Source organism: Corynebacterium sp. 1103A, from assembly GCF_055700955.1.
In genome coordinates this window covers 1-55,087 of record NZ_JASTTF010000013.1, presented here as the reverse complement: position 1 = coordinate 55,087, position 55,087 = coordinate 1, and the positions used below count along the sequence as shown (strand labels likewise).

The window sequence follows — 55,087 nt, the reverse complement described above, 5'->3', positions numbered from 1 at the left end:
GCTGCTGCCCCGGCAGCGCAGGCCAACGAGCTGGATTCCAACATCCAGGGCCCGTTGGTGCTGGCCGAAGCGATGTACTACGACGCCGGGGAGGACGAGATCCGGCTCGATGAAGGCAAGATCGATCACGACCGCGTCACCGCCGAAGAGGTTGATCAGGTAGAGGCTGGCCTGGCGGATCTGACCGACGAGCAGATCGACCAGGTGCTGATCGACAACGGCTACGAGCCGGACGAGATGCGTGACTCGGATAGCGATAACTCCGGGGTCTCCTTCCGGATCGCGCCCGCCATCATCTGGGGAGGCGTGGCCATCTTGGGTATTCTCACCGGTGGCGGATTGATCTTCTACTCGATGTACACTACCCATGCAGAAAAGCAGAACCTGATTAACCAGTGCTACCAGAACGGTGGCAACCCGGTGGTTGACAGCCGCGATTCCGCCGGCGTGGAGGGTACCACCGATTCCGGAGCAGCTAAGAATGAAGGAGGCTACCGCTTCGAATGTCAGAAGTAGAAACAACTCGAAACGCCCCCATGGTGGTTGCCGCGATCGTCGTGGTGGGACTGTTTCTGCTGCTGCTGCTGTACCTGGGCCTAAGCCGCTACTACAACGCGCAGGAGCTGGACTCCCTCGTGGAGGGCGCCGAGGCTAACGGGCAGAGCTATTCCGTGGAGATCCACAACGGGCTGACGGGTAGCTATTCTTTCCGCGCCCACTAGCCGGCGATGTCTCTGAGTGCCGCCAGGTGCTCGTGAAAGGCAGCGCGACCACGCGCGGTGAGGCTTACCCACACCGTGTCTTTGCCGCGCGTGGAGCCGTATTCGCGGAAGCGGCTGATGTATTCTGCCTCCTGTAGGGCGCTGAGCTGCTTGGAGAGCGTGGACGGGCTTAAGCCCACCTCCCGGGCAAGCGAGGAAAACTCCATCTCTTGCTTGACTTCTCCCTCGGTCGCGCCGTAGGCGTTGAGTACGGCGCAGATTTTAAACCGGTTGAGCGGGTGGATGACCGGATCGAGCTGGCCGTTCATGAATGATTCCGCTCCCGGGAGCTGAGATCTAAAGCACCACTACCTAGGGCCCACCACACGCTGGCAAAGGCTAGGAAGCCAAGGGGAAGCATTGCCCAGGCCGGCAGGTCATGGGCGAAGATGAAAGCGGACATCGGCCAGTAGAGGCAGAAAAATCCCAGCCAGTAGCGCTTATCCGCGGAGGGCGCGGCGAAGGGATCCTGGCGGTAAGACTGACGCACCCGCGGGTAGCGCCGGGGCATGAGGAAGGCGGCGACGAGGATAACGGCAGCGACGATGAGGAGCGCCCACCAAGGGCGGGACTTAAACGCCATGAGTAAGAAGGCTGCCAGGTAGGTCAACGCCAGGCAAAAAGCGACCAAGGGCGGGACCAGGGAGGTATGTTTCTTGGCGAGGGTCTCGTTAAAGGATAGAGCCTCGGTGGCCTGCTTCTTCTCATTATTTTCCACAGTGGAAAGTATGACACTTTCCGTACCGGAAAGCAAGGGCTTTGTTACACTGCGGGGCATGGCTAAACATGACGTAGGTAACAAGAAAGTAGCAATCGTGACGGGTGCCTCCTCCGGGATTGGCGCCGCGAGCGCGCGGGCGCTGGCCGCCGACGGCTGGCACGTGATCGTGGCGGCGCGGCGCAAGGACAGGCTGGACGCCCTTGCGGAAGAGATCGGCGGCACCGCCGTTGAGCTGGATGTTGCCAGCCAGGAATCCGTGGACGCGCTTGCCGCGCAGGTGGACCGGGTGGACCTGCTGGTCAACAACGCTGGCGGCGCCAAGGGCCTGGAGCCACTAGTCGACACCAAAATCGAGGACTGGCAGTGGATGTATGACGTGAACGTGCTGGGCACGGTACGCATGCTGCAGGCGCTGGTGCCGAAACTAGAACAAGCCCCGGATAACTCGGGGCTAGTCATCAACATGGGTTCGGTGGCTGGCTGGGGCGTCTACGAAGGCGGCTCCGGCTACAACAGCGCCAAGCACGGCGTGCGGGTGATCTCCCGGGCGCTGCGACTGGAAAACCACAACATTCGCACCACAGAGATCGACCCGGGCCGCGTGGCCACTGATTTCTCGCTCGTCCGCTTCAGTGGCGACGAGGAGCGCGCCGCTAAGGTCTACGACGGCCAGCTCAACCTCGCCGCCGAGGACATCGCGGAGGCGGTGCGCTGGGTGGCGTCCCTGCCCGCCCACGTCAACATCGACGTGATGACGGTCAAGCCGCGCACCCAGAGCTAGGAACTTACAGCCTACTTCTGCAGACCGAACTGGCCGGAAGCGGCCGGGGTCAGGTTCTGGTAGACGTGCTTGTGCTCTTGGTATTCTTCCAGACCCGTCGGGCCCAGCTCGCGGCCGTTGCCGGACTGCTTGTAGCCGCCCCACTCGGCCTGCGGCAGGTACGGGTGGAAGTCGTTGATCCAGATGGTGCCGTGGCGCAGGCCGCGGGCGACCTGCTCGGCCTTGCCCGCATCCGTGGTCCACACCGCGCCGGCCAGGCCGTACTCGGTGTCGTTGGCGATCTCGATGGCCTCTTCCTGCGTGGTGAAGGTCTCCACCGTTACGGTCGGGCCGAAGGCCTCGTCGTGGACGCAGTCCATCTCCCGGGTGGTGTCATCGATGATGGTCGGCAGGTAGTAGATGCCGGCGCCCAGGTCCGTGTTGCCGGTGCCGTGCTGGCCGTTGGTGTCCTCGCTGGTGGCCGCGCGGCCGCCGGTGAGGATGGAGGCGCCCTGTTCGCGGGCGTGGTCCACGTACTTGGCAATCTTGTCGCGGTGCTCGGCGGAGATCAGCGGGCCGGTCTCGGCCTTGTCGTCCGTCGGGCCGCCGATCTTGATGTTGTTGGTGCGCTCGACCAGGGCCTCGATGAACTTGTCGTGGATGGATTCTTCCACGATCAGGCGGGAGCCCGCGGAGCAGACCTGGCCGGAGTGGAAGAACGCGGCGTTGAGGGCGTTGTCCACGGCGGCGTCGAAGTCCGCGTCGGCGAAGACGACGTTCGGGTTCTTGCCGCCCAGCTCCAGCGCGGTGCGCTTGACGGTCTCCGCGGCGTTCTTGGCGATCAACTTGCCGGTGACCAGGCCGCCGGTGAAGGAGACCATGTCCACGTCCGGGTGCTGGGACAGCGGGTTACCGCAGTTGGCGCCGGCGCCGGTGATCAGGTTGGCCACGCCGTCCGGCAGGCCGGCATCGTGCAGCACGGCCATGAGCAGCATGGCGGTGTGCGGGGTCAGCTCCGCCTGCTTGAGGACGAAGGTGTTACCAGCGGCGATGGCTGGGGCGACCTTCCAGGACACCTGCAGAAGTGGGTAGTTCCACGGGGTGATCAGGCCGCAGACGCCGACCGGCTCGGCGTCGATGCGGGAGCGCACGTTCGGGTCCGCCGGGTCGACCACGCGGCCGGCCTGGTGGGAAGCTAGGGTGCCGAAGTAATCGAAGGCGCCGGCGATGTCTTCCATGTCGCCCATGGACTCTTCCAGGCGCTTGCCGGTGTCGGCGGATTCTGCCTTGGCGAAAAGCTCCTGGTTGTCGCGGATGGCCTGGGCCACGCGCAGCAGCAGCTTGCCGCGCTCGATGGCCGGGACGGAGGACCACGTGCCGGCATCGAAGGTGCGGCGGGCGGCCTTGATAGCGCGGATCGTGTCCTCGTCGGTGGCTTCGGAGACCTCGGCGACCACAGTGCCGTCGGCCGGGCAGGTGATGGTGCGGGTACCGCCCTCAGCGGCGGCCTCCCACTGGCCATCGATGAATAGGGACTTCGGGCCGTCGCCCGTGTGGACGCCGGAGAGGAGCTCCGTCGTAGAAGGATCAAACAGTGCGTTCTGGGTGCTCAACAAAGCATCCTTTCTTGTCGGCGCTTTAATAGGCGTCGGCATTCGTATTCAAACAGGGAATTTGTTCGGTTCCGCTTTCCGGTCTACCAGAACTAATTATCCTCGCGCCAGATCCGCTCGGGCTCTGCTCCGTCGGAAACATCGGAGTCACCTGGGCGTTCAGACTGCATGTGCAGGAAGGCCAGGTGGCGTTCGTAGAGATCTAACACGTTGTTGATGAGCTGGTTCTCGCTGTAGCCGTAGACGTCGTAGCCCAACGAGCCAGTGAGATCGTAGACCTCCAGGCGGAAGTATTCCTTCTGATCGCCGGCCAAGAACTCCGGGCACTCGGCGGTCACGGGGAAGAGCTGGTAGCGGAACTTGCGCTCGTTGTGCAGCGTGACCTGCAGGTCTAGCTGGGGCAGTTCCAGATCGGGCAGCTCACTGGTGAGCAGGATGGCGTCGTAGCCGCGCTGGCGCATCTGGACCGCGACCTTTTCCAGAGCGAACTCGGCGGTGTCCCGCATATAGGTGTCCATGTCCTGCTTGGTTGGGTAGGTATTAGCGCGATCCAGGCGCTGCTTCCAGCTGTTGTCGTCGGCAGCGATCCGGTCGGTGCGGCCGGAGATGACGCCGTGGAGCGCGGTGGTGCGTGCCTCCTTCTGCACGTTTTCCAGGCGCAGCGACTTCCACAGCGAGAACATCACCAGGTAGATGACCACGGCAAAGGGCAGGCCCATGACCACGGTCGCGGACTGGACCGTGGCGATGCCGTCGATCTGCAACAGAGCCAGGGTGAGCAGCCCCACGGCTACGGACCAGAAGATGCGCAGCCAGCGGGTGCCGTCCTGGCGGCTGTCGGTGATCTTCGAGGTGAAGTTCGACATCACCAGCGCGCCGGAGTCGGCTGAGGTGATATAGAGCAGCAGGCCGATGCCCGTGGTCAGCAGGATGATGAAGCCCGAGGCCGGGAACTCCTGCAGCATGTCGTAGAAGCCCTGTTCCGGGATGTTGACCGCGTTCTCGGCGAATTCGGGGTAATCACCTGAGCGCACCATGTCCAGGGCGGTGTTGCCGAAGAAGGACATCCACATCAGGATGAACAGGAACGGGAAGGTCAGGGTGCCGAAGATGAACTGTCGCAGGGTGCGCCCGCGGGAGATACGTGCCAGGAACAGGCCCACGAAGGTGGCCCAGGCGATCCACCAGGCCCAGAAGAACAGGGTCCAGGACTGCATCCACTCGGAGGTGGCGGCCGGATCATCCGTAAACGCCATGGTGTCCATGGTCCAGGACGGGAACTTGGAGACGTAGTCGCCCACGTTCATCACGATGGCGTCGAAAAGGTAGGCCGTCTTGCCGAAGACCACGATGTAGATCATCAGTGCGATGGCCAGGAAGACGTTGAGCTCCGATAGGAACCGGATGCCCTTGTCCACGCCGGAGACGGCGGACAGGGTAGCGATGGCAATCGCGATGACGATGAGGGCGGACTGCAGTCCCAGGCCCTGATCGATATCGAAGATGAGGTGGATGCCGTAGGACAGCTGCACCACGCCGATGCCCAGGGAGGCGGTCACGCCGAAGACGGTGCCCAGCATGGCGGCGACATCGACGGCGTCGCCGACCGGGCCGTGGACGCGCTTGCCAATGAGCGGGTACAGCGCCGAGCGGATGGCCAGAGGCATGTTCAGGCGGTAGGCGAAGTAGCCGAAGGCCATGCCCATTAGGGCGTAGAGTGCCCAGCCGGTCAGGCCGTAGTGGAACATGGCGTAGACGACGGCCTCCTTGGCCGCCTCCATGGTCTCCGGCTCGCCGGTGGGCGGGGCCAGGTACATGGTCACCGGCTCGGCCACGGCGAAGAACATCAGGTCGACGCCGATGCCGGCTGCAAAGAGCATGGAGGCCCACGCGAAGGTGTTGAACTTCGGGCGCGAGTGATCCGGCCCCATGCGGATATTGCCGGAACTGGACATCGCGATGTAGAGGACGAAAACGACCGCGATGGTCGCGGTCAGGATGTAGAACCAGCCGAGGTTGGTGCTGATCCAGCCGGTGACGTTGGCCAGGGTGTTGGCGGCGTGTTCGCGGCCCAGGCCGGCGTAGAGCGCCATCGCAATGATCAGCACACTGGAGACGGTGAAGACGGGCCAGTTCGTCTTGGGCGGATCGACCTCGTCGGCGCCGACATCGGAGCCGGTCTCCGCCTTGTAGCTGCCGACCAGGGCGCGGACTTGGTAGCGCGATCGACGTTTGGTGCGCGCCTTACCCTCTGAGGAAGGCTCGGCGTTAGCAGGTTGGGGCGATTCAGGATCGTGTGGATCGAAATTCGCCATGGATCACTCCTCTGAAGTTGTTAACACCCCTGCCCACACGGACTCCAAACGGACGTAGACGGGCTTAAGGCTAAACGCTCAAACATATTTGACTCATATATTCGAAACGGCGCAAAAAACCCGAGTGCATCTAGGGTGAGCAGGGGTAGGGCCACTATCGGAAAAACCGTTACGGAACATGTCAAACTTATCCTATTCTGGGCAAATTGCAAGCTTCTCAGGTAGGCTCGTTATGCAAGTAGGAGCGGAATGGTGCATATTTGTCCATGCATTGATTGCATAATATGCATTTCTGAACACCGCGAAGAAAGGAAGTGCTTTCCGTATGGGTCTATTAGACAAGGTGACTAAGAATAACTCGAAGAAGGTAACTGACGAAGTAAGCGACGTGGTTGTTGTCGGCGGCGGCTCCGCCGGCTCCGTGGTCGCTGCTCGACTGACTGAAGATCCCGAAACCCGCGTGCTGGTCCTGGAAGCCGGCCGCAACGACTCCCTGTGGGACCTGTTCGTCCACATGCCGTCGGCGTTCTCTTTCCCGATCGGCGCCAAGCACTACGACTGGATGTACGAGTCCGAGCCGGAGCCGGAGATGAACGGCCGCCGCGTCTACCACGCCCGCGGCAAGCTGCTGGGCGGTTCCTCGTCCATCAACGGCATGATTTTCCAGCGCGGTAACCCCATGGACTACGAGAAGTGGGCCGACAACCCGGGCATGGAGCACTGGGACTTCGCCCACTGCCTGCCGTACTTCAAGAAGATGGAGACCGCCACCGGCGCCGACCCGGACGATCCGCGCCGCGGCCACAACGGCTCGCTCTACCTGTCCCGCGGTCCGGCCACCAACCCGCTGTTCCAGGCCCTGTTCAAGTCCGTCCAGGAGGCGGGCTACAACCTGACCAACGACGTCAACGGCTATCGCCAGGAGGGCTTCGCGCCGTTCGATCGCAACATCCGCCACGGCAAGCGCTGGTCTGCGGCCCGGGCTTACCTGCACCCGAACAAGCAGCGCAAGAACCTGGAGATCCGCACCCACGCCTTCACCACCAAGGTCCTCTTCGACGGCCAGAAGGCCATCGGCGTGGAATATGAGTGGGAAGGCGGCGTCCACCGCGTCTACGCCAAGAAGATCGTGCTGTCCGCCGGCGCCATCAACACCCCGCAGCTGCTGCAGGTCTCCGGCATCGGCGACCGTGAGCTGCTGGAGTCCCACGGCATCGAGGTCGTCAAGCACCTGCCGGGCGTGGGCGAGAACCTGCAGGACCACCTCGAGGTCTACATCCAGTACGAGTTGACCAACAACACGGATTCCTCCCAGCCGTACCTGGACAAGTGGCGCTGGCCGTTCATGGGACTGGAGTGGCTGCTGACCAAGAAGGGCCCGGTCGGCACTTCCCACTTCGAGGCAGGCGGCTTCGTGCGCTCCAACGACAAGGAAGCGTACCCGAACCTGATGTTCCACTTCCTGCCGATGGCAGTGCGCTACGACGGCCAGAAGGCCGACGTCAAGCACGGCTTCCAGTGGCACGTGGGCCCGATGTTCTCCGACACCAAGGGCTATGTGCGCATTAAGAGCGCCGACATCCACGACAAGCCGGAGATCCTGTTCAACTACCTACGTACCGACCAGGACCGCCGCGAATGGGTTGAGGCCGTGCGTGTGGCCCGCTCCCTGCTGGACACCAAGGCCATGGAGGAAGTCGGTGCTCGTGAGTTCAGCCCGGGCCCCGAGGTTCAATCCGACGAGGATATCCTGGAGTGGGTTCGCAACGACGGCGAGACCGCGCTGCACCCGTCCTGCACCACCAAGATGGGCTCCAAGGACGACGAGATGGCTGTCGTCGACCCGGAGACCATGCAGGTCTGGGGCATCGAGGGCCTCTACATCGCCGACTCCGGTGTCTTCCCGAATGTCACCAACGGCAACATCTACGCCCCGACGATGATGGTGGGAGAGAAGGCCGCCGACCTGATTGCCGGACGCACCCCGCTGGAGCCGGAGTACACCTCCTGGTACAAGGCCGGCGAGGACATGCCGCTCTACGCCGAGGGCGAGAAGGTCCGTGACCACAAGGATGCCATCGAGGGCGCCTGGTAAACCCACAGAAACGCTCCGTATACACTTAAAATCGTCACCTGCCACCCCGGCAGTGTGGCGGTTTTTTAAATGACTGCCTCTTGAATACTTTGGAAGGTAGAAACCTCCATGAGCATGGCCTCCCTGTTGACGCTCATCGGCGTGTGGATAGTCCTGCTGGTAACCCCGGGCCCCGACGTGGTGCAGGTGGTCCGCACTGCGCCGCGCTCGCGCCGGGCGGGCCTTTTGTGCGCGGCCGGGATCGCTACCGGCACGGGCGTGTGGCTGGCGGCCTCCCTGGCGGGCCTGTCCGCGCTGATTGCTGCCCGGCCGGAGCTGCTCAGCGGCTTGCAGGTTATCGGCGGCGGGGTGCTTATCTACATGGGGCTTAGCTCTCTGCGCGGCGGGCTGCGCACGAGCCAGCCGGAGGCCTTGCAGCCCGAGCGCGTCCAGGGGGTGCTCACCGCGGGCAAGGCCTACCGCCTGGGGCTGATGACCAACCTGTCCAACCCGAAGGCCCTGGTGTTTTTCGGCGCCGTCTTCGCCCAGTTCCTTTCCCCGGGCATGTCCGCGCTGTGGACCGTGGCGGTGGGGCTCATCCTGCTGACCATTTCTTTTGTCTGGTTCGGCGGCTTTTCCCTCGTCGTTCGCACGGCCGCGCGCTGGTTGGTCCGGCACGGCAACTGGCTGGACATCGTCGCCGGCATCATCTTCACTATCTTCGGGCTTGTCATGCTGGTGGAAGGGGTCATGGGCCTGGTTAATTAGCCCAGTAAACAAACCTGTTTCCCACTAGGTGGGATGACGTGTACCTTCGGTTGCGGTATCAACTCCGCCCTTTGCGGAGCCAAAGAGAGCTCAACCAAGGTCCCGGTTTGCGGTCGGGGCCTTGCAGTCGTTTCTACAGGAGGTGCGCGTGTCTTTAGTCTCTTTGCTCACGCTGATGGGGGTGTGGCTGGTGGCCATGGCCTCGCCCGGGCCCGACGTCATCCAGATCATCCGGCTGGGGTCCCGCTCCACCCGGGCCGGGCTGTGGGCGGCCCTGGGCAGCTCTACCGGTCTTTTGCTCTGGGTGGTGGCCTCGCTGGCGGGCCTGTCCGCCCTGATTGATTCGCACCCGGGGATTCTCATCACGCTCCAGCTGCTGGGAGGTACCTATCTGCTGTGGATGGCCTACAGCGCCATCAAATCCGGGCTGGCGCAGCGCCGTGTGCCCGCCCGCGTGGTGCAGACCGAGACCTTCCAAGAGCCAAACCCGGACTCGGCCCCGCGGGTGTGGATCACCGCCGGCAAGGCCTATCGCATGGGCTTTATCTGCGATCTGTCGAACCCTAAGGTCGTCATCTTCTTCGGCGCGGTTTTCTCGAATTTTCTAGAGCCGGGCATGAGCCTGGGCTGGTCGGCGCTGCTGGTGGTGTTGCTGGTGGGCGAGTCCCTGGTGCTTTTCGGAGCCGTCGCGCTGACCGTGCGGGCGTTTTCGCGCTGGATGTCGCGCCACTCCTCGTGGGTGGATCTCTTCTCCGGGGTGGTCTTCCTGCTGCTGGCCGGGTTCATCCTCTACGAAGGTGTGCGCGGGGCAATCGGGGTAGCCTAAAGGCATGATTTTCACGACGACGAACACAGTAGAAGGCCGCGAGATCGACACGTACCTGCGCGTCATCGCCGGCGAGACGGTTTCCGGCATCAATTTCTTGAAGGACTTCGGCGCGGGCATCCGCAACATCACCGGCGGGCGCTCCGCTGGCTATGAGGAAGAGGCCGTGCGCGCCCGCGAGTCCGCCCTGAATGAGCTGTGGAACCGCGGCCAGGAGCTGGGCGCGGACGCGGTGATCGGCATCGCCTTCGACTACACGGTGCTGGGCACGTCCAACAACATGCTGATGGTCACGGCCTCGGGCACCGCGGTGACGCTGAAACCCCAGCGGTAGACTGGTCCGCATGGCGGAAATTCTAGTGCCCATTGCGGGCGAGTCCATCAAGATTGGCCAGTTTCTTAAGCTCGCCAGCGCGGTGGCCACCGGCGGCGAGGCCAAGGAGCTCATCGCGGCCGGCGAGGTCACCGTTAATGAGTCGGTGTGCCAGACGCGCGGCGAGAAGATCGTGCCCGGCGACCGGGTGCAGGTAGCCGATGCCATCTTCGTGGTGGGGGAGGCCGGCGACGAGGACGACGACTTCTTCGACGAGGCCACGGCCGATGATGATTTTGACCCCGAGAAGTGGAGGAACCTGTAGATGCCAGCATTCGAGGCCGAGGTAGGCCTGCCCTTCTGGATCGACTTGACCACCGCAGACCAGCCGGCCTCGGCGGAGTTTTACCGCGCCGTGCTGGGCTGGGACATCGAGGGCGCGCCGGGCGGCTACCAGACCGTGACCGTCAAGGGGCTGCCCATTGGCGGGTTGATCCCGCAGCCAGAAGGCGCCCAGAACCCCGATACCTGGGTCACGCATTTCCTGTCCGCGGATATCGCGGCCGACTGCGAGCGCGCGGAGCGCCTCGGCGGCAAGGTGATGGCGGATCCGCGCCCCATCGAACGCGGCCAGATGGCGCTACTAGTGGATCCGGCCGGCGGCCTCTTTGGGCTTATCCAGCCGGCGTCCCCCACCAGCTTTACCGCCGGCGGCGAGCCCGGCTGCGCGGTCTGGCACGAGCTGAGCGTCACCCGGGATTTCCCCCAGGCGCTCGACTTCTACGGCGAGCTCTTCGACTGGGAGCTGCGCACCAGCCCGGGCCGCGCAGGGGAGATCGAATACGCCACCGCGGAGGCCGAGGGCGCGGCCTTCGCCGGCTTCTGGAACGCCCAAGGCCAGTTCCCCGACCAGGTCAATAGCTTCTGGCAGACCTTCCTGGGAGTCGCGGACCTCAACGCCGCGATAGAGCAGGCGCAGGCCCACGGCGGCGAGGTCATCCGGCCGGCCGAAGAGTCCCCGTTCGGTCGCATGTGCCTGCTGGCCGATGCCACCGGCGCGACGGTCACCCTGGTTCAGACCCCGCCGGCGCCGGAGGAGGAGCCCCGCGAGTCCGACGACGTGCTCAACCTCGGCGGCTAAGTGAAAGAGACGGTCCGCAGCGTCTGCGCGGCCATCCCGGCCGGCAACGTCACCTCCTACGGCGAGGTGGGCAAGGTTGCCGGCGTCGGCGCCCGGTATGTCGGTTGGTTTATGAGCCGGTATGGCGCGGATCTACCGTGGTGGCGGGTTGTGCGAGCCGACGGTACCTGCCACGATCCGGAACGCGCGCGGGGCCATTGGCGGGCGGAAGGAATTGCTTTTTCCGCAGGTAGAGTGGATATGCGGCAGTGCGGTATTGCCGCCGAAGAGATAAAGCACATCTGGCAAAGGAGTTGAGTGTTTGCGCGCTGGGTTTTTCCTCCTGCTGGCCATCGCCAGCGAAGTGGTCGCCACCTTAGGGCTGAAGATCGCCCTGGATCATCCGTGGGTCTACGCGGTGGTGGTGGCCGGTTATGTCGCGGCCTTCGCACTGCTGCATAGGGTCCTCAAGCTGGGCATGGCCATCGGGGTGGCCTACGGCATGTGGGCCGCCGGCGGGGTAGTGGCCACCGCCGCGTTGTCGGCGGTGTTGTTCGGGGAGACGTTGACCTGGTTGAAGATGATTGGCATGGCGCTCATCGTGACCGGTGTCGCCTGCGTGGAGATGGGCGTTAGGCCGCGGCCGAAGGCGTCCCCCGTGGAGGTGGATCCGGCATGACCTGGACGTATATCATTCTCGCGGTCCTCTGCGAGGTCGCCGGCACGATGAGCCTGCGGATGTCCGCGGTGCGCGGCGGGCGCTGGTGGCTGATGGCCGTTTTGGCCGGCTATGTCGCGGCCTACGTCTTTTTGTCCCTGGCCCTGCTGGAAGGAATGGCCTTAGGCGTGGCCTACGGGATCTGGTCCGCAGTGGGCGTAGCGCTGACGGCGGTGCTGTCTTTCCTCTTTTTCAAAGAGCCCTTCACTTGGCTGAAATCCCTGGGCGTGGCGCTGATTATCGGCGGGGTGCTGCTGGTGGAGATAGGGGCTTAATTAGACGGTGGCACCGGTGGGGTCGTCGCTAGTCTGTTAACTCGCTTAAGCTGGGTAGGTATGAAAGACCTTTACCAGTTTGTCAATGGACCTTGGCTCGGCGCACACGTCATCCCGGACGATCGCGGCGTGGACGGTACGTTCCACGGCCTGCGCGATGAGGCCGAGGAGATGGTGCACCAGATCGTGCAAAGCGACGACTCCCGCCCGGGCGCGCTTTACACCTCCTTCATGGACGTCGACGGCGTCAACGGCGCCGGCCTCGCCCCGTTGGATAAGGACCTAGACCGCCTGGCCGTCGAGGACATGGACGCCCTGGCGGAAGTCCTGGGCCAGCTCGAGCGCGAGGGCGTGGGCGCCCCGGTGACCTTCTGGGTGGAAAAGGATTCCGGCTCCGAGGACGCCGTCCCTTACCTCATCCAGTCGGGCCTGGGCCTGCCGGACGAGGCCTACTACCGCGAGGAGGCGCATGCGGACACCCTGCGCGCCTATACCGAGCACGTGGCCCAGATGCTGGGCTTTTTGGATCCGGTCCGCCTCTTCGGCCTCGGCGCGGAGGTCGCCGCGCAGCGCGTGGTGCAGCTGGAGACCGACATTGCCGCCGGCCACTGGGACGTGGTCGCCACTCGCAACGCGGTGGAGACCTACAACCCGGTCGAGCTGAAGGACGTGCCCCGGGTGGCGCAGACCATCGTGCGCGCCGGGGGAATCAAGGACGGCCGCGTGGTCTCCATGATGCCGTCCTACTTCGACCACCTGGCCGGACTGTTTACCGAGGACCGGATCGCCGACTGGCAGCTGTGGGCCACCTGGCACATCCTGCTCTCCCGCGCCGCCCTGCTGCCGGAGAAGGTGGGGGCGAAGAACTTCGAGTTCTACGGTACCCGCCTGTCCGGCGCCACCCAGCAGCGCGACCGCTGGAAGCGCGCGGTCGGCCTGGCGGAGAGCTTCGTGGGCCAGGAGATCGGCCGTGCCTTCGTGGACAAGCACTTCCCGGCGTCGTCCAAGCGGGAGATGGACGAGCTGGTGGACTACCTCATCGCCGCCTACCGCGAGCGGATTAGCACCCTGGAGTGGATGACCCCGGCCACCCGCGAGCGGGCGCTGGAGAAGCTGGGCCAGTTCAAGGCGAAGATCGGCTACCCGGATACCTGGCGCGACTACGGGGACTTAAGCTTTAGCCCTGCGGGCGCCGACCTGGTGGACAACGCGCGGCGCGGCGCGGCCTTCTCCCACGACTACGAGCTGTCCAAGGTGGGCAAGCCGGCCGACCGCGACGAGTGGGTCACTACCCCGCAGACCGTTAACGCTTTCTACAACCCGGTGGTCAACGACATCACCTTCCCGGCGGCCATCCTGCGCCCACCGTTCTACAACCCGGAGGCGGACGCCGCGGAGAACTTCGGTGCTATCGGCGCGGTCATCGGCCACGAGATCGGCCACGGCTTCGACGACCAGGGCTCGCAGTACGACGGGCTGGGTAACCTGAACTCCTGGTGGACGGATGAGGACCGCGCCGCGTTTGAGAAGCTCACCGCCAAGCTGGTGGAGCAGTTCGACGGCCAGGTGCCCACGGTGCTGAAGGACAACGCGATCGAGTCCTTAGGCGTCAACGGCAAGTTCACCCTGGGTGAGAACATCGGCGACCTGGGCGGCCTGGGCATCGCCGTGGTGGCGTACCAAAACTACTGCCGCGACAAGGGCATCGATCCGCATCAGAACCTCGCCCCCTTTGAGGTCGAAGGCGCCGAGCCGGAGCTCTACGAGCAGAACTACTCCGGCTTGCAGCGCCTGTTCCTGGCCTGGGCCCGCGTCTGGCGCACCGCCATCCGCCCGGAGATGGCCACCCAGTACCTGGCCATCGACCCGCACTCCCCGGCGGAGTTCCGCTGTAACCTGATCGCCGCCAACGTCGCGGAGCTCTACGAAGCTTTCGACGTCCCGGTCGATTCCCCGATGTACGTCGCCCCCGAGCAGCGCGTGACCATCTGGTAGTTATGAGCACTCCGGATAACGCGCGCCCCCTGGAGGAGGGCCAAGAATGGTTCATCGGCGGTCAGAACCGGCAGCTGGATGACGACGCGCAGCTCGAGCAGCTGGCCTCCTATATCGACGCCCACTACGAGCTGCCGGACTTCACCCCGCCGTGGAAGGGCGGGGCGGGGGATCCGGCCCCGGCGGACAACTATTGTGCCCAGCTGCCCGACCGTGTCACTCACGCGGCCATGATGGTCCTGGGCACCGGGGTGGATCACAGCCTGCCGGGCGTAGCTTTTACCCGCGACGTGGAGCAGACCGACCCGCCCAAGCTCCCAGCCTGCCAGTTCTCCTCCACGCAGGAGACCGAGCATTCGGGCACCTGGGTGGTCAGCCTGCACTCGGGCGGCTGGTGGCGCGGTTCCGGTAGCGCCCTGGAAATGCAGTGGCGCCCAGAGGTCGCCGCCGCGGTCGGGCTGAGCGGGGCTCGCGCCGTGGACCTGGACTACCCGCTGGCTCCGCAACACACGGTCGGGCAGATGCTCGAGGCGGTAGCCAAGGCCATCGAGTACTGCCGCGCCCAGGGCGCGAACAAGGTCGTGGTCTGGGGCTATTCCTCCGGCGCCGCACTGGCCGCACTCGCCGCCCCGCTTGCCGATGCCCTCGTGCTCACCTTCCCGGACTTCGGCGCCCTGGCGGCCCTGCCGGACGAGCTCCGCGCAGGACACGAGCTCCCCGAGCAGGAGAGCTGGCCGTCAACCTTCCTCCAGCTCGCCCGGCAGGACGAGGTCGCCGCCCACCCGGACGTTAAGGCCAGCCACATCACCACCCGAGACTACGCCGGCCGGCACCGCTTCCAGACCCCGACCGTTATGCGCCAGCGCATCCGTGACGTGGCGGAGTTTTTCCGCGGGGTGAGCTAACGGAATTAGCTTTCCTGGGTAGCAGGTGCGACATCCATGGTCCGGCCATAGAGTTTCACCTGCTTCGCGTTGTCCGGGATGACGAACGCCCGGTAGATGCGGGACTTCTCGCCCACGGTGACCCTTCTGCTGCGCTGGTGCTTGTTCGTTAACCAAGCGTCTAAAGAAATAACCCGCCTCAGCCGGGGATTTAGCTGAGGCGGGTGCGGAGGGTTATTCTTCGCCCTCGGGGCGGACATTCATCTCGGAGTTCTTCCACCAGCCGGAACGGGTGATGTCTTCCAGATTGATGTTGGCCTTATCCGGGGCGATGCCCGCGGAGTTGGTGCGTAACTCGTACTTGTAGATGGAGCCCCAGTCGCGGTCCCAATCATCGTTGAGGTAGCTGGGGATTTCGTAGGAGTAGTTCACGGCCTCCGAGGTGGACATGGCGCCGCCACCGCTGAAGGACTGGAAGTCGGTCAGGGAGGTCTGCGCCGGAGCGTCCGGCAGGATCCGGAATTCCGGAATCTCGGTCACGCCGGCGTAGTGATCGAAGGTGCGCTGGCAGGGGAACTGCAAAGCGGTGGACCAGTCCAGCAGGGCTGGGCGGGAGTTGTCGAAGCGCGAGGTCATGCTGGTCAGCTCCGGCACGCGGGGTGGGGTCACGGCGACCCAGTCGTCCTCGTTGGTGGAGTCGTCCACGGCGACGATGCGCACGACGTTGGCCTCGTCCGGGATGTCAGCCAGCGGGTAACGCAGGTTGCGCCACTTCGGGGTGGCGCCGACGTCCATCATCTCAATCTCACCGGTGTTGGAGACACGACCGGTCTCGTCCGCGGTGCCGTATTCGAGGGTGACGTCCATGCCCTCCTGCTCCACGCCGTTGACGTCGTGGTGGTGGATCTTGCCGGCCACGCCGACGGTGATCAGCGGGGAGTTTTCCTTCTCCTCCGGCAGGTTAAACCACTTGGTGGTTAGCTTCGCGGTCGAGTTCTGGCCCTCGTTGTAGGAGCCTAAGACCGGCACCTGGTTGTAGTCGAAGTTGAACGGCAGGTGCTTGACCGAGCCGTTGACGCCCGTGGTGTCGCGGGAGCCGCCCTCGGAGGCGCCGGATTCCTCGGCTGCCTTGCTGGCGGAGTCCTTGTGGCTGGAGTCCTCGGAGTCGTCTGAACCGGTAGCGTCCGAGTCGGAGACGTCCCCGCCGTCGGAACGGTTGCCGCCGGAGGTGGCGGAACCGGCCGAGCCGGAGTCACCGATAGCGCCGACCGAGGCGGAGTTCTGCGCCTCCGGCTCGATATCTTCCGGGATGCCGTTGGGGTCGAAGCCGTAGTTGTCCTTATCCGGATCGGTCAAGGAGTCACCCAAGTCGCCGTCCATCGGGGTGAGGAAGGCGTCGTTGGTATTGGTCTCGATCATCGCTTCATCCGACAGCGAGCAGGTCTTGCCCGCCAGGGCCTGGGTGTTGCCCTTGCCCACGCTGTAGGCCGGGTACTGGTCGACATAGGCCTTGGCGAAGGAGGTCACGGAGATGCCCACCATGAACGCGCAGGCCAGCGCGATAGGCGCCGACATGACGCCGGCCCAACGGGACACCCGGGCGGCCTCTTGGTGCTCGAATTCGTCGGTGGCGCCGGCGGCCTCGGCTTTCGCTTTGCGCGAGTTGTGGCGGAAGGACTGCCAGATGCCGATCCCTAAGAGGATCAGCCCGATGGCCAGCAACACGGTGTTGGCCTCGATGGCCCGGAACTGGATGGTGCGGTCCCACCACGGCACGCCGAAGGAGGAGACATACCACCAGGCGTTCCAGCCGGCGGTGGAGAAGGCCAGCAGGATGACCACAGCGGCCAGGGAGAAGGTCCTCGCCCGCGGCGACTTCAGCGCGATCTGGGACAAGACCACCGCGCCGAGCGCGGCGATTACGCCGGCCACCCCAGCGTAGATGCCGAAGTGGTGGGTCCACTTTGTCGGGGTGAACAGCAGGAAGAACATGGACATGGCCACGATGAGCAACAGGCGCCGGGTGATGTCCTGCGGCGCGCCTGCCACGCGGTGGTCCTTGATGTAGGCGTAGATGATGAGCACCAAACAGAACAGCATGGTGAACATGGCGAAGCGGCGGGTCATGGAGCCGTCTACGGACTGCTGGAACAGCGTGGAGTAGCGCACGTACTCGGAGTACCACGGCAGCGCCGGGCCGACCTCGGAGCGCACACGAATGGATTCCATCACCGCGGCCAGGGTTTGGTCGCCAAAGACGGCCACGAAGATCGCCGTACCGGAGGCTAGGAAGGGAGCGATCATGCTCAGCCAGCCGGTGGCTCCACCGCCCAGCAGCGGCAGGCGCTCGCGCATGATCTTGAACAGCTGCGGCAGGCAAACCAGGAACACGCCGACGGCGAACAGGCCGGTCGGGCCCGCGCCCAGGGTCAGTGGGGCGGCGATGGTGCCCACGGCCGCGGGCAGCAGGCGGCGCGTGGCGATGGCGCGCTCGAAGGAAGCCCAGGTGAAAATTACGCCGAGCGCGATGACCGGTTCCGGGCGGACACCGTTGTTGTACGGCAGCCAGAAGGCCAGGAACATCAATGCCGCAGTCCAGTGGGCCACGCGGCGCGAGTCAATCAGCTCGCCGAAGCGGGGGAGTAGCTCGCGCGAGAGGATGAACCAGATGAGAAACGCGGAGACCAGCGCGGGCAGGCGCATGAAGACGGAGGTCGCGGAAATCTGGGACAGGAAGGCCACCAGGTCGTAGTACGGGGAACCGAACGGTGATTCCGGCACGCCGTACCAGCGGTAGTAGTTGGCCATGTAGTCCGCGTTCTCCGAGACCCGCCCCATGGTCAGGATGAAGCCGTCGTCGGAGGTGTTGGCGCCGAAGATATGCCAGAAGATCAGCACCGCGGCGACCACGCCGTCCAGCGGGCGGATCTTCTTCCAGGACTCCGGCATGAAGCCCGGGCGCTTGCCATCCAAGCGGTCGATGCGCCACAGCGTGAACAGGCTGACCAGCACCATCGCTAGGCCGCCCCACATTGCCAGCGACTTTAACAGGGTGGGCGAAGAGGTAAACCGCGAGTTGATCTCGACCTGGACGTCAAGCCCGTCCGCGCGCAGCTGGGCGAGGTTTTCCGGGGTGTCTTCGATCTCGGAGTAGGCGCCGGTGACCTGCGGGCGCAGGTCGTCGTCATCGATCGACTGGGAGAACGGGCCCACCTCAACGGTGGTCTCGTCCTCGGTCGAGGAGATATGGATGACGTCCTTGTCGTCCAGGCGCTCCATCTGATCCGGGGTCAGGGAGAGCACGACCTCGTTCAGGGAGCTGACCGACAGGCCGAAGTCGCCCGCGTTGACGAAGAGACCGCGGTCGGTGGCCTCCTTGGAGGAGGCCGGCAGCGTGCCGAAGAGCTGGGTCTGTCCCTCGCGCAGTTGGTCGATAGCGGAGACCGGGATGTCGGCCTCCAGCTGTTCCGGCGCCAGGGAAATGAGCGGCGCGTTGACCGAGTTCAGCGAGTCGTCGCTGGGCCAACTGAACGAGGACTGGACCTGGTTGACCGGCAGCAGCGGCGTGGCGATAAACAGCACGAAGCCTACCAGGCCCGCCACGATGGCGCTAAGACGGAGCCACCCGGGGGCGGGGGAGCCGTGGCTGGTGGGTTCGGCTGGCGTATACGGAGTTGCGAGGCTATCTGACACGGCGAATAGTTTACGGCACTGCGGCTAAAACTCCATGTCGCGGCATACCTTCCGCCGGCTAATCCGTGCGGACGGCGACCACGAAGGGGCCGATCTGTTCCATCGCCCAGTGCGCCGCGTCGAAGACCGCGGAGTCGAAGAAGACGGCCCGGTAGCGCACGTTCGGCTGGTTCGGGTAGATATCTTCGGCCAGGTGGGTCTTGAAGCCGTCGGCGGAGTCTTCCAGGCTGCCGCGGAAGAGCATGGCGTCCGGCCCGCGCCAGGGGGCCGAGTCTAGGGCGTCGAGGAACTCCTCCGGGGTCTGGTCCCAGGAGTCGTTGGCCCAGGTCTCGATCTGCTTGTTGCGGGCGTCGAACTGGCCCAGCGGGTTGGCGTAGTGCGAGGTGAAGGCGTTAAAGCCCCAGTAGGGGTGGTAGGCCATGAACAGCTTTTCGTCGGTGAGCATCACGGATTCATTGGGTACTACTCCGTGCTCCTCCAGGAAACGCTGGATCTCCTGGTAGTGGCCGGAGGAGTCGCTGGTGTAGCGGTCGGCGCGCTCGCCGTAGCCGTCGGTGTCCGTGAAGGCGTGATCAATGGCGGACTCGTTTTCCTCGGGAATGCGCTGGGCGTAAAAGACCCCGCCCAGCACTAACACGGCCATGAACGCGGCGGTGATGCGGCGGTTGGTGACGGGGCTAAAGCCTTGCGGCCAGAGTTTGTCGATGCCGTGCATGCGCAGCTCGGCCAGCGCCAGGATGCCGGCGGTGGCCATGATGAGGACCACGAGGATTTCCAGGCGGAAGCCGAGCAGGGTGCTGCCCAGCAGGGTCAGCACCATCGATGCTGCGATCCACAGGTAGGCGCCGCCGAGCGCCCAGCCCAGGGTCCGGATGTCGCGGTTGTGCTGGCGCAGGAACAGGTACACCAGGCCGATGAGGCAGAGCAGCCCGATGATGGTCGGGGCCAGGAAGGGCACCGGGATCTGCGTGCCCTCTTCCGGCAGGTAGTGCTGCGCGGTGGAGTTGATGGGGACATCGGAGCGCAGCGCACCGAGGACGTACGGGCCCCAGCAGATGGCGGCCAGGGCTAGCGAGCCGACGCCGATGCAGACCAGGCGCACGATGGGCTCCCAGCGACGCTCCAGCACCGCGGTAATGATGGCCACGAAGCTCACGACGGTCAGAGAGATCGCGCCGGTGAATAGGGTGTAGAAGGAGGCCGAAGCGCTGAGGAAGAGCGCCAGGCCCAGCGTGGACAGCCAGGAACCGTCGAAGGCCCGGGAGCACAGGAGGGCCGCCGCCGGAACGCCCATCGCGATGACTGCGGAGTAGGGCTCCTCGGCACCGATGGTGAGCGTCACCGCCGTGGTGGTCAGCGCGATAGCGGTGGCTACGGGCAGGGAGCCGACCAGGCGCTGCCACAGCGGAACCAGGAGGCACCCGCACATGGCCAGGGAGATTAGCGCCCAGGGCTGGAAGACCTCCCAGCCGGGAATGCCCAGCACGTTGGCCAGGCGTCCGCCCAGCCAGAACCAGCCCATCGGGTAGAAGGTGGGCAGATCCAGGTAATTCATGTCCGCGTGCGTGGCGGTATCCGCCATCCGCGTCAGGAACTGCGTGCGGAAGACCTGGTCGACCTGGATGCCGTCCAGCCACAGGCGGCTGGCCGACAGCGGCAAGCCGATGGAGGACAGCACCAGCAGCGCCGGGGAAAGGTAGGACACGACGGTGGTCAGCCAGGCGCGCCAGCGCGGGCGCGGGCCGGCCGAGTGCTCGTCCCGGATCCAGAAAAACAGCAGGACGCCTACCACCACCAGCGTGGCGACAATACCTACCGTAGCCAGCGCGCGGGTGACCATCGAGGTCGAAAACGCCGGCAGGGACACCGAGCGGAAGACTACCCAGCCTGCCAGGGTGACCAGCCCGCCGCCCAGCGCGGCGAGCAGGATGGCCAGCAGCGCCGGCCCACGGCCGAGCTCATCGCGGTGATCGCCGAACTGGGACAGCGGACGGGCTAAGGCAGGTGTGGAAGGAGTTGTCACGGTGGACTCAGTGGACATGCTCTCTAGTTTCTCATATGGCGCGGCTCGTTCCTCATAGCGCACGCTGCGAACGGGGATACTGGCCGAGGCTGCGGATGTCGCTATACAGCGCCAGGGATCTTAGGTACGGTGATTCGCGGATACCGTGATTAGAACTAGGGAAGGACTATGAAGCGAGGATACGCAGTCGCAGCGGCGGGCGCGGTCGCGGCGGTGGCTATCGCCGTCCCCGTGGTCGGCCAGTCCTTTGGCGAAGATGAGTCGGAGTCGGTGCCCGCCCAGAAGGTGGGAGTGACCGTCGGATGTGCGGTGGAAGGCCCGGGAGCGGCCGGGGACACGCTCGTTGTGGGCTCGGTGATTGGCAACGGGCAGACAGAAAAAGAGGCCCAGCGTGACGCGGGCCTCTACGTCAGTCGTTTCGGCGATGCCGAGCAGCAGGAGTGCCGCCAGCTGCCCCGGAACGAAAGCTCCGGGGCCTACGACTCAACCGGCGAGCCGATTTAGAACGGCAGCTTCCGGAAAACCGTCTGCGGGATGAGCTTGAAGGCCAAGCTCACGTACTTGAACAGCGGGTGGACGAAGATGGCCTGCTTGCCGTCGAGGACCGCCTGCACGGTGTCCTTCGCGACGTCGGAGACGTTGACGGTCAGCGGGGCATCGCCAGCTTCGGCGGACATGCGGGTGCGGACCTGGCCGGGGCGGACCACCAGCACGTTGACGCCGTCGCCGCGCAGGGCCTCGCCCAGGTTGACGTAGAAGCCGTCCAGGCCGGCCTTGGAGGCGCCGTAGACGAAGTTGGAGCGGCGCACGCGCATGCCGGCCACCGAGGACAGCGCCACGATGGTGCCGTGGCCCTGCGCCTTAAACCGCTGGCCCAGCAGCACGCCGACGGAGACCGGCGCGGTGTAGTTGACCTGGGCAGAAGCCACGGCCTTGGCCTGGTCCTGCCACAGCTGTTCCTGATCGCCCAGGGTGCCGAAGGAAACGATGGCGACGTCGACGTCGCCGCGGGCGAAGGCGGCATCGATAACCGCCGGGTGGGAGTCGAAATCGGTGGCGTCGAATTCGATGACTTCCACGTCCGCGCCCTTGTGGGCCAGCTGAGCGCGGGCGGTCTCTAGGTGCTGGGAGCCCGGACGGGCCGCCAGGGTGACCTTGGCCGGGCCGCGGTCCAGGAATTCTTCGACGATGCCCAGGCCGATTTCGCTGGTGCCGCCGAGAAGGAGAATGTGTTGTGCTTGGCCTACTGCGTTAAGCATGAGTGTCCTTTCTTAGTGCAGCTCGAGGCGCCGCGACATATCGGAGGCGAAGACGCCGGTCGGGTCGATTTCGTTGCGGGTTTTCAGCCAGCCCTCCAGGCCGGGGTACATGCGGTGGAAGTTCTCCGCCGAGGTACGCGACTCCTTGGCCAGGTAGAGGCGGCCGCCGAATTCCATGACGCGGCGGTCCAGGTCGTCCAGGAAGGAGCCCAGGCCCTCGCGGATGGGGAAGTCCACGCAGACGTTCCAGCCCGGCATCGGGTAGGACAGTGGCGCGCGGTTGCCTTCGCCGAAGAGCTTGAAGACGTTCAGCGCGGAGTAGTGGCCGGAACGCTGCATGTCCCGGATGATCTCCTTGAACGGCTCGACCGCGTCCATGGGGACCACGAACTGGTACTGCAAAAAGCCCTTGGAGCCGTAGCCGCGGTTCCATTCGCCGATGAGATCCAGTGGCTGGTAGAACTGCGTGAGGTTCTTGACTTGGTTCCGGGCGGGAGCGCCCATCAGGTAATAGGCCTCACCGATGGCGGACAGCGTCAGCTTGTTCATGGTCCAGGACGGGAAGATGTCCGGCACGGTCATCAGCTGCGGCGCGTTGAACTTCAGCGGATCCTGCGCCAGCTTCGGCGCGAATTCCTTGAGCTGGTCCAGTGTGGCCAGGCTGCCGCGGGAGATGGTGGAGCGGCCCAGTTTCGGCTCCGGGGAGATGACGTCGAACCAGGCGGAGGAGTAGGTGTAGTTCTTCTCCGAGCCGTCCGAGTGGAAGGCGATGGTCTCTTCCAGGTTCTCGGTGCGGTCCGTGTCCGCGATGAAGTAGGCGGTCTCCGTCTTGGTCATGCGGATCTGCGCGCGCAGGATGATGCCGGTCAGGCCCATGCCGCCCACGGTGGCCCAGAACAGGGTGCCGTCCGGGTCATCGGAGCTGCCCTCCGGCTCCAGGTGGAGCACGCGGCCGTCGGCCACCAGCAGCTCCATGGAGACCACGTGGTCACCGAAGGAGCCAGCGGAGTGGTGGTTCTTGCCGTGGATGTCCGGGCCGATGGCGCCGCCGATGGTCACCTGGCGGGTGCCCGGCAGGACCGGGACCCACAGGCCGAACGGCAGGGCGGCCTTCATCAGCTGGTCCAGGGTGACGCCGCCGTCGACGTCTACGATGGCGCTGTCAGGATCGATGGAATGGATCTGGTTCAGTGCCTGCATGTCGATGACGAGGCCGCCACCGTTTTGGGCCGGGTCGCCGTAGGAACGGCCCATGCCGCGGGCGATGACGCCGCGGCGCAGATGCTGCGGGGCGTCGGCGTTGGCGTCCGCAACCTGTGCGATCGCGTTCTTGATGACATCTACATCCGGGGTGGACAGCACGTGCGCGGTGGTCGGCGCGGTGCGGCCCCAGCCGTGGAGAGACTTCTCAGTGGTGTGTAATTCCATCTTTCAACTCTTTGCTTGACGGATAGTTCAAAGTCCTAGCCTACCTAGTGCCGATCGGTATAGGTGTGAAAGCCAGCGCGGCGAGTTCGTGATATTCGGAACAAAACGGGCAGTACAACCGTATTATTTGTGCCCGGTTTCTAACTTTTCGGGAAGGAAGCCTAGAGATCCATGAGCTCGCGGATCTCGGCGGGAAGCTCCTCCTGGGAGCAGATCACCGGGCCGTCGTAGGCCTTGATGATCTCTATGACTCGGGCGCGGGAGGCCGAGTCCAACATCGGCAGCTCCTCGGCCATCAGCCGCGTTATGAACCCGTCGAAGGGAAGGTTGGTGTGCTCGGTGGCCAGAAAGTGGCCGTGGCGGTGGTCGTCCTCGTTGGTCTGGTCTTTCGCCGCCTGCTGCGCCGGGGTGAGGTGTTGCGGATCCGAAGAATACATGCGCCCAATTCTAGCCCTGCCTACAGTGGTGTCATGACTTCTACCGACCGCGAACGGACCTCCACCACGGTGAGCGCCGACAAGCAAGCAGACAATACTGACAACACTGACAACTACGCCCTGGATGACACGCTCGCCGGAAGGATTGCCCAATCGGCGTTCATCGGCGCGGTGACTGCCTACCCTGACTGGATCAAAAACCGCACCGTGCTCATCGGCGCCTACGCCCTGTCCGCCGCCGGCTTTTTGGGCCTGGTGGGCTACCTGAACGCCCAGGACGAAGACGACGAGGAATTCGGCCAGGTCCCGGACGACGCCCCGACCCTGCCCGCGTGGTCCATCGTGGCCGGCGTGGCGGTCTTCGCCCTCGGCGCGGCGCTGGACATCGCGGTCACCCGCCGGGTGGCCGACTGGCTGCGCACCCGCGGGGTCACCAAGCCGTGGACGCTGCTGGGGGCCATCGGGGCGGGGTTGACCTTCGTGGTCAGCGAGGCGGAGGCCCGGGAGATCGCCCGCCGTGCGGATTAAGGTCGGTCTCAACTGGGGCAACGGTTAGCTAGCGGCGAAAGCGCTACGCTGGGGCCTATGTCAGAGATGGCCAGCGTCACCGATATCCGCGCCGCCCGCGGCCGCGGGGATCCGCTGGTGCGCCTTGCGCGCGAGCCGCTGACGGTCATCTGCCAGGTCTCCAACGTGCGCGCCGACGCGGAGGTCCACCGCCAGATCGGCCTGAACGACGCCCTGTCCTTCCACGACCTCCACGACGTCCTCACCGTCTGCTTCGACCTGCCGGACGAGGACTCGCCCTGGCACTTTTTCGAGCACCACGACGCCCGCGGCAAGCGCATAGATCCCACCCACCAGGTTTCGGAGTTCCTGTGGCGCGTGGGCTCGCAGGTGGACTACACCTGGGGGTTGTGGGACTTTTCCCTGGTTGTCGCTGATATCTACCCGCGCGACGCGGGCTCGCCCCGGGCGTTGTGCGTGGGCGGTTCGGGTTCCTTCCCGGGCTCGAGCTTCAACCTGACTGCGGTCAATGCGTCGCTGACCGGGCAGGATACCATCGACGAGGTCCTGGAGCTGGTCACCGAAGAGGTGCGCCAGATAGTCGAGCGCACCCGGCTTTATGATTTCGTGCCGCTGCTGCAGGCGCTCGACTTGGAGCGCGAGGGGGACATCAGCCCCCAGACGCAGCGGGTGCTGGCGAGCCTGCCGCGGGAGGTGACCTCCCAGGGCAAGGACGCTTTCTGGTCCACGGTGCTGGGGCTGGCCTGCCTGTCAGGGCCCGAGGTCACCGACAGCGTCATCGAGACCACCATGAATGCCCTGGGCTGGGTAGATGACGACGGCTCTGAGCTCGCCGCCGACCAAGCCCGCCAGGTCTGCGAGGCCTCGCTGAGGGCCCTGGCGGAGATTGGCGGGCTGGGTGAGAAGAAGGCCTCCCCGGTCGAGCGCCTGGATATTTACCGCGCCCTGCTACGGCGCTGATCGTCAAGGCCGCGGGGCGCAGGCGGTAGGCTAGTGACCCGTGAATGACATGCCGGAGAACACCGAAGTCCAACGCGGATCCCTGAAACAGCAGCTGGGGCGCTTCATCGCGGTGGGCGTTTTCACCGCTGTTTTGGACTACGGGCTGACCATGGTGCTGATCGCGCTCGGCCTGCACCGCTCCGCGGCCAAGGCCTTTGGCTGGGTCTTCGGCACCATCGCCGCTTACCTGGCGAACGCGCGCTGGACCTTTGGCGCGCAGGTGACCGGCCGTACCGCCGCGACGGTGGCAGCGCTCTACGGCTGCACCTTCGCGGTGCAAAACTTGTTGTTCTGGCTGCTCAACTCGCCGCTGATGGCGCTGGGGCTGGACGGCGCGGTCAAAAATACCGTGGCATTCGTCATCGCCCAGGGCGTGGCGACGGTGACCAACTTCGTTGTCCAGCGAGTATTCGTCTTTAAATAGGAAAGCGGCGGAGAACACAGTGGCTGAGCAGGCAGACTTATCGACGATGGCGGGGCGGCTGTCCCAGTCGAACTCGCTGCGCGCTCAGTCCGCCAAGTTTATTATCACCGGCGGCATCTCTGCGGTCGTGGACCTGGGGATTACCTGGCTGCTGCAGATCGTCCTCGGCGTGCTGGGGGAGACCGGGGCGCGCTCCGTCGGCTTCGTTGCGGGCACGCTCACGGCCTACCTGCTCAACCGCAAGTGGACGTTCAACGCGCGGCCCAGCCTGCGGCGTCTGCTGGCGGTGGCAGCCACCTACGCGCTGACCTTCCTGGTCAACATCACGCTCTACCGCTGGGGATTCGGCTTCCTGGATCACAGACTGGAGTGGCCATCAACCCCGGCGCTGGTGGTGGCCTACGCCGTCTCCCAGGGCCTAGCCACCTTCGTAAACTTCTGGGTCCAACGCTGGATCATCTTCCGCTCCACGCGCAAGAGCTTCGAGGTGAACTAGGCGCTAGCTATTAGGAGCATAAGGGCTAATTCTTGGGCCGGCGGAAGTCCTCGATGCGGCCACGGTTGTGCAGCTTGAACCACTCGATAAAGCCGGCCGGGTCGCGGCGCTGGATGAGGAAGAACCATCCGAAGCGGGCGAATTCCTGCGGCAGCAGCTTGCGCATGCCGCGCTGCCACAGCAGGTAGCCGCGGTTGCGGTAGGTGAAAAAGCGCTTGAACTCGCCTTCCGGGTACTGGGTGTGCATCCGCCCGCCCAAAATCGGCTTGAACTCGTCCGAGCCGTCCGGGTGCAGGTAGGCGCAGGTCAGGGCGGTGCCGAAGGGCAGGCCCGAACCGACCAGCCGGCGGTGGTACTCGACCTCATCGCCGCGGATGAACAGGCGGTAGTCCGGCACGCCGATGACCTCCATCGCCTTGGCGGAGATCAGCGCGCCGTTGAACAGGCTGGCGATGCCGGGCAGGAAGTCGCCCTCCAGCTCGTCCAGGCGGCGGCGCCAGACCAGCCCCTGGCGCAGTGGGAATGCCAGGCGCTGCGGGTCGTCGATATTGCAGACCGCCGGGGAGACCTCCGCCAGGTGGTGGTCTTCTGCCACGCGGTAGAGAGTTTCCAGCACGGAGTGGGCGGCTGGCCGGCCGTCGTCGTCGGCGCACCAGATGGCGTCCGCGCCCAGGGACAGCGCGGTCAAAAAGCCCAGAGCGAAGCCGCCGGCCCCGCCCAGGTTGGTTTCCGAGGGCACGTAGACCGCGCGCTCGCCCGCGAGCTCGTCGAGGGAGTCGCGCACGGCGTCTTCTGCCCCGTTGTCCACCACGATCACCCAGTCGACCGGGTGGGTCTGGTTGACCACCTGATCCAGCGATAGGCGCAGCAGCTCGGCGCGCTGGTGGGTGACGATGACGGCGGCGGTGGTGCCGGAGGAATGCAAGGTGGCAGTCATGTGCTCTATTGTGCCACCGGCGGGGTGCCGGCCCGGCTACTGACACCCAGCGGAACTAGGATTGCCCGTCCTCGCTTTCGAAGCGCTTGCGCAGGTCGCGGACGTATTCGCCCACCTCGGGACCCTCGTAGTCGGCCACCACGTCGGCGACCTCGCCGGCCGAGCGGATTTCGCCGTGGTCGATCCACAGGGCGGTGTTGCACAGCTGCGCCAAGAAGTCGTTGGAGTGGGACGCGAAGACCAGGATGCCGGAGCGCTTGACCAGCTCCTCCAAGCGGACACGCGCCTTGGCCATGAAGGCGGCATCGACGGCGCCGATGCCCTCGTCCAGCAGGAGGATCTCCGGCTCGATGGAGGTGACCACGCCCAAGGCCAGGCGCACGCGCATGCCGGTGGAATAGGTGCGCAGCGGCATGGACAGGTAGTCGCCCAGCTCGGAGAACTCCGCGATCTCATCCATCTTCTTTTTCATCTGCTTGATGGTCTGGCCCAGGAACAGGCCGCGGATGATGATGTTGTCGTAGCCGGAGACCTCCGGGTCCATGCCCACGCCTAGGTCGAAGACGGGCGCGACGAGGCCGCGCACGTCGGAAGAGCCCCGGGTGGGCTCGTAGATGTCGGACAGGAGGCGTAGCAGCGTGGATTTGCCGGCGCCGTTGTGGCCGACCAGGCCGACGCGGTCGCCCTCCCGCAGGTGCAGGTTGATGTCCTTTAGGGCCTCGACCACCACGGTGTTGTCCGAGTTCTTGCCGATGGCGCCGCCGGCGGAGGAGAGCACTGCCTTCTTTAAGGAGCGGGACTTCGCGTCGAAGATGGGGAAGTCCACGCAGGCGTTGTAAGTATCGATAGAAACCATAGTTGGTGCTCCTTCTAGACCCAGTAGCTCACGCGGAAGCGCCACTTGCGCATGGCCAGACCGGCGATGAACAGGCCGGCGATAGTGCAGCCGATGACGATCCACCAGTGGTAGGCGGCCACCGGCTCACCGATCATCGGGGCGCGCACGACCTCCAGGTAGTGGTACAGCGGGTTGATCTCCGCGATGCGGGCGCGGTCCGCCACAGCGCCGCCCTGGTCCTTCAGGGTGTTGGTCATCCAGACGATCGGCGTGACGTAGAACAGCAGCTGGGTCAGCGCCTCCAGCAGCGGAGCCACGTCGCGGAAGCGGGTGGCGATAATACCGAAGAACATCGCTACCCACACGCCGTTGACCAGCAGCAAGAACAGGCCCGGGATGAACAGGAAGAACTCCCAGCCCAGGTGGCGGGGGAAGATGAGGATGAGCAGTAGCCAGATAATCATGTTGTGGCCCAAAAACAGCGTCTGCCGCCAGACCAGGCGGTAGACGTGCACCGACAGCGGGGCGGGCAGCTGCTTGATGAGCCCCTCGTTGTCGATGAAGATGGTGGAGCCTTCCTTGATGGCCCCGGAGATGAAGTTCCACATAATGAGGCCCACCGTGACGTGGGGGAGGAACTCCGCGACCGGGATCTGGAACAGCATGGAGTACAAAAGGCCGAGCGCCGCGGCCATCACGCCCGTGGCGATGGTGATCCACAGCGGGCCCAGCACCGAGCGGCGGTAGCGCTGCTTGATGTCCTGCAGGCCCAACATGAACCACAGTTCGCGCTGCTTGGCGCCTTGGATGAGGTCTCCGAAAGCGGCGCTGAACGTCATGGACTTCGACTCCGGGGCGGCGCCGCCGTCCGGAGTAGCCGTCATGCGCGCTACGTCTTCCTGCAGTTTATTTTTGTCTTGCACGTGAAATACCCTATCGCGCTGAAGGACAAAAGTGGGTCTTGCCGCCCGAGAGTTAACGCACAGCCGGCCAAATGCGGGACGGCTCCTCACGCCTTGGGCGTCTTTAACAGTGCCATTAGTGGCGGTATAAAGATGGTAATATATACCTATTGACAGAGCAAATTAGCCATTCCTGGGCATTTCAGTATTGTGGTGAGGTGGCGTATAAAGTGGGGTGGCATAAGGCGCGCAGCTGCGCCTGCAACAACCACCCAAGGAGGGTTCGAACCGCATGGTCACACGGTACGATGTCGCCAGTGTGCGCGGCCTATATACCGGCTTGTCGGGCGGTTGGACGTATCTCAATGCACACGACGTACCGCAAATCTCGGAAAAGGTGATCGCGGGCGTATCCCGCGCTTTCCGCACCTCCGCCTTGGTGGCGGATCAGGACACCCCCTCGGGCACGCACTCGGCGGCGCCGCAGCCCGGCTGCCTGGAGGGGCAGTACTATATCGACTCTGCGCGCACCGCCGTGGCGGACCTGGTGGGCGCTACCGCCGACCGCGTGGTGCTGGGCGCCAACCTGCCGGTGCTCTACCAGGCGCTGGCGCGGGCGATCGCGCCGTTGCTGCGCGCTAATTCCTCCGTCGTGCTGTCCAAGCTGGACCCGCCGGAGCTCTACTCCGCCTTCACGGAGGTCGACGCGCAGGTGCGCTGGGCGCAGCCGGACCTGGGGACCGGGGAGATGCCGGCCTTCCAGTTTGCCGATCTCGTCGACGGCTCGACCCGCCTGGTCTCCCTGGCCGCCGGTCACGAGCTGCTGGGCACGGTGGCGCCGGTGGAAGAAATCATCGACACGGTCAACACCCGCTCGCGGGCCTGGACCCTGGTGGATATCTCCGCCACGGCGGGCTACCGGCCAGTGGACATTGACGCGCTCGGCGCCGACATCCTGGGCGTGGACCTGGGCAAGCTCGGAGGGCCGCAGGTCGCCGCCCTGGTCTTCCGGGATACCCGCATGTTCAAGCGGATCGATGCACTCAGCCCCGGCCGCCACGGCGCGGCCAAGCTGGAAACCCCCGTGTCCACGGGCTTGGCCGGCGGCGTCAGCCCGCTCATTGATCACTTTGCCGCCTTGGGTGGGGAGGCGGCTGGCCGCGGATCGCGCCGGCGCCGCCTGATTGCCTCGATGCAGCTGCTCGAGCCCTACCTGAACGGGCTGCGCGACGATCTCTACCAATTCCTCGGAACCCTGCCCGCCGTCCACATCCTGGGCGTGACTGGGGAAGCAGCCGCGGGCGCGAAGGAGGATCGCCTCCCGCGCCTGAGCTTTGCGGTCAACGGCGTGCCTGCGGAGACCGTGCACCAGCGGCTCTTTGATAACCGCCTGGTGACCACGCGGGCCCCGTCCACCCCGCTGCTGAGCGAGATGGGCGCCGACGAAATCGGCGGCGCGGTAACCGTCGCACTCGCGCCGTTCAACACGGCCTGCGACGTGGAGCACCTCACGCGCGTGGTGGCCTCGCTAGCCTAATTAGTCCGCGACTTCCAGCACCAGCGTGCCGGTGACCTCGCCGGAATCTAGGGCCGCGTGGGCCTCGGCGGCCTCGGCCAACGGGTAGGTGGCGTGCCAGTGGTGGCGTACCGTGCCGTCCGCCAGCCACGGCCAGACGTTGTCCACGGTATCCCGCACAATGGCCGCCTTGTCCTCAAGGGAACGCGCGCGCAGCGTCGTGCCCTGCAGGGTCAGGCGCTTGGCCACGAGGATGCCCATGTTCAGCTCTTCCTTGGTCCCGCCCTGCAGGCCGATGGTGACCATGTGGCCGTCCTTGGCCAGGGCCTTCATGTTTTGCTTCAGGTACTTCGCGCCGATGATGTCCAGGATGACGTCACAGGAGTTCTTGAGCTCCTCGGCAAAGTCCTGCTCGTGGTAGTTGATGAGGATGTCCGCGCCGAGCTTCCGGCAGGCCTCTAGCTTCTCCGCCGAACCGGCGGTGACCGCCACCTTGGCGCCGAGCGCCTTGGCGACCTGGATGGCGAAGGTGCCGATTCCGCCCCCGCCGCCGTGGATCAGGATGGTCTGGCCTTCATGCAGGCCGGCCTCCATGGCGATATTCGACCACACCGTGCAGGCGACCTCGACGACCGAGGCCGCGTGCTCCAGGCTGTAGCCTTCCGGGATGGGCAGCAACTGACCGGCCGGCACCGCGACGTATTCCGCGTAGGCGCCGCCGGCGAGCAGCGCGGCGAATTCCTGGCCGACCTCAAAATCGGTGTCGCCCGCGTCCGCGATGGTGCCGGCGCACTCCAAGCCGAGCAGCTCCGACGCCCCCGGCGGGGGCGGGTAGTTGCCCTGCGTCTGTAGGATATCGGCGCGGTTCACGCCGGCGTAGTGGACTTTGAGCAGCACCTCGCCGGGCTGCAGCTCGGGCTGGTCCACCTCGGCGAGCTCGAGCGAGCGTGGGGTATCCGGATCTTTTTGAATGATTGCCTTCATGCCCTTCCACGGTACCGAAACTTCCCCCGCTTCCGCAGGTAGAGAATCCGCAGGAAAGACCCCGCTTTACCGGAGCGAAGACCCGCTCGGGTAAGGTGAGCATGTCGCCTGCGGGCGGCAGATGGAGACGTGGCAGAGCGGCCGAATGCACTGGTCTTGAAAACCAGCGTGGGGAAACTCACCGCGGGTTCAAATCCCGCCGTCTCCGCCAGCGGGGGTTCGGGGAAATATCGACTCTGTCCTTTTTGCCGACACCCCACCTGGGGAAACGTGCGCCCGGGGCGGCAAAGGTCGATAGTTTCCCTAGCCCTTCGAATCCAACCAGGCATCAACCCCGCCGCGCAGCGAGTAGAGCGGGCCGGTCAGCCCGCGCTCGTGGAAAAGGTGGACGGCCTCGGCTGAGCGGACGCCGCCGGCGCAGTGGACCACCACGGTCTGATCATGGTCCAGGGCGGCGGTCACCTCGGGCGGGGTGTAGCCCTCGCGCAAGCGGGGCAGGGGGCATTTCACCGAACCGTCGAGGGCGAAGGTGGCGACCTCGTCCGGGTTGCGCACATCGAGCACGAGGGCGCCGGCGGGGATGGTCTCGGTTTCGTGCACGTCCGGATAGACCGCGGGCGAGGAGGCGGTGGGCTCCTCCGTGGCCGTGGCGTCGGTGACCGGCCCGTGCGCGCGGATCCGCTCGGCGACGGAAGGATCGCCGTTCACCGGGATGTATTCCCAGGTCCCGTCGAGGGCGGAGAAGTACCCGAGCTGGCCGATGAGCGGGTCCCCGACGCCGGTCAGCAGCTTGAGGGCCTCGAGCGCCATGGCCGATCCGACGGTGCCGACCACCGGGCCCAGCACGCCGGCCTGCGAACAGCTGGGCACCGAACCGGCCGGCGGAGGGGTGGGGAAAAGGTCCTCGTAGATGGGCCCGCGGCCGGCCCAGAAGACGGTCATCTGTGCGTCGAAGCCGAGGATGGAGGCCCACACGTGCGGGATGCCGCGCCGGGCGCAGGCGTAGGAGGCCAGGTAGCGGGTGGCGAAGTTGTCGGATCCGTCCAGGACCACGTCGGCATCCGCCAGCAGCTCTTCGGCGTTGTCCGCGTTCAGGCGCGTGGAGACGGCGTTGACCTCAACAGTCGGGTTGAGGGCGAGCATGGCCCGCCGGGCCGACTCCGCCTTGGGCTCGTTCGCGCGGGCCGCGGCGTCGGTGTGGATGACCTGGCGGTGCAGGTTGGATACCCCGACGGTGTCGTCGTCGAAGACGGTAATGCGGCCGATACCGGCCCCGGCCAGGTACAACAAGGCGGGTGAGCCGAGCCCGCCGGCGCCGATGACAGCCACGTGCCCCGCGCGCAGCCGTGCCTGCGCCGCGCGGCCGAAGCCTGCCAGGCTGAGCTGGCGGCGGTAGCGCGAGACCTCTGCCGGGCTGAACTGTGGATCGGTGCCGGGCGGCTCAGTGCTCATTCGATCCCCACCCACTGCACCGAGTCGTCGTCCAGCAGTTGTTCCTTCCAGATTGGCACCCCGGCCTTAACGCGGTCGGCGAGCTCCGCGGCCGCGACGAAGGAGTCTCTGCGGTGGGCCGAGGCCGCGATGACCACGAAGGCCAGCTCGCCGATCGTGAGAGGCCCGGTGCGGTGGGCGGTCCACAGGCGCACCGCCGGGTGCGCGGCGGCGACCTCGCCAGCGATGCGGGCGATCTCCGCATCAGCGCTGGGGTGGGAGGAATAGGTCAGCAGCTTTACCCGCTGGCCGCCGTCGTGATCGCGGACGATGCCATCGAAGGCCACCGCCGCGCCCATCGCCTGGGTCAGGACTTGCTCACGGGCGGGGCCAACCAGGTCTTCCAGGGGCTGTTGCGTCAGGAAAGCGCCCAGGACCTTGCCGGTCTGGGCGTGGACGTAATCCGGATCCCCGTTAGTGCTCATGTGTCCCTTCTAGCATGTCAACCAGGGGAACCACTAATTCTTCCAGGACTGAACAACCGTCCCTCACCCCTCCCGTAGAACCGGGCAGGGTCATGGCGAAGGTCGTGGCGGTCACCCCGGCCACCGCGCGGGAGGCCAGGGCCGTGGGCACGGATTCCAAGCCCTTCTGCCAGAAGGCCATGGGGATGCCGGGCAGCTCACGCTCCAGGTGCTTGGCGACGGCCTCGACGGTGCGGTCGTCCGCGGTCAGGCCGGTGCCGCCGGAGGTCAGGATGACGGAGTGCCCGGCGGCGAAGGCGGTGTCGACGGCCTGCTCGATATCGGCGTCGGGGACGACCACCGGGTCAGGAGTATCAAAGCCCTTCCGGCGCAGGAATTCCACGGCGATGGGGCCGGAGCTGTCCTCGTAAATCCCGGCGGCCGCGCGGGTCGAGGCGACGATGACTAGTCCGGTGCGGGTCATGGCTGCTCCTTCAATTCCTTCAAACTGGGCGAAAATTACAAAGAATTACAGCGGGTAGATGATCACTTGGGCGCCAGCGTCCAGCTCCGCGGCGATGGGGATGCGGATGAGGCAGTCGGCGCCGATAGCCTGAGCGACCAGGTGGGAACCCGGCCCGCCGACCTGGCTGGCGGTGATGGCGTCGGCCCCGATTGTCATGCGGCCGCGCAGGAAGCGCTCGCGGTCGTCCAGCCCGGTCACCGGGTCCGCGAGCTGGGCGGGCAGGGCCGGCAGGGTGGTCCCCAGCAGGTCGGCGACGTAGAGGTGGAAGCTGACCAGTGAGGAGATCGGGTTGCCCGGCAGGCAGATGACCGGCGTCCCGGAAAGCTTGGCCAGACCCTGCGGCCCGCCCGGCTGCTGGTCGACGTGGCCAAACCAGCCGTGCGGTTCCAGCACCTGGCGCACGACCTCGAACTTGCCGGCGCTGATGCCGCCGGAGGTCACGATGGCGTCCGGTTGCAGCTCCGCGATGGCGGTGTCCAGGTCGCGGCGCAGCTTCACCGGATCGTCGTCGGTGCGCACGTGGCCGGCCACGACGATGCCGGCTTCCGCGGCCAGGGCCGTGAGCATGGGCCCGTTCGAGTCCGGGATGGCGGCCGAACGATCCGCCAGGTCCGCGCTGCTGCTACCGATCTCCGCGCCGCCGGTACAGATCACGATCCGCGCCGGGGCTACCACGTTGACGGTTGGGATGTCCTGGCCCGCCAGGGTGGCGATGACCGCCGCGTTGATGCGGGTGCCGCCGGTGACCAGCGTGGAGCCGCGGGAAATATCGCTGCCGGCGGCTCGCACGAACTGGCCCTCCGGCACGGCCGGCGCTTTAACGGTGGCTCCCTGCGGCAGGAAGTCCGCCGGCTCGGTGCGCTCGACCGGCACGATGGCGGCGGTGCCGCGCGGGACTTTTGCGCCGGTCATGATGGGCGCGGCTTGGCCGCCTAAGCCGTCCGCGTAGAAGCGATCCGGATCCGTGCCGGCCGGGATGGTCTCACCGACCGTGAAGGTCCCGCCAGCCGCGGTGGGCAGGGCATAGCCATCCATCTGCGAATTATCGAAGCGGGGCGAGTCATAGGCGGCGACCACGTCCGCCGCCAGTGTGGCGCCCAAGGATTCGCTCAGGGCCACCTCGTGGTGTCGGCTGCGGTGGAGCGCGCCGCAGTCATCCAGCAGTTGCTTGACTTCCGCATGGTGCTGTTCCGGAGTACGCATGGGCCCTATCTTAGTCGCCCCGGCGCGGCAGCCGCGGAAAAGAATTGGCCGCGGACTGAACGGGCGTTCTAGGCGCGCTGGGGTGGCGGGTTCGACAAGGAACGGCCTAGCCCGGCATAGTAGAGGCCATGTTGGAGGTGCACTATTTCGCGGCCGCCCGCGCCGCCGCCGGGACGGCCCAGGAGCAGATCCCGGACGCGCAGGTGCCCGCCCGCCTAGGCGAGCTGCTCGATCAGCTGGCCGCCGCTCACCCAGGGACCACGGAAGCGGGTATGGGCCTGGAAGAAATCCTTCCGCGCTGCACCTTCCTCGTCGACGGTTCGGCCGCCGGCGACAGCTACCGCGGGGTGGCGCTGGAAGGGGTTACCCGCGTGGACGTCCTGCCGCCTTTCGCGGGCGGCTAGGAGCGGCCGCCGTTGGCAAGGCGCCGGACTGGGCTGGTGAAGAAGTTGACCACGCCGGAGACCAGCGAGAGCACCACCGCGCCCAAGATGGCCGGCCACCAGCCGTCGATGGCCAGGTTGCCCACGCCTAGATCCAGCTGATTGAGCAGCCACTCGACCAGCAGCAGGACGGCGCCGTTGATGACCAGGATGAATAGCCCCAGCGTCAGGCAGGTAATCGGCGCGCCGAGGATTCGCAGCACCGGGGTAACCACTGCGTTGACCACGATGAAGGCAATGGCCACGGCGATGAAGGTGCCGGAGGAGCCGGGCTCGTTGGTCGAGCCAATTTCGTTGAAGCCGTTGGCCGCCGGCGGGACGATGTCCACGCCCGGCACGAAGGTGACCACGACCCACAGGGCGATCGCGATGGCCACCACGTTCAGGGCCAGGTTGACGAGGGTACGCATGGCGGGGCACTCCTTGCGGTTGACGTTTCGCCCCATTCTAGCGGTCCCGCCGCGCCCGCCTAGTCTGCCTGTGCCGTGGCGGCGCGGAAGGCGGCTACCAGCGCGTCGGTTTCCTCCGTGGTGGTGACGGTGATGCGGATGCCCTCGTCGAAAGCGCGCACCAGCACGCCCTCGGCCGCGATCCTTTCGGCCAGCTCCTGCGGCGTGCCGAAGGCAGCGATGGCCGGCGCCGGCAGCCACACGAAGTTGGCCTCCGAGTGCGGGCTGCCGAAATCGGCCAGCTCGGCGGCGACGCGTTCGCGCTGCTCGACCGCCTCGTCGGTGCGGGACTGGAGCGCGGCAGCATCCGCCAGCGATGCCAGAGCTCCGGCCTGGCCCACGGCGTTGACGGAAAACGGCACGGCCACCTGGTTGAGCGCGGCGATGATATTCGCAGCGCCGAAGGCGTAGCCCACGCGCACCCCGGCCAGGCCGTAGGCCTTGGAAAAGGTCCGCATGCCCACCAGGTTCGGGTACCGGCGCAGGTACTGGCTGGCGTCCGGGGTATCCGCGGCGCGGTTGTACTCGAAGTAGGCCTCGTCGAGCGCGACGATGACGTCGCCGGGCACCTTGTCCATGAAGTCGGTGAACTCCTGGTTGGTGATGGTGGTGCCCGTCGGATTATTCGGGTTGCACAGGAAGATCAGGCTGGTGCGCTCCGTGATGGCGGCTGCCATGGCGGCCAGATCCATGCCATGGTCCGCTCCCAGCGGGACAGCCACCGGCTGCGCGCCGACCACCTGGACGAAGATCGGGTAGGCCTCGAAGGAGCGCCACGGGAAGATGACCTCGCTCTCGGCGGTGGAGGTGATCTGCACCAGCTGCTGGCAGATGGCCGAAGAGCCGGTACCTACCGCCACCTCGTCGAAGTCCACGCCCAAGTGCTGGGCCAGCGCCTCGCGCAGGGCCACGGCGCCCATGTCCGGGTAGCGATTGGCCCCGGCGGCGGCCCGGTTCATCGCCTCCTGCGCGGCCGGCAACGGCGGGTGGCTGGCCTCGTTGGAGGACAGCTTCACGGCGTCGTCGTTGCGCGCGCCGGGCCGGTAGACGGGTAGGGAGGAAAGGTCAGGACGAATCATGGAATTAACCTTAGGGGCTGCGGGGCCCGCGGGGGCCGAAATCGAAATTTGCGGTGGTCGGGCCGAAGGCCTTGAGCCCCTGCGGCGCGTCGAATTCCTCCACGACGTTCATCGGGGAAACCCGGGTGGAGATCTCCGTGATGCCGATGGCCTTGAGTCGGTCCAGCAGGAACTCGCCGATGGTGGTGCGCATAAAGAAGTCTTTTCCGGTTAAGGTACGCCAGCACGGCGCGGGGTGGTGGCTCGTGCTGTGAACGTCCTGCCTTCCGAGTATGCCGCGAAAAGTGTGCTGGGTCACTATATCGTGCGGATTTCTCCTAGTTTACGGCGCCGCCGGGATAGTAGGCGGGATAGTAGGGAGGGGTGAGTTTGTTTCTGTTTTGGTTAACAGGTACCCTAAATCTTCGTAACTCATGGTGCGACGGCTGGTTCGCGCTAGCTAGAAGCACCGCGTTTTACGCTGGAGACGTGCCAGAGCGGCCGAATGGGGCTCACTGCTAATGAGTTGCCCTCTTAACGGAGGGCCGGAGGTTCAAATCCTCTCGTCTCCGCCGCATTTTCCGCCCGCGCTCCGAGGTAGCTTATTCCTCGGAACGCGGGCGTTTTTTGGCTTTGTGCAGGCCTTGTCACGGCGGATTGCGAATCTGCGCGAGCAGAGTATAAGTAGTGTAATGACAAAATCCGGGCGGCCAGACAAAAACGCATCCACAGTATCGGAGGCGAACGCCTCGGAGTACCCGACCGGGCAGGATCCCGCCCGGTGGCGCGTACTCATCGTCCTGCTCGTCGCGATCTTCATGTCGCTGATTAGCGTGTCCATCGTCAACGTAGCCCTGCCGTCCATCCAGGTCGGCCTGGACGCCAGCGACTCCGACGTGCAGTGGGTGCTGTCCGGTTACGCGCTCACCTTCGGCGTGGTGCTGGTGGCCGCCGGGCGCGCCGGGGACTTGGTGGGCCGCGGCGGCATCTTCCTCGTCGGTATCGCTATCTACACCCTGGCTAGTGCCTCCGCGGGTTTCGCGCCGAACGCCGAGTCGCTGAACCTGTCCCGCTTCATCCAGGGCATTGGCGCGGGCCTGCTCAACCCGCAGGGCGTGGGCATGATCCAGCAGTACTTCCGCGGCGCGGAACGCGGCCGGGCCTTCGGTTACTTCGGCTCCACCGTGGGCGTGGCGGTGGCCATCGGGCCGGTGCTGGGCGGCTTCCTCATCCGCATCGGCGGCGCGGACCTGGGTTGGCGCCTAACCATGCTGGTCAATTTCCCCATCGGGCTTTTGGCCATCGTCTTAGGGCTCATGTGGTTTCCGCGGCCGCTGTTTTCCAGGGTGCGCGACAGCGCCGGGGAGAAGGTCGGCGCCTGGCGGGCGTTTAAGTCCCTGGACCCGGTCGGCGCACTGTTGCTGGGGCTGGCGGTGCTGTGCGTGCTCTTCCCGTTCGTGGAATCCTCCGGCTCGCGGTGGGTCTGGGCCCTCCTGCCGGCCGGGGCGGTCTGCGTGGCCATCTGGGTGGCCTGGGAGCGCCACCACAAGTCCACCGGCCACGAGTCGATGGTCGACCTGGGCATCTTCCAGACTTTTACCTTCCGCAATGGCACCATCATCGCCACGCTGTGGTTCATGGGCATTACCAGCATCTGGGTGCTGGTTGCGCTGTATTTCCAGAACGGGCTGGGCTATTCCGCGCTGGTGGCCGGCTGTGTGGGCCTGCCCTCGGCGCTGCTGAACTCCGTGACTGCCACCCTCGCCGGCAAGAGCGTCTCGGTCCACGGGCGCCGCGTGGTGATTATCGGCATGCTGACCACGCTCTACGGACTGGTGGCGACCATCGCGGTGATTTGGGGGACCACGCACTGGTCCGTCAGCGAGTGGTGGCTGGTGCTCACCCTGTGCTTCGTCGGCGCCGGCCAGGGCGCGGTGGTCTCCCCGAACCAGACGCTGACGCTGGCCGAGGTGCCCGCCAACTACGCCGGCTCCTCCGGCGCGGTCATGCAGACCGGGCAGCGGATCGGCACCGCGGTCGGGCTGGCGGTGACCACCGCCATCGTCTTTGCCACCCTGGGTAACACCGACGCCGATTGGCCCTGGGCCATCATCATGGGCTTCGCCATGATTACCGCGGTCTGCCTGGCGGCCCTGGGCTTCGGCGTGGCCGACTGGGTGGGGCGCCGGCGCTAGGACCACTTGGGCCGGGGCGCGACCCAGCGGTCCAGCTTTACGAAGAGCTCCTCGGCGGTGTCCGCCAAGATGAGGCTGTCCCGGTCGGTGGCGCGCACCAGGCCTTGCTCCACCAGGTGGTCCAGCAGGTCCACCAGTGGGGCCCAGAAGGCCACGCCGAACAGAGCCAGGGGCGTGGCGTGCAGGCCCAGCTGCTGGCGGGTCCAGACGTCGAAGAACTCGTCTAAGGTCCCGGCGCCGCCCGGCAGTGCCACGCAAGCCTCGGCTAGCTCGCTCATGCGCTGCTTGCGCTCGTGCATGGTCTCTACCACCTCCAGCCGGTCAAGCCCCGGGTGGGCGATCTCGCCGTCCACTAGGTGCTGAGGGATGACCCCGGTGATGGGCGCGCCGGCGGCGTGGGCGGCGTCCGCCACCGCGCCCATCAGCCCGACCTTGCCGCCGCCGTAGATAAGGCGCACCCCGTGCGCGCCCAGCGCGGTGCCCAGCTCCCGCGCCAGCTCCAGGTTGTGCGGGTCCGTGCCGGTGCTCGCCCCCGTGTAAACCGCCAGTGCGCGCGGGGCGGTTCTCGCCGCCAGTGCCGGGAAGACCTCCTCGGCCAGCAGCGGGGCGAGCGGCTTTTCCGGCGCGTGCGGGTTGAGCCAGGCCAGCTCAGCGATCTCGTGGCTGGCCCGGGCGGAGACCTCGTAGGGGTAGCTAAAGACCGTGGCGGACACGGCGTGCCCGGCCTCGTTGGCCGCCGGGGCGTCAAACGTGCCGAGCTCCTTCAACGCCGCGCCGGCAAGTTCCACACCCAGCTCCTCGGTCACCTCGCGCACCGCGGCCTTAAGGGCGTTTTCGCCCGGCTCCGGCTTCCCTCCGGGGAACTGGAAGAGCTCGGTGCCAGCCTTGCGGACGGTGAGCACTTGCCCGGTGCGGTTGCGGAAAATGACGGCGCTGACGTTAATGGTCGGAGTGGGCATGGGCTACAGACTACACCGCGCCCGCCGGCCATTAGGCCGGTTGACGCGGTGGACAGTCGGGAAAGTAGAAGGTACTTACTCGGCGGAGATCATCACCTTCATTGCCTGGGTCTCATCCGCGTGGGAGAAGGTCTCCCAGGCCTTTTCCAGCTCGGCGAAGGTGAAGTGGTGGGTGGCCAGTTCCTTCATCGGGATCTGGGTGCTGGTAACCGCCTTGAGCAGCATCTCCGTGGAATCCGCCTTCACCAGTCCGGTGGTGATGGTCAGGTTCTTGATCCACAGGTCGTTCAGGCGGAAGTCGACCGGCTGGCCGTGCACGCCTACCACGGCGATGTGCCCGCCGGGCTTGACGATTTCCTGGCAGGTATCCCAGGTAGCGGGCAGGCCAACGGCCTCGATGGCGGCATCCGCCAGGCGGCCTTCCGTGATGCGGGCGATGGCCTCCTTGGCGTCTTCCTCTGCCGGGTTGACCACGTGGGTGGCGCCGACTTTCTGGGCCAGCTCCAGGCGGGTGGTGTTCATATCCACCACGGTGATGGTGGCCGGGGAATAGAGCTGCGCGGTAATCAGCGCGCCCATCCCGACCGGGCCGGCGCCCACGATGACGACGTCGTCGCCGGGCTTGACGTCGCTGGACTGCACGCCGATCTCGTGGCCGGTGGGCAGCGCGTCGGAGAGGAAGACGGCGATGTCGGTGTCCAGTTCCGGGGGCAGCTTGTACAGCGAGTTATCCGCAAACGGGGTGCGCACGTACTCGGCCAGCGTGCCGTCTACCATGTAGCCCATGATCCAGGAGCCGCCGCCGGTGCAGTGGGCGTAGAGCTGCTTCTGGCAGTTCGGGCAGGAGCCGCAGCGGGATACACACGAGATGATGACGCGGTCGCCCGGTTGGAAGTTGGTGACGTTGTCGCCGACCTCCTCAACGACGCCGATGCCCTCGTGGCCCAGGATGCGGCCATTCCACTCGCCGGTCTTTTCCCGGGCGGTGGCCTCGATCTCCGGGTTCTTGCCGTGGGAGATACCCAGGTCGGTGCCGCAGATGGTGGTCTTTTCAATGCGGATGATGGCATCCGTCGGGTCAATGATCTGTGGCTTCGGGCGCTGTTCGAAGCGGACGTCGTTCGGGCCGTAATAGGTGGCGGTAAGCATGGTGGACATAAGCGGGTTCTCCTCGGTGCGTGTCGGTTGGGATGCCCCACAATTCTACCGCGTTACCGACTGCTTTTCTCCTGCGCACGGCATGAAAATGAGCTTCAATAAACCGGCTGTGGGCAAGGCTGGTGGGCCGCCGGAAGTGTTCGTTGCCCAAATTCCGCACTTTGGGTTTATTCTTAGCAAGGCACGCCGGGAACCCCGGCACCGAACCAACGTCAATCAGTGTGGATATCAAGGGAGGTGGCGGGCATGAGCAACTCGGTAGAAGAGGCCATCGATCGGCTAGAGGATTTGCTGCGGACCGAAGGGGAAATCGATCCGAAAGTGGCGCCGGACATGCAAAGGCTCCTGGACACGCCTCCCATCCAGGACATCGTGGCGCTGGTCGAGCGCCAGAACAACGTCCGCGCGGCCGTGGTGCTGCGCCTGTTGCCGCGGGACAAGTCCATCGAGGTCTTCGACGCGCTGGACTCCGCGCACCAGGCCGATATTATCGACGAGCTGGGCAACGCCGACGTCTACGCCTTCTTCGACGAGCTCGACCCGGACGACCGAGTCTCCCTGCTGGACGAGCTGCCCGCCGAGATCGCCGATCGCCTGTTGCGCTCGCTGGACAAGACCGAGCGGGATGTCACCGGTGTCGTGCTGGGCTACCCGAAGGGTTCGGTCGGTCGCCGCATGTCCCCGGAGGTTCCGGAGATCTACCGGGAGATGACCGTGGATGAGGCGTTGGCCAAGCTGCGCGCTACTGCCGATGGCGTCGAGACTATCTACACCCTGCCGGTCACCCGCAAGGACCGCCGACTGGTGGGCGTGGTCAGCTTCCGCGAGCTCTTCATGGCCCGCGGCAACCGCATGGTCGAGGACCTGATGCGCGATCCGGTCTTCGCCTACGCCTACGACGACGCGGAGGAAACCGCCCGTTGGTTTTTGCCCCTGGACTTGCTGGCGATGCCGATCGTCGACGAATCAAAGCGCCTGGTCGGCCTGCTGACATGGGATGATGCCACGGACATCGTGGAAGAAGAGGACTCCGAGGATTCCGCCCGCGCCGGTGGTACTGAGGCCCTGCAGCAGCCGTATATGTCCACCCCGCTGCTGAAGCTGGTGCGCTCGCGCATTGTCTGGCTGTTGGTGCTAGCGGTCTCCGCTCTGCTGACCGTCCAGGTGCTCGACGCCTTCGAGGAGACCCTGGCGGCGGCCGTGGTGCTCAGTCTGTTTATCCCGCTGCTGACCGGTACCGGCGGCAATACCGGAAACCAGGCCGCCACCACCGTCACCCGCGCGCTGGCGCTGGGAGACGTGCGAAAAAAGGACATCCTAGCGGTGATGTGGCGGGAGCTGCGCGTGGGGATGCTGCTCGGCGCGGTGCTCGGCCTGCTCGGCGTCGGCCTGGCTACGCTGGCCTACGGCTTCGACATCGGCCTGGTCATCGGGATCACGCTGTTCTTGGTCTGTTCCATGTCCGCCACGGTGGGTGGGATGATGCCGATCCTGGCCAAGGCCGTGGGTGCGGACCCGGCGGTCTTTTCTAACCCGTTCATTTCCACCTTCTGCGACGCCACCGGCCTCATCATCTACTTCTTCATCGCCAAGGCTGTCCTGGGTATTTAGGGGCCGGGGGAGTCCCCCGGGCGTGAGCGGTTGACTAGTCGGCCCCGCGCGGGCCGTTTTCGGGGGTGGCCAAGCGGCCGGGTTGTGGCATATGTGACACAAGTTTTGTAAAGTTCCCCACATTAGGCAACAAAGTGTTGTTTGTTTCCTTACCCCATATGCGCACACCTAGGCGCTAAATCGCAGAGGCGCTACATCACCTAGGCGCTATCTCTCAGTCTCACAGATTGGTGTTTCCCCATGACAACTCCACAGACTCACGAGTCCACCGCCCACCCAGAAGGCGAAGAGGACAAAGGCGTCAAGAAGGGTGAACTGCGCCGCCAGCTCATCGGGATCGTCGGCGGCCTCGCGCTCGCCATTATTGTCTTCTTCATCTTCCCGGCCAGCTCGGTGGAGACCGTGATGAACTCCAGCGGCGCGGATCCGGACGCGGAGTACAGCCACCTGGCCCTGCGCACCGTCGCGGCAGTGACCATCCTGATGGGTGCCTGGTGGATGACCGAGGCCCTGCCGCTGGCCGCGACCGCACTCATCCCGCTGGCCGTCTTCCCGCTGGCTGGGGTCGGTGAGATTTCCGACGTGTCCTCGCCGTACGCCTCGTCCACCATCTTCCTGTTCTTGGGCGGCTTCCTCGTCGCGCTGTCGCTGCAGCGCTGGAACGTCCACCGGCGCATGGCGCTGATGGTGGTCAAACTGGTGGGCACCTCGCCCAAGCGCCTCATCCTGGGCTTCATGATCTCCACCGGCTTTTTGTCCATGTGGGTCTCCAACACCGCGACCGCGGTGGTCATGCTGCCCATCGGCATGTCTGTGCTGCAGCTGACCGCCGACACGGTGGGCGGCATGAAGAACCAGAAGCGGTTCGCCACCGCCCTGATGCTGGCGATTGCCTACTCGGCCTCCATCGGCTCCCTGGGTACCCTCATCGGTACCCCGCCGAACCTGTTGCTGGCCGGCTACATGAAGGAAACCCACGGCATTGAGATCGGCTTCGCCCAGTGGATGCTGGTCGGCATGCCGGTGGCCATCATCTTCACCTTCCTGGCCTGGGTCGTGCTGATTACCGTCTTCCCGCCGGAGATGAAACAGATCCCGGGCGGTAAGGAGCTCATCGACCAGGAGATCAAGGACATGGGCCCGTGGACCGCCCCGCAGATCCGCGTCGCCATCATCTTCACGCTGGCCGCCATCTCGTGGGTCTTCGTCCCGCTGCTCATCGACTGGCAGGGCTGGGAGGTCGGCTACGACGACGCCATCGTCGGCATCATCGCCGGCCTGCTGCTCTTCCTGCTGCCCGCCGATAGCAAGAACGGTGTGCGCCTGCTCGACTGGAAAACCGCCAACGAGCTGCCCTGGGACGTGCTCCTGCTCTTCGGCGGCGGCCTGTCGCTGTCCGCCATGTTCACCAAGTCCGGGCTGTCCCTGTGGGTCGGTGAGATGGCCAAGGGCCTGCAGGTCCTGCCGCTGTTCTTCCTCGTGGCCGCCGTCGCCGCGCTGGTGCTGGTGCTTACCGAGTTCACCTCGAACACCGCCACCGCCGCGACCTTCCTGCCGATTATGGGCGGCGTGGCCGTCGGCATCGGCCTGACCGACGCGGCCGCCATCAACGTGATGATCCTCACCGTCCCGGTCGCGCTCGTGGCCACCTGTGCCTTCATGATGCCGGTGGCCACCCCGCCAAACGCCATCGCCTACGGCTCCGGCTACGTCACCATCGGCGAGATGATCAAGGGCGGCCTCTGGCTCAACGTCATCGCCTTGGTCCTGGTAACCCTGGCGACCTACTTCATCGCCGTCCCCGTCTTCGGGATGGTCTTGTAAAAACCCGCCCCCGAAACGCCGGTTTATGCGCAATAAGCTGGCGTTTTGGTACTCGCCCAAAGGACGGGTATAGTAATTCTTCGTTGCCGAGAGAACAGAAGTTCTTCGAGTTAAGCAACATGCGCCCGTGGCTCAACGGATAGAGCATCTGACTACGGATCAGAAGGTTGGGGGTTCGAATCCCTCCGGGCGCACCAATGTCATGAGTCGCGACATGGTTGACAAACCGGCACCTCAGTTTCTTTTTGTTCTGGGGTGCCGGTTTCTTCTTATTCTGGGGTTAATAGACAAAAAGTGTGTCCGTTCGGCGTGTCGCTGGGTGGGCCCTTTTTTATTGCATTGGTCCTTTCCGGATTCCTATGTTGTGTTGGTATTCGGTTGGGATAGCGTTGTCGTAGAAGGCTGGTCGTCCTGTTTCTTGGTCGGCTGTGTTGTGGTCTTCTGGGACAAGGTCTGGAACTTTGGCGAGTTGATCTTGTCCGTAATTGCACTGCCTGGCGATCTTCAATGGGTCGTCAGGCAGTTGCGTTTTCGAGTGCAGGTACCACTCGAGCATTCTGCGTTGACGTTCCCCGGATCTGCCGCGGTGGGCATCCGCGATGCGTTTGAGTTGAGCGTTGATGCCGCCTTCCTGGGGTTACCCGCAAATCGTGGACACGTTGTTAAGCTGCTTAGGGGGAGGGTGTCAAATATGTCGTGAACTCAGACACTCTCGTCTCCGCAAAATGTAGAACCCGAATCATCGATTTACCGGTGGTTCGGGTTTTTCTGTTTTCTTCGTCGGGAATGAGTGCTTAATTCAGTACTAACGTTAGGGCGAGCACTGCGGTCGAGAATGCGAGCATTCCCAAACAGTTGAGCCAGAACGCGCTGCCGAGAAAGTGGGCGCGGATATGGGCTGCTGCGGCCGCGCAGAAATAAGCGATGACGCCAACCATGGCTGCAATTCCTACGCCGGGGAACCAGAGGCCGGCGATGAGGCCTGTGGCTGCAAGGCACTTGATGACAATGAGCGCCCACCACCAGTCTTGAGGAAGTTTGACGCCGCTAAGGCAGGCCTCGATGAAGGGGACTGGTTTGAGGGAGAGTGCGGCGTCGCCAAGCAGAATGGCCGCTATCAGCAGGGATGGCCAGGCGGGGGAGGATTCTAGAATCATTGGTTGACTCCAAATGCGGTGTTGAGACGTTCGATCGATGAAGCGGCTTGGGATGTGAGGTGTTCGGTGTCGTAGAGACCGGCGGCCCAGCCGATGAGTAAGCCGAGGTAGACGTTGTACAGCAGGTTGGAGTATTCGGTTGCATCTTCGTTGCTGAACCCGGAGCCGAGGCGCAAGGTAATTTCATCTGTCAGGAGCGTTTTGAGCGCAGTGAGCGCTTCGCCTTGGTTGCCTTGTTGGATAAGCGCCGCGCCAAAGGCGCGGGAGAGCTCTTCGTGGCCAGTAAACATCTGGAGGAAAGGTCTCAGGACATCGAGGAGACTATCGGATTGCCCCCGAATTTCGTCGTGCAGATCTGAAATATGCTGGCCAATAGTGCGGATGAGCAGCGTCTGTTTGTCGCCGACTCCCATGACGGTGCCCACGCTAACGCCTGCCTCGGATGCGATGGTCCGGATGCTGGTGGTGGCGTAGCCCTGAGTGAGGAAGAGGTCGTAGGCGGTGCCTAGGACCTTGCTGACGGTGTCGGCTTTGGCGGCTGCACGTGGTGAGTGAACGTGTTCAGTGAACATGTTCAAAGGGTAGTTCCTGGCGCCTTGAGGGTCAATGGGGCCGCAGTATGGGCAGCTTCTGCTAGTTCGGCGCGGGGAAGACGCGGTCGCGCAACAGGTGTGCGAGTTCGCGGTCGGGTGCTGCTGGGTTGACCCGGGCAATATCGCCGATTTCGGCGGCGGCGTGGGGTTCGTCGTTTGTGACGGTGTGGGTGCAGGTGAAGATGGTGCCGACGACTGTCTCGCCCGGCTCGTTGGCGGCGGGGGCGTCGAAGGTGCCTAGTTTGTCGAGGTTTTCCGCATCGAGGTGGAGGCCTACTTCTTCGGAGACTTCGCGGAGAGCGGCGTCGACAAGCGCCTCGCCCTCCTCGAGCTTGCCGCCGGGCAGCTGGTATTTCGTGGAGGACTTCTTGCGTACGGTGAGCACGTGGCCTTGCGGGTTGCGGATGACGATGGCGGCGACTTCAATCATGGCCGTCGATTTTAGCGCCTATGTATGCCGGTTTTCTGCCTGGCGGAAATGTTGACGGCGTTTAGTTGTTAAGACAAGTTCATGTTTCATAATCAAGGGGTTTGATTCGGCAAACTATATTAATCTTTAATTGTTAATCATCGAAATTACTTTATGTGTTTTGGCAGGTTAGAGACCCGAACCGGCAACGGGTACACTGTCTTCAGTGCGCCAAAGTTGGAAGATTTTTATCAGAGATGTAGCCAGGCTTGGCCGCGTCCCCAGGGCGTGGATCATCCTCATCGGGCTTATCATCACCCCCGCGTTGTATTCATGGGTGAACATCGCGGCCTTTCGAGACCCCTATGGCCATACCAACAACATCAAGGTGGCCGTGGTCAACGAGGACAAGGGTGCAAACAACGAGCTCACTGGGGACATCGATGTCGGCAGCGAAGTTATAGAGAAGCTGAAAAAGAATGATCAGCTCGGCTGGCAATTCCTCGACGGTGAGAAGGCAGAGAAGGCCCTGTTAGAGGGAGACGTGTATGCCTCGGTGACGATCCCGGAGGACTTCAGCAAGAACCTCGTGAGCATGCTCGACGGGAAGTTCACGCAGCCACAGCTGATCTACCGCGTTAATGAGAAGAACAACGCCATTGCCGTGAAGATTACGGACACCGGTGCTAAAGGTCTGGACAAGCAGATCACCTCGGCGTTCAAGGAGCAGGTGGCCACCGTCGCCGCGGAGAACGTCAAGGACACCGGTACGGACTTTGAGCGAAAAGTTACGCGCGCGATGAACAACACCAGTTCCGCGTTCGGGGAGACCGCGCAGGAGATCGACAGCAACCGCGAGAATCTTGCGCGCATTCAGGACAAGCTTGACGCCGCTGCCGACTCCACGTCTGGAGCCAAGTCCACCGTGGCGGATGTGAGTACTGCGCTGGGCGACGCCCAAGCGGCCCTCGCTGAGATCTCTTCCTTGGTTGAGCAGGCCCAAGGGGGCATCGGTGACTTCACCGACCAGACCACGGCGGCCTTCGTCAACGGCGCTACTGCGGTGGCTGACGGCACCGCCCAGGCCCAGGATTCCATTGCGGATGTCACTGCGGGCTTGAACCAGGCCGGTGACCGTTTCGACTACGCCACGCAGCGAGCAAACACCGCTATCGATGCTAGTGCTGACTCGATTGCCCAGCTCAAGGCATTGCGCGATTCCGCGACGCTATCACCCCAGGCGGCCAAGGAAATTGATGATGCGATCCAGCGCCTCGATGAGGGAAATGAATCCAACCGCCAGCTTGTTGGGAACCTTAATGCGCTGAGCAAGGATACCCAGGCTGCGGCGACAAACGTGCAGGCTAGTGCAGACGCCATCAACCAGGCGGCGGCGGATACCAAGGCCACCTCGCAGACGCTGCGCGATACCGTGACGTCCGCCGTCCCAGAGATCAACCGAGCGATGAGCAGCCTGAGTTCCACCGCGAGTGCTTTGAGCTCCACGCTGGAGGCGCAGAAGGGCACCATGCAGGAGGCCGATGGTCTTTTGGGTGGCGTGGCCAAACAGCTTCGGGCTACGAAGGGCACTCTCTCGGACTTCGACACCAACCTCGTTGCGCTCCAGGACAGCCTGCGCGCCAAGCAGGGTGATGTGCGCTCGCTGCAAGCCGCGATGAACTCCAAGGTGGTCCAAGATGTCACCGGGCTACAGGCTGAAGAGATCGGAAAGTTCTTCGCAGAACCCATCGAGTTGAAGTCCGAGACCGTGTACCCGGTGGATAGCTACGGCTCCGCGATGGCGGCGCTGTTTACAAACCTTTCGCTGTGGATCGGCGCCTTCGTCCTCATGGTGATCTTCCGTGTCGAGGTGGATAAGGAAGGGTTCCACCGCATCACGGTGGGGCAGGCCTACCTGGGTCGCTTCCTTCTCATGGCCTTGATGGTCATTGTCCAGGCTGTCACGGTGACCGTGGGTGACCTGCTCATCGGTGTGCAGACCGTGAATGCGCCGGCCTTCGTCCTTACGGGCGTGCTCGTGGGATTAGCCTACTTGAGCATCATCTACGCGCTGTCGACCTCGCTGGGTCACCTCGGCCGCGGTCTGTGTGTGGTCTTTGCCATCATCCAGATTCCGGGTGCTTCGGGCCTGTATCCAATCGAGTTGCTGCCCAACTTCTTCCACGCCATCTACCCGTTGCTGCCGTTTACGTATGGCATCGACGCGATGCGCGAAACTATTGGTGGGTTCTATGGCGACCATTACTTCAAGTTTATGGGCGTGCTGGCCTTCATGTTCATCCTGTTTTTCGTCTTCGGCCTGCTGCTGCGTAAGGCCTTGGCGCATTTCAACGTCATCTTTAACCGCGAGCTGCGGGACACCGAGCTCTTTGACTATGAAAACGTGCAGGTGGTGGGGTCTGGCTACCGCATCGCAGACGTTATCCAGGCGCTCGATAGCCGCAGTGGTCTCAAGAAAGACTTGGACCGCCGCGCACACGACTGGGGCTATTGGCTCAAGCTGGTGGCCATTGCCGGCGTCATCGGAGTGGTGATCCTCATCGTGGTCTCAGGGCTGCTGCCTGCCCAGAAGCCACTGATCCTAGGCATTTGGACCGCATGGTGCTTCCTCATCATCGTCGCCGCGGTGACCCTGGAATACCTGCGCATCAGCCTCAAGCAGTCGGCAAAGCTCGTGACGATGGATGAGGACGAAATTAAGCATCCGGCCCGTATCGGCGCAGATTCCACGGAGGGGGAGAGCTAATGCGTGGAACACTCGGTCTTTTCCTCAATGACATGCGCACCGCATGCCGCAACGTGATGAGCGCGGTGATGCTGGTGGGCCTCGTCGTGATTCCAATGCTGTTCACGTGGTTCAACGTGCTCGCTAGTTGGGATCCCTTCGACAACACGAGCCAGCTCAAGGTGGCGGTGGCTAGCAAGGACACCGGCTATGAAAGTGATCTACTACCGGTGCCCATCAACGTCGGCAACCAGGTGCTCAATGAATTGCGTGCAAATGAGCAGCTAGATTGGGTTGTGACCACATCCGACGAGGCGATTGAAGGTACGACGTCCGGTGAGTATTACGCAGCCATCGTGCTTCCGGAAAACTTCAGTACCGACATGATGAACTTCTACACGGATGGTTCCAAACCCGCGGAATTGTCCTTCTACATGAACGAGAAGAAGAACGCACTGGCGCCGAAGATTACCGGCCAAGGTGCAGAAGGCGTGTCGGCCCAGGTTGCTGAGGCCTTCACCACGACGGTCGGTGACGTATCCTTCGACCTGGTGACCTCGCTGTCGGATTTCTTGAACAAGGGCGATACCAAGGCTGTCCTGGACCGGATGCAGGCGCGCGCGGATGGCGTGCAGACACAGCTGGATATGGCGGCGCGTACCGCGCGCTCCTTTGCCGGTCTGGTCGATACTGCGGTTCCGCTCATGGAGAGCGCTCAGCGCATTGCGGACTCGGCGGATCTGGATCTGCCGGAAGTCCAGTCCTCCTCACTCAACATTTCCACGGACGCCCTGCAACAATCTCTTGATGCCACCAGTGCTAGTTATGACGTGGTGCGTCAACGCGTTGATGCGCTTTTCGACGACGCCTCCACCTCCCGCGCCGACCGCGTAGCTGCGCTGAACACCTGGGCCGGCCAGGTAGAGGGCACCATTGCCCAGTACCAGAACCTGCACGGCTGCATTGAAGCCCTGCCGCTTCCTGCCGGAGATAAGGAGAAGGTGCTGGGCCGTATCGAGGAGGCGATTGAGGCTCAACGCACTCTCCACGCGCGCCTCACCGCAGCGGCCAACGCGCCTGAACCCACGAAGCCCGACCTGTCTAGCTTCGACGATGCGAAGAAGGCAGTGGAAGGAATTTCTACCTCTGGCCTGCGTGAATCCCTGCGTGCGCTGCAGGATTCCTTGGGGCAGGTGAGCGCGGACCTGGATATCGCGAAGACCCCCGTCACTATCGATTCCTCCTCGCTGACGGACGCGCAGGACGCAGTGCAGAAGCTTGCCTCTGGCCTGCAGGATAAGGCCAACAAATTCGCCGATCTGAAGAAGGATATTGACTCCGCTGCGGCGTCCGGTGACCTCAAGAAGCTGGCGGACCTCATTGGTTCTGATCCCGGTGCTTTGGCGCGTGCGATTGCTGCGCCAGTGGACGTCGACAGGCAAGCGGTCTACCCAGTCAAGAGCTTCGGCGCTGGTATGACGCCCATGTATACGGCGCTCGCGCTGTGGGTCGGTGCACTGCTGACTGCAGTGAGCGTGCGCACGGATGTGGTTGACAAGGATAAGTACTCGCCGATGCAGCGTTTCTTCGGCCGCTTCGGAATGTTTGCCACGGTTGGCCTCGTGCAGTCGACGATGCTCATTCTGGGCCTCATCTTCTTCGTGGGCATCGAGCCCGCGCACCCGATCCTCATGCTGTTGGCCGGCTGGGTTAGCTCGCTTATCTTTATGCTGATTTGCTACACCTTCGTGGTTTCCTTTGCCAACGCGGGCAAGGCGCTGGCGGTGCTCATGTTGGTGATTCAGGTGTCTTCGTCGGGAGGCGCCTACCCCTTGCAGGTGCTTCCTGAGTGGTTCCAAAACATTAGTCCCTGGCTGCCAGCCACCTACACCATCCGTGCCTTCCGCGCGGCCATCGCTGGTACCTATCACGGTGATTTCTGGCTGTCTTTGCTGTGCTTGCTGCTCTTTGCGGTGCCGATGCTGGTGTTGGGCGTTGTCTTCCACAAGCCGTTGGAGAAATTCACCAACGGCTGGGTAGAGACCTTGGAGAAGACCAAGCTGATGTAGCGCATAGGATTGTCGGAATATTCACATGCCAATGGGTTTCCTCAGATTGGTGCTAAGCGGTAGTGTGAATCGCTGTGAAACGCGGTCATTTTTTGGGCCCAGCTCGGCTCACGGCCGCGGGCTTTATCCTGCTCATTCTTGTGGGAACGGTGCTTTTGATGCTGCCGATTTCCGCCAACGTTCCGCAGTGGACTCCGTTCCTTCCTGCGCTTTTTACGGCGACCTCAGCAGTTTCTCTGACGGGGCTTGTGGTGGAGGACACCGGTACGTATTGGACGCCCTTTGGCCAAGCAGTCATCATTGTGCTCATCCAGCTGGGTGGTCTCGGCATCATGAGTTTGGCGTCGTTATCGGGCATGCTTCTGACCGGCCGGATCAGCTTCAAGGCACGTCATACTAGCGCTGCGGAGGGCCGTGCCGTGGCTTTTGGTGGTATTCGTCGCGCCTTGCTGTTTACCCTTGTGATGACTCTGATCTGCGAGGCCATCGTTGCAGTGTTTATCGGCGTGCGCCTAGCCACCAAGCATGGTGTGGCTCCAGGTCGTGCCGTGTGGGAGGGAATCTTCCACGCTATTTCGGCCTTCAACAACGCCGGTTTCAGTACCTATTCCGATAGCGTCATATCCTTCGCCGTTGATGGCTGGATCCTGATTCCTCTTGCTTGCGCCCTGATTACGGGCGGCTTGGGCTATCCCATGCTGGCGGAGTTTGTGCGCTGGGCCCGCGGACGTTTGATGCGCTGGCGCGGAGGTACGCCACGCATTCATCGAATGTCTATGACTGCCCGAATGACGCTAGGCGCTACGGCATTCCTGCTAATCGGTGGCACCGTCGTTTTCTTTCTTGCAGAGAATTCTGGAGTCCTCCACGGAATGTCACTGGGGCAGAAACTGATCAATGCCTTCTTCATGAGCGCATCACCCCGCACAGCGGGTTTCAACGCCATTGACTATGGGGACGCGCACCCGTTGACACTGATGATCACGGACATGTTGATGTTTATCGGCGGTGGTTCCGCAGGCACCGCCGGCGGTATCAAGGTCACCACGGCCTGCGTGCTGGGTGCGGCCATGATCTCCGAGTTCTTGGGCCGCGAGGATACCTCCATTGGGCACCGCCGCTTGCCGCTATCGACCTTCCGCCAAGCCCTGGCATTGACTGCGGCCGGCATGATCGTCGTTGCCCTGGGCGTGGCAATGCTGCGCATCTGGGACCCCGAATTCACCGCGGACCAGGTCACATTCGAGGTCATGTCCGCCTTTGCCACGGTGGGATTGTCCACGGGTATTACCGGCAGTTTGTCGGCACCCTCGCAGCTCATGCTGTGTCTCATCATGTACGTTGGCCGCGTAGGCCCTACCACCTTCGTGGCGGCATTGGCCGCCCGGACCATCAGCCTGCGCTACCGCTACCCCGAAGAAAGGCCGTTCATTGGCTAATATGTTCAACGCCCTACGGCGAGAAAAGAACACCATCAATATCCCGCCTGTCGTCGTCATTGGCATGGGGCGGTTCGGTTCTTCCCTGGCCCGTGAACTGATGGACCACGGCGTGGAGGTTCTTGGCATCGATGCCGAGGAAAAACACGTGCGCGAGCACGCCGCATATCTCACAGAGGCCGTGACGGCGGATACCACCGATGCGGAAGCATTGCGCCAGCTGGGTGTGGATGAGGTTGAACGCGTGGTCGTGGCTATTGGCTCAGATTTGGAGGATTCCATCCTCACCGCCTCGAACTTGGTGGAACTGGGAGTAGGCGATATCTGGGCCAAAGCAGATTCGGATGCGCACGCCCGTATCCTGCGTCAGCTGGGAGTGCGCCACGTCATCCGCCCGGAGCGCGATACAGGTCGCCGCGTGGCGCACCTGTTGGGCGGGCGCTTCGAGGATTTTGCGGAGTTCGCCACCGACTATGGAGTGACGGCGATGACCCCGCCGGCGTCGATAAGCAAGAGCCCGCTCAACCTGCACCAGGTGTGGAAAGAGCACAACGTTCAGCTCATCTCCCGCTGTGAGGGGCCTGGCCAGTGGCGCCCGCTTGTCGACGGCACCGAGCTCACCCACCGCGACCTCATCGTCGTCGCCGGTAGCCCTGCAGATCTGGAAGCTTTCTCTCAGTCCTAAGCGCGGCGCTTGGGGCGCCGCGCTGTGGAATGGGAGGAGGGGCGCTACAGTAGCGCGTATGACGAAGGCACGTTTCCCGAGCTCGGTGTATGGAACCGGTGAGGAACCCGATCCGCGCTTTAGCATGGCCAACGAGCGCACGTTCCTGGCGTGGATCCGCACATCGCTGGCCTTTATTGCGGGTGGCGTGGCGCTCGAAACCTTCGAGCTGCCACTGAACACGACGTTGACTCGTATCGTTTCCATCATCATGCTGCTCGTGGCCATTGTTCTGCCGGCGGTGGCGTGGTTTCAGTGGGGTGCTTCTGAGCGCGCGATGCGCCATGGGCGTCCGCTTCCGGCAAGTCCCGCCTTGGCGCTGATTGTTGCCGTGGTGATCATCATTGGGCTGATGATTCTGGTGGGCGAGTTCTTAGCGTGAGCGAGCTGTTTGATCCTGGCCTCCAACCCGAGCGCACCCGCCTGGCTTGGCAGCGCACGGGGCTTGCGGGTCTTGTCGCGGGTTTGCTTGTCGTGCGCTCCGTCGCTCCCTGGGCGGCTGTGATTGTCGGGGTAGTGGTGGCCATCGTGTTGTGGCTGGCCACCGCCAAACTTCGCCATGCCGATGACATCCTCTCCCGCGCCACTTCGCCCGCGTTGCCTGGTGCAGTGGCCCTCGCTGCGGTTGCGCTGGGGACAATGACTCTTGGTGTGGTGGCATTCGTCGCCGTCTGGTAGCAGGGCTTCGGCAAACCCCCAGACTTGGAACCCGAAACCTGCAGGTGGGCGTCGCCAGGCGCTTGCCGACGCCCCACCGCCGAGCAGGACGTTTCGGGTTCCAAGTCTGGGGATCTAGCGGATGTTTCGTGGGCCTGCAGCTAAGTGTCGCGAGATGGTGTTTATGAATTCGTCTGGCGCATGGTCAAGTCCCGTGGAGTGGTGTAGCCGTTTAGCTTTCGGCTTGGTATGAAGTTCAGGGTTGGGTTAGGCGGTTAGCTGGCGGTGGTCATTGTGGTCACCTCCAGGTTGGTCGCGATGACGCATGAGTCGTTTGGTGTGTTCGAGTGCTGATAGTGACA

Annotated in this window: 55 protein-coding genes, 3 tRNA genes and 1 pseudogene (1 of these 59 cut by a window edge); 33 read left to right on the top strand and 26 right to left on the bottom strand. The window is 64.3% G+C overall.

What is annotated here, in order from left to right; genetic code table 11:
- Both QQS52_RS09475 and QQS52_RS09470 read left to right on the top strand, forming a co-directional pair.
- Nucleotides 1–516 carry the 3' portion of a chromosome partitioning protein ParB gene (locus tag QQS52_RS09475; protein ID WP_472773627.1) on the top strand. Its footprint begins 69 nt before the window's first position, so only the last 516 of its 585 coding nucleotides appear in the window; the start codon falls outside the window, past its left edge; it ends in the stop codon at nt 514–516.
- Nucleotides 504–722, top strand: coding sequence for a hypothetical protein (locus tag QQS52_RS09470; RefSeq protein WP_472773626.1), 219 nt, complete (start codon nt 504–506; stop codon nt 720–722). Before QQS52_RS09475 ends, QQS52_RS09470 begins: the two co-directional genes overlap by 13 nt.
- On the opposite strand, the gene QQS52_RS09465 is transcribed toward QQS52_RS09470, so the two are convergent.
- The gene (locus QQS52_RS09465; protein ID WP_070768563.1) at nt 719–1,030 is read right to left on the bottom strand and encodes a transcriptional regulator; all 312 of its coding nucleotides are present in this window, start codon (nt 1,028–1,030) and stop codon (nt 719–721) included. The genes QQS52_RS09470 and QQS52_RS09465 overlap by 4 nt on opposite strands.
- Nucleotides 1,027–1,479: a hypothetical protein gene (locus QQS52_RS09460; protein WP_472773625.1), complete on the bottom strand. Its 453-nt coding sequence runs from the start codon at nt 1,477–1,479 to the stop codon at nt 1,027–1,029. The genes QQS52_RS09465 and QQS52_RS09460 overlap by 4 nt, the downstream gene beginning before the upstream one ends.
- A gap of 58 nt (nt 1,480–1,537) precedes the next feature.
- Between QQS52_RS09460 and QQS52_RS09455 the strand changes: the two genes are divergently transcribed.
- The gene (locus QQS52_RS09455) at nt 1,538–2,263 is read left to right on the top strand and encodes an SDR family oxidoreductase (protein ID WP_296204344.1); all 726 of its coding nucleotides are present in this window, start codon (nt 1,538–1,540) and stop codon (nt 2,261–2,263) included.
- Nucleotides 2,264–2,274: 11 nt separating this feature from the next.
- Here the strand turns inward: QQS52_RS09455 and QQS52_RS09450 are convergent, their stop codons facing one another.
- A complete protein-coding gene (locus tag QQS52_RS09450) occupies nt 2,275–3,855 on the bottom strand; it encodes an aldehyde dehydrogenase family protein (protein ID WP_472773624.1) in 1,581 nt (526 codons plus the stop codon).
- Nucleotides 3,856–3,947: 92 nt separating this feature from the next.
- Nucleotides 3,948–6,170: a choline BCCT transporter BetT gene (betT, locus tag QQS52_RS09445; protein WP_472773623.1), complete on the bottom strand. Its 2,223-nt coding sequence runs from the start codon at nt 6,168–6,170 to the stop codon at nt 3,948–3,950.
- Nucleotides 6,171–6,495: 325 nt separating this feature from the next.
- Here betT and betA point away from each other — a divergent pair, with 325 nt between their 5' ends.
- The 11 genes from betA (at nt 6,496) to QQS52_RS09390 (ending at nt 15,164) form a co-directional block, all read left to right on the top strand.
- Nucleotides 6,496–8,265, top strand: a complete 1,770-nt coding sequence (betA, locus tag QQS52_RS09440; protein ID WP_472773622.1) for a choline dehydrogenase — start codon at nt 6,496–6,498, stop codon at nt 8,263–8,265.
- Between the two features lie 108 nt (nt 8,266–8,373).
- Entirely contained in the window at nt 8,374–9,012 is a 639-nt protein-coding gene (locus QQS52_RS09435; protein WP_472773621.1) for a LysE family translocator, read from the top strand.
- 148 nt (nt 9,013–9,160) lie between these two features.
- Nucleotides 9,161–9,838: a LysE family translocator gene (locus QQS52_RS09430; protein ID WP_472773620.1), complete on the top strand. Its 678-nt coding sequence runs from the start codon at nt 9,161–9,163 to the stop codon at nt 9,836–9,838.
- Nucleotides 9,839–9,842: 4 nt separating this feature from the next.
- On the top strand, nt 9,843–10,172 hold the full coding sequence (locus QQS52_RS09425) for a YbjQ family protein (protein WP_070768555.1): 330 nt from the start codon (nt 9,843–9,845) through the stop codon (nt 10,170–10,172).
- A 10-nt stretch (nt 10,173–10,182) separates the two neighbouring features.
- The gene (locus QQS52_RS09420; RefSeq protein WP_472773619.1) at nt 10,183–10,476 is read left to right on the top strand and encodes an RNA-binding S4 domain-containing protein; all 294 of its coding nucleotides are present in this window, start codon (nt 10,183–10,185) and stop codon (nt 10,474–10,476) included.
- Nucleotides 10,477–11,292 (top strand): VOC family protein, encoded by an 816-nt coding sequence (locus QQS52_RS09415; protein WP_472773618.1) that lies wholly within the window; start codon nt 10,477–10,479, stop codon nt 11,290–11,292.
- Entirely contained in the window at nt 11,293–11,589 is a 297-nt protein-coding gene (locus QQS52_RS09410; RefSeq protein WP_472773617.1) for an MGMT family protein, read from the top strand.
- A gap of 4 nt (nt 11,590–11,593) precedes the next feature.
- Nucleotides 11,594–11,950 carry a DMT family transporter gene (locus QQS52_RS09405; protein WP_472773616.1) on the top strand — a complete coding sequence of 119 codons (357 nt, stop codon included), beginning with the start codon at nt 11,594–11,596 and terminating at the stop codon, nt 11,948–11,950.
- Entirely contained in the window at nt 11,947–12,264 is a 318-nt protein-coding gene (locus QQS52_RS09400) for a DMT family transporter (RefSeq protein ID WP_472773615.1), read from the top strand. Before QQS52_RS09405 ends, QQS52_RS09400 begins: the two co-directional genes overlap by 4 nt.
- A 60-nt stretch (nt 12,265–12,324) precedes the next feature.
- Nucleotides 12,325–14,259: a M13 family metallopeptidase gene (locus QQS52_RS09395; RefSeq protein WP_472773614.1), complete on the top strand. Its 1,935-nt coding sequence runs from the start codon at nt 12,325–12,327 to the stop codon at nt 14,257–14,259.
- A gap of 2 nt (nt 14,260–14,261) precedes the next feature.
- Entirely contained in the window at nt 14,262–15,164 is a 903-nt protein-coding gene (locus QQS52_RS09390; protein WP_472773613.1) for an alpha/beta hydrolase, read from the top strand.
- Nucleotides 15,165–15,377: 213 nt separating this feature from the next.
- Here the strand turns inward: QQS52_RS09390 and QQS52_RS09385 are convergent, their stop codons facing one another.
- On the bottom strand, nt 15,378–18,836 hold the full coding sequence (locus QQS52_RS09385; RefSeq protein ID WP_472773612.1) for an arabinosyltransferase domain-containing protein: 3,459 nt from the start codon (nt 18,834–18,836) through the stop codon (nt 15,378–15,380).
- Nucleotides 18,837–18,894: 58 nt separating this feature from the next.
- Complete coding sequence (locus tag QQS52_RS09380) at nt 18,895–20,877, bottom strand: galactan 5-O-arabinofuranosyltransferase (protein ID WP_472773611.1); 1,983 nt, start codon at nt 20,875–20,877, stop codon at nt 18,895–18,897.
- Nucleotides 20,878–21,027: 150 nt separating this feature from the next.
- Between QQS52_RS09380 and QQS52_RS09375 the strand changes: the two genes are divergently transcribed.
- Complete coding sequence (locus QQS52_RS09375) at nt 21,028–21,363, top strand: hypothetical protein (RefSeq protein WP_472773610.1); 336 nt, start codon at nt 21,028–21,030, stop codon at nt 21,361–21,363.
- Here the strand turns inward: QQS52_RS09375 and QQS52_RS09370 are convergent.
- The 3 genes from QQS52_RS09370 to QQS52_RS09360 form a co-directional block, all read right to left on the bottom strand.
- Nucleotides 21,360–22,118: a decaprenylphospho-beta-D-erythro-pentofuranosid-2-ulose 2-reductase gene (locus QQS52_RS09370; RefSeq protein ID WP_472773609.1), complete on the bottom strand. Its 759-nt coding sequence runs from the start codon at nt 22,116–22,118 to the stop codon at nt 21,360–21,362. The genes QQS52_RS09375 and QQS52_RS09370 overlap by 4 nt on opposite strands.
- A 12-nt stretch (nt 22,119–22,130) precedes the next feature.
- Nucleotides 22,131–23,546, bottom strand: a complete 1,416-nt coding sequence (locus QQS52_RS09365) for an FAD-binding oxidoreductase (protein WP_472773608.1) — start codon at nt 23,544–23,546, stop codon at nt 22,131–22,133.
- Between the two features lie 161 nt (nt 23,547–23,707).
- Entirely contained in the window at nt 23,708–23,983 is a 276-nt protein-coding gene (locus QQS52_RS09360; protein WP_472773607.1) for a hypothetical protein, read from the bottom strand.
- A gap of 33 nt (nt 23,984–24,016) precedes the next feature.
- On the opposite strand from QQS52_RS09360, the gene QQS52_RS09355 reads away from it, so the two are divergent.
- From QQS52_RS09355 to QQS52_RS09340, 4 genes are read left to right on the top strand one after another with little or no spacing between them, the layout of a single operon-like run.
- Nucleotides 24,017–24,511 carry a hypothetical protein gene (locus tag QQS52_RS09355; protein WP_472773606.1) on the top strand — a complete coding sequence of 165 codons (495 nt, stop codon included), beginning with the start codon at nt 24,017–24,019 and terminating at the stop codon, nt 24,509–24,511.
- Nucleotides 24,512–24,568: 57 nt separating this feature from the next.
- The gene (locus QQS52_RS09350; RefSeq protein ID WP_472773605.1) at nt 24,569–25,471 is read left to right on the top strand and encodes a hypothetical protein; all 903 of its coding nucleotides are present in this window, start codon (nt 24,569–24,571) and stop codon (nt 25,469–25,471) included.
- Between the two features lie 49 nt (nt 25,472–25,520).
- Entirely contained in the window at nt 25,521–25,937 is a 417-nt protein-coding gene (locus QQS52_RS09345) for a GtrA family protein (protein WP_472773648.1), read from the top strand.
- 19 nt (nt 25,938–25,956) lie between these two features.
- Nucleotides 25,957–26,433, top strand: coding sequence for a GtrA family protein (locus QQS52_RS09340; RefSeq protein WP_472773604.1), 477 nt, complete (start codon nt 25,957–25,959; stop codon nt 26,431–26,433).
- A gap of 25 nt (nt 26,434–26,458) precedes the next feature.
- On the opposite strand, the gene glfT1 is transcribed toward QQS52_RS09340, so the two are convergent.
- From glfT1 to wzm, 3 genes are read right to left on the bottom strand one after another with little or no spacing between them, the layout of a single operon-like run.
- The gene (gene glfT1 / locus QQS52_RS09335; RefSeq protein WP_472773603.1) at nt 26,459–27,370 is read right to left on the bottom strand and encodes a galactofuranosyltransferase GlfT1; all 912 of its coding nucleotides are present in this window, start codon (nt 27,368–27,370) and stop codon (nt 26,459–26,461) included.
- Nucleotides 27,371–27,425: 55 nt separating this feature from the next.
- Entirely contained in the window at nt 27,426–28,226 is an 801-nt protein-coding gene (gene wzt / locus QQS52_RS09330) for a galactan export ABC transporter ATP-binding subunit Wzt/RfbE (RefSeq protein ID WP_472773602.1), read from the bottom strand.
- Between the two features lie 14 nt (nt 28,227–28,240).
- Nucleotides 28,241–29,092: a galactan export ABC transporter permease subunit Wzm/RfbD gene (wzm, locus tag QQS52_RS09325; protein WP_070768538.1), complete on the bottom strand. Its 852-nt coding sequence runs from the start codon at nt 29,090–29,092 to the stop codon at nt 28,241–28,243.
- A 310-nt stretch (nt 29,093–29,402) separates the two neighbouring features.
- Here wzm and QQS52_RS09320 point away from each other — a divergent pair, with 310 nt between their 5' ends.
- Entirely contained in the window at nt 29,403–30,647 is a 1,245-nt protein-coding gene (locus QQS52_RS09320) for an aminotransferase class V-fold PLP-dependent enzyme (protein WP_472773601.1), read from the top strand.
- Here the strand turns inward: QQS52_RS09320 and QQS52_RS09315 are convergent, their stop codons facing one another.
- Entirely contained in the window at nt 30,648–31,610 is a 963-nt protein-coding gene (locus QQS52_RS09315; protein WP_472773600.1) for an NAD(P)H-quinone oxidoreductase, read from the bottom strand.
- A 123-nt stretch (nt 31,611–31,733) separates the two neighbouring features.
- Here QQS52_RS09315 and QQS52_RS09310 point away from each other — a divergent pair.
- Nucleotides 31,734–31,821: transfer RNA gene (locus QQS52_RS09310), tRNA-Ser, on the top strand.
- Nucleotides 31,822–31,913: 92 nt separating this feature from the next.
- Here the strand turns inward: QQS52_RS09310 and QQS52_RS09305 are convergent.
- From QQS52_RS09305 to QQS52_RS09290, 4 genes are read right to left on the bottom strand one after another with little or no spacing between them, the layout of a single operon-like run.
- Nucleotides 31,914–33,062 (bottom strand): ThiF family adenylyltransferase, encoded by a 1,149-nt coding sequence (locus tag QQS52_RS09305; protein ID WP_472773599.1) that lies wholly within the window; start codon nt 33,060–33,062, stop codon nt 31,914–31,916.
- Nucleotides 33,059–33,526, bottom strand: coding sequence for a molybdenum cofactor biosynthesis protein MoaE (locus tag QQS52_RS09300; protein WP_472773598.1), 468 nt, complete (start codon nt 33,524–33,526; stop codon nt 33,059–33,061). The genes QQS52_RS09305 and QQS52_RS09300 overlap by 4 nt, the downstream gene beginning before the upstream one ends.
- On the bottom strand, nt 33,516–33,989 hold the full coding sequence (locus QQS52_RS09295; protein ID WP_472773597.1) for a MogA/MoaB family molybdenum cofactor biosynthesis protein: 474 nt from the start codon (nt 33,987–33,989) through the stop codon (nt 33,516–33,518). Before QQS52_RS09295 ends, QQS52_RS09300 begins: the two co-directional genes overlap by 11 nt.
- A 45-nt stretch (nt 33,990–34,034) precedes the next feature.
- Nucleotides 34,035–35,234 carry a molybdopterin molybdotransferase MoeA gene (locus tag QQS52_RS09290; RefSeq protein WP_472773596.1) on the bottom strand — a complete coding sequence of 400 codons (1,200 nt, stop codon included), beginning with the start codon at nt 35,232–35,234 and terminating at the stop codon, nt 34,035–34,037.
- A 128-nt stretch (nt 35,235–35,362) separates the two neighbouring features.
- On the opposite strand from QQS52_RS09290, the gene QQS52_RS09285 reads away from it, so the two are divergent.
- On the top strand, nt 35,363–35,638 hold the full coding sequence (locus QQS52_RS09285) for a MoaD/ThiS family protein (RefSeq protein WP_472773595.1): 276 nt from the start codon (nt 35,363–35,365) through the stop codon (nt 35,636–35,638).
- On the opposite strand, the gene QQS52_RS09280 is transcribed toward QQS52_RS09285, so the two are convergent.
- From QQS52_RS09280 to QQS52_RS09270, 3 genes are read right to left on the bottom strand one after another with little or no spacing between them, the layout of a single operon-like run.
- Nucleotides 35,635–36,087 carry a phage holin family protein gene (locus QQS52_RS09280; protein ID WP_472773594.1) on the bottom strand — a complete coding sequence of 151 codons (453 nt, stop codon included), beginning with the start codon at nt 36,085–36,087 and terminating at the stop codon, nt 35,635–35,637. The genes QQS52_RS09285 and QQS52_RS09280 overlap by 4 nt on opposite strands.
- A gap of 59 nt (nt 36,088–36,146) precedes the next feature.
- Nucleotides 36,147–37,205 carry a histidinol-phosphate transaminase gene (hisC, locus tag QQS52_RS09275; RefSeq protein ID WP_472773593.1) on the bottom strand — a complete coding sequence of 353 codons (1,059 nt, stop codon included), beginning with the start codon at nt 37,203–37,205 and terminating at the stop codon, nt 36,147–36,149.
- A gap of 10 nt (nt 37,206–37,215) precedes the next feature.
- Nucleotides 37,216–37,398, bottom strand: coding sequence for a hypothetical protein (locus QQS52_RS09270; protein ID WP_472773592.1), 183 nt, complete (start codon nt 37,396–37,398; stop codon nt 37,216–37,218).
- A gap of 269 nt (nt 37,399–37,667) precedes the next feature.
- Here QQS52_RS09270 and QQS52_RS09265 point away from each other — a divergent pair.
- Nucleotides 37,668–37,756 (top strand) — tRNA-Ser (locus QQS52_RS09265).
- A gap of 120 nt (nt 37,757–37,876) precedes the next feature.
- Complete coding sequence (locus tag QQS52_RS09260; RefSeq protein ID WP_472773591.1) at nt 37,877–39,379, top strand: MFS transporter; 1,503 nt, start codon at nt 37,877–37,879, stop codon at nt 39,377–39,379.
- Here QQS52_RS09260 and QQS52_RS09255 read toward each other — a convergent pair.
- Together QQS52_RS09255 and QQS52_RS09250 are read right to left on the bottom strand one after the other, a co-directional pair.
- Nucleotides 39,376–40,338 (bottom strand): TIGR00730 family Rossman fold protein, encoded by a 963-nt coding sequence (locus QQS52_RS09255; RefSeq protein ID WP_472773590.1) that lies wholly within the window; start codon nt 40,336–40,338, stop codon nt 39,376–39,378. The genes QQS52_RS09260 and QQS52_RS09255 overlap by 4 nt on opposite strands.
- Before the next feature lie 75 nt (nt 40,339–40,413).
- Complete coding sequence (locus QQS52_RS09250; RefSeq protein ID WP_472773589.1) at nt 40,414–41,496, bottom strand: zinc-dependent alcohol dehydrogenase family protein; 1,083 nt, start codon at nt 41,494–41,496, stop codon at nt 40,414–40,416.
- A gap of 246 nt (nt 41,497–41,742) precedes the next feature.
- Between QQS52_RS09250 and mgtE the strand changes: the two genes are divergently transcribed.
- From mgtE to QQS52_RS09235, 3 genes are all read left to right on the top strand, one after another.
- The gene (gene mgtE / locus QQS52_RS09245; protein ID WP_472773588.1) at nt 41,743–43,107 is read left to right on the top strand and encodes a magnesium transporter; all 1,365 of its coding nucleotides are present in this window, start codon (nt 41,743–41,745) and stop codon (nt 43,105–43,107) included.
- Between the two features lie 240 nt (nt 43,108–43,347).
- Nucleotides 43,348–44,931, top strand: coding sequence for an SLC13 family permease (locus QQS52_RS09240; RefSeq protein ID WP_472773587.1), 1,584 nt, complete (start codon nt 43,348–43,350; stop codon nt 44,929–44,931).
- Nucleotides 44,932–45,052: 121 nt separating this feature from the next.
- Nucleotides 45,053–45,128: transfer RNA gene (locus QQS52_RS09235), tRNA-Arg, on the top strand.
- Nucleotides 45,129–45,262: 134 nt separating this feature from the next.
- Here the strand turns inward: QQS52_RS09235 and QQS52_RS09230 are convergent.
- From QQS52_RS09230 to QQS52_RS09215, 4 genes and pseudogenes are all read right to left on the bottom strand, one after another.
- Nucleotides 45,263–45,562 (bottom strand): annotated as a pseudogene (locus QQS52_RS09230) (IS1249 family transposase); the annotation flags it as partial.
- A gap of 163 nt (nt 45,563–45,725) precedes the next feature.
- Complete coding sequence (locus tag QQS52_RS09225; RefSeq protein WP_472773586.1) at nt 45,726–46,088, bottom strand: DoxX family protein; 363 nt, start codon at nt 46,086–46,088, stop codon at nt 45,726–45,728.
- A complete protein-coding gene (locus QQS52_RS09220; protein ID WP_472773585.1) occupies nt 46,085–46,660 on the bottom strand; it encodes a TetR/AcrR family transcriptional regulator in 576 nt (191 codons plus the stop codon). The genes QQS52_RS09225 and QQS52_RS09220 overlap by 4 nt, the downstream gene beginning before the upstream one ends.
- 61 nt (nt 46,661–46,721) lie before the next feature.
- Complete coding sequence (locus tag QQS52_RS09215) at nt 46,722–47,111, bottom strand: NUDIX hydrolase (RefSeq protein WP_472773584.1); 390 nt, start codon at nt 47,109–47,111, stop codon at nt 46,722–46,724.
- A gap of 205 nt (nt 47,112–47,316) precedes the next feature.
- On the opposite strand from QQS52_RS09215, the gene QQS52_RS09210 reads away from it, so the two are divergent.
- From QQS52_RS09210 to QQS52_RS09185, 6 genes are all read left to right on the top strand, one after another.
- On the top strand, nt 47,317–49,857 hold the full coding sequence (locus QQS52_RS09210; protein WP_472773583.1) for a YhgE/Pip family protein: 2,541 nt from the start codon (nt 47,317–47,319) through the stop codon (nt 49,855–49,857).
- Nucleotides 49,857–51,905 (top strand): YhgE/Pip domain-containing protein, encoded by a 2,049-nt coding sequence (locus QQS52_RS09205; protein ID WP_472773582.1) that lies wholly within the window; start codon nt 49,857–49,859, stop codon nt 51,903–51,905. Before QQS52_RS09210 ends, QQS52_RS09205 begins: the two co-directional genes overlap by 1 nt.
- Before the next feature lie 74 nt (nt 51,906–51,979).
- A complete protein-coding gene (locus QQS52_RS09200; protein WP_472773581.1) occupies nt 51,980–53,344 on the top strand; it encodes a TrkH family potassium uptake protein in 1,365 nt (454 codons plus the stop codon).
- Between the two features lies 1 nt (nt 53,345).
- Nucleotides 53,346–54,029 (top strand): potassium channel family protein, encoded by a 684-nt coding sequence (locus tag QQS52_RS09195; RefSeq protein ID WP_472773647.1) that lies wholly within the window; start codon nt 53,346–53,348, stop codon nt 54,027–54,029.
- A 58-nt stretch (nt 54,030–54,087) separates the two neighbouring features.
- Nucleotides 54,088–54,450, top strand: a complete 363-nt coding sequence (locus QQS52_RS09190; protein ID WP_472773580.1) for a YidH family protein — start codon at nt 54,088–54,090, stop codon at nt 54,448–54,450.
- On the top strand, nt 54,447–54,746 hold the full coding sequence (locus tag QQS52_RS09185; protein ID WP_472773579.1) for a DUF202 domain-containing protein: 300 nt from the start codon (nt 54,447–54,449) through the stop codon (nt 54,744–54,746). Before QQS52_RS09190 ends, QQS52_RS09185 begins: the two co-directional genes overlap by 4 nt.
- The last annotated feature ends 341 nt before the right edge of the window (nt 54,747–55,087 follow it).

Bases quoted from the DNA above. Each gene is read 5' to 3' on its own strand.
- QQS52_RS09260 (WP_472773591.1), top strand. From the start codon at position 37,877: ATGACAAAATCCGGGCGGCCAGACAAAAACGCATCCACAGTATCGGAG.
- QQS52_RS09195 (WP_472773647.1), top strand. From the start codon at position 53,346: ATGTTCAACGCCCTACGGCGAGAAAAGAACACCATCAATATCCCGCCT.
- QQS52_RS09215 (WP_472773584.1), bottom strand. From the start codon at position 47,111: ATGATTGAAGTCGCCGCCATCGTCATCCGCAACCCGCAAGGCCACGTG.
- QQS52_RS09345 (WP_472773648.1), top strand. From the start codon at position 25,521: ATGCCGGAGAACACCGAAGTCCAACGCGGATCCCTGAAACAGCAGCTG.
- QQS52_RS09420 (WP_472773619.1), top strand. From the start codon at position 10,183: ATGGCGGAAATTCTAGTGCCCATTGCGGGCGAGTCCATCAAGATTGGC.
- QQS52_RS09390 (WP_472773613.1), top strand. From the start codon at position 14,262: ATGAGCACTCCGGATAACGCGCGCCCCCTGGAGGAGGGCCAAGAATGG.
- QQS52_RS09360 (WP_472773607.1), bottom strand. From the start codon at position 23,983: ATGTATTCTTCGGATCCGCAACACCTCACCCCGGCGCAGCAGGCGGCG.
- QQS52_RS09435 (WP_472773621.1), top strand. From the start codon at position 8,374: ATGAGCATGGCCTCCCTGTTGACGCTCATCGGCGTGTGGATAGTCCTG.
- QQS52_RS09375 (WP_472773610.1), top strand. From the start codon at position 21,028: ATGAAGCGAGGATACGCAGTCGCAGCGGCGGGCGCGGTCGCGGCGGTG.
- QQS52_RS09315 (WP_472773600.1), bottom strand. From the start codon at position 31,610: ATGAAGGCAATCATTCAAAAAGATCCGGATACCCCACGCTCGCTCGAG.
- QQS52_RS09365 (WP_472773608.1), bottom strand. From the start codon at position 23,546: ATGGAATTACACACCACTGAGAAGTCTCTCCACGGCTGGGGCCGCACC.
- QQS52_RS09205 (WP_472773582.1), top strand. From the start codon at position 49,857: ATGCGTGGAACACTCGGTCTTTTCCTCAATGACATGCGCACCGCATGC.
- mgtE (WP_472773588.1), top strand. From the start codon at position 41,743: ATGAGCAACTCGGTAGAAGAGGCCATCGATCGGCTAGAGGATTTGCTG.
- QQS52_RS09350 (WP_472773605.1), top strand. From the start codon at position 24,569: ATGTCAGAGATGGCCAGCGTCACCGATATCCGCGCCGCCCGCGGCCGC.
- QQS52_RS09255 (WP_472773590.1), bottom strand. From the start codon at position 40,338: ATGCCCACTCCGACCATTAACGTCAGCGCCGTCATTTTCCGCAACCGC.
- QQS52_RS09470 (WP_472773626.1), top strand. From the start codon at position 504: ATGTCAGAAGTAGAAACAACTCGAAACGCCCCCATGGTGGTTGCCGCG.
- QQS52_RS09190 (WP_472773580.1), top strand. From the start codon at position 54,088: ATGACGAAGGCACGTTTCCCGAGCTCGGTGTATGGAACCGGTGAGGAA.
- QQS52_RS09400 (WP_472773615.1), top strand. From the start codon at position 11,947: ATGACCTGGACGTATATCATTCTCGCGGTCCTCTGCGAGGTCGCCGGC.
- hisC (WP_472773593.1), bottom strand. From the start codon at position 37,205: ATGATTCGTCCTGACCTTTCCTCCCTACCCGTCTACCGGCCCGGCGCG.
- wzm (WP_070768538.1), bottom strand. From the start codon at position 29,092: ATGACGGCTACTCCGGACGGCGGCGCCGCCCCGGAGTCGAAGTCCATG.
- QQS52_RS09370 (WP_472773609.1), bottom strand. From the start codon at position 22,118: ATGCTTAACGCAGTAGGCCAAGCACAACACATTCTCCTTCTCGGCGGC.
- betA (WP_472773622.1), top strand. From the start codon at position 6,496: ATGGGTCTATTAGACAAGGTGACTAAGAATAACTCGAAGAAGGTAACT.
- QQS52_RS09355 (WP_472773606.1), top strand. From the start codon at position 24,017: ATGACTTCTACCGACCGCGAACGGACCTCCACCACGGTGAGCGCCGAC.
- QQS52_RS09395 (WP_472773614.1), top strand. From the start codon at position 12,325: ATGAAAGACCTTTACCAGTTTGTCAATGGACCTTGGCTCGGCGCACAC.
- QQS52_RS09250 (WP_472773589.1), bottom strand. From the start codon at position 41,496: ATGTCCACCATGCTTACCGCCACCTATTACGGCCCGAACGACGTCCGC.
- QQS52_RS09240 (WP_472773587.1), top strand. From the start codon at position 43,348: ATGACAACTCCACAGACTCACGAGTCCACCGCCCACCCAGAAGGCGAA.
- QQS52_RS09305 (WP_472773599.1), bottom strand. From the start codon at position 33,062: ATGAGCACTGAGCCGCCCGGCACCGATCCACAGTTCAGCCCGGCAGAG.
- wzt (WP_472773602.1), bottom strand. From the start codon at position 28,226: ATGGTTTCTATCGATACTTACAACGCCTGCGTGGACTTCCCCATCTTC.
- QQS52_RS09225 (WP_472773586.1), bottom strand. From the start codon at position 46,088: ATGATTCTAGAATCCTCCCCCGCCTGGCCATCCCTGCTGATAGCGGCC.
- QQS52_RS09465 (WP_070768563.1), bottom strand. From the start codon at position 1,030: ATGAACGGCCAGCTCGATCCGGTCATCCACCCGCTCAACCGGTTTAAA.
- QQS52_RS09300 (WP_472773598.1), bottom strand. From the start codon at position 33,526: ATGAGCACTAACGGGGATCCGGATTACGTCCACGCCCAGACCGGCAAG.
- QQS52_RS09280 (WP_472773594.1), bottom strand. From the start codon at position 36,087: ATGCGTACCCTCGTCAACCTGGCCCTGAACGTGGTGGCCATCGCGATC.
- QQS52_RS09270 (WP_472773592.1), bottom strand. From the start codon at position 37,398: ATGCGCACCACCATCGGCGAGTTCCTGCTGGACCGACTCAAGGCCATC.
- QQS52_RS09285 (WP_472773595.1), top strand. From the start codon at position 35,363: ATGTTGGAGGTGCACTATTTCGCGGCCGCCCGCGCCGCCGCCGGGACG.
- betT (WP_472773623.1), bottom strand. From the start codon at position 6,170: ATGGCGAATTTCGATCCACACGATCCTGAATCGCCCCAACCTGCTAAC.
- QQS52_RS09290 (WP_472773596.1), bottom strand. From the start codon at position 35,234: ATGCGTACTCCGGAACAGCACCATGCGGAAGTCAAGCAACTGCTGGAT.
- QQS52_RS09415 (WP_472773618.1), top strand. From the start codon at position 10,477: ATGCCAGCATTCGAGGCCGAGGTAGGCCTGCCCTTCTGGATCGACTTG.
- glfT1 (WP_472773603.1), bottom strand. From the start codon at position 27,370: ATGACTGCCACCTTGCATTCCTCCGGCACCACCGCCGCCGTCATCGTC.
- QQS52_RS09380 (WP_472773611.1), bottom strand. From the start codon at position 20,877: ATGTCCACTGAGTCCACCGTGACAACTCCTTCCACACCTGCCTTAGCC.
- QQS52_RS09220 (WP_472773585.1), bottom strand. From the start codon at position 46,660: ATGTTCACTGAACACGTTCACTCACCACGTGCAGCCGCCAAAGCCGAC.
- QQS52_RS09295 (WP_472773597.1), bottom strand. From the start codon at position 33,989: ATGACCCGCACCGGACTAGTCATCGTCGCCTCGACCCGCGCGGCCGCC.
- QQS52_RS09455 (WP_296204344.1), top strand. From the start codon at position 1,538: ATGGCTAAACATGACGTAGGTAACAAGAAAGTAGCAATCGTGACGGGT.
- QQS52_RS09425 (WP_070768555.1), top strand. From the start codon at position 9,843: ATGATTTTCACGACGACGAACACAGTAGAAGGCCGCGAGATCGACACG.
- QQS52_RS09320 (WP_472773601.1), top strand. From the start codon at position 29,403: ATGGTCACACGGTACGATGTCGCCAGTGTGCGCGGCCTATATACCGGC.